The organism is Vibrio artabrorum (assembly GCF_024347295.1).
Classification (GTDB): domain Bacteria; phylum Pseudomonadota; class Gammaproteobacteria; order Enterobacterales; family Vibrionaceae; genus Vibrio; species Vibrio artabrorum.
The window spans coordinates 1,095,758-1,153,428 of sequence record NZ_AP025459.1; the positions used below are offsets into that span (position 1 = coordinate 1,095,758).

48 protein-coding genes, 5 tRNA genes and 2 pseudogenes (1 of these 55 cut by a window edge) are annotated in these 57,671 nt (G+C 42.7%); 9 read left to right on the forward strand and 46 right to left on the reverse strand.

What is annotated here, in order from left to right; genetic code table 11:
* Positions 1 to 56: 56 nt before the first annotated feature.
* The 9 genes from OCU36_RS18875 to OCU36_RS18915 all read right to left on the reverse strand — a co-directional run bounded on the left by OCU36_RS18875 (position 57) and on the right by OCU36_RS18915 (position 14,807).
* A complete protein-coding gene (locus OCU36_RS18875; RefSeq protein WP_261840037.1) occupies positions 57 to 785 on the reverse strand; it encodes a M48 family metallopeptidase in 729 nt (242 codons plus the stop codon).
* The gene (locus OCU36_RS18880) at positions 785 to 3,949 is read right to left on the reverse strand and encodes a type I restriction endonuclease subunit R (RefSeq protein WP_261840038.1); all 3,165 of its coding nucleotides are present in this window, start codon (positions 3,947 to 3,949) and stop codon (positions 785 to 787) included. The genes OCU36_RS18875 and OCU36_RS18880 overlap by 1 nt, the downstream gene beginning before the upstream one ends.
* The gene (locus tag OCU36_RS18885) at positions 3,946 to 6,180 is read right to left on the reverse strand and encodes a DUF262 domain-containing protein (RefSeq protein WP_261840039.1); all 2,235 of its coding nucleotides are present in this window, start codon (positions 6,178 to 6,180) and stop codon (positions 3,946 to 3,948) included. The genes OCU36_RS18880 and OCU36_RS18885 overlap by 4 nt, the downstream gene beginning before the upstream one ends.
* Entirely contained in the window at positions 6,177 to 7,985 is a 1,809-nt protein-coding gene (locus OCU36_RS18890; protein ID WP_261840040.1) for a DUF262 domain-containing protein, read from the reverse strand. Before OCU36_RS18890 ends, OCU36_RS18885 begins: the two co-directional genes overlap by 4 nt.
* Positions 7,986 to 7,994: 9 nt before the next feature.
* Positions 7,995 to 9,134 carry a restriction endonuclease subunit S gene (locus OCU36_RS18895; RefSeq protein WP_261840041.1) on the reverse strand — a complete coding sequence of 380 codons (1,140 nt, stop codon included), beginning with the start codon at positions 9,132 to 9,134 and terminating at the stop codon, positions 7,995 to 7,997.
* Positions 9,131 to 11,902: a type I restriction-modification system subunit M gene (locus tag OCU36_RS18900; RefSeq protein WP_261840042.1), complete on the reverse strand. Its 2,772-nt coding sequence runs from the start codon at positions 11,900 to 11,902 to the stop codon at positions 9,131 to 9,133. The genes OCU36_RS18895 and OCU36_RS18900 overlap by 4 nt, the downstream gene beginning before the upstream one ends.
* A 29-nt stretch (positions 11,903 to 11,931) precedes the next feature.
* On the reverse strand, positions 11,932 to 12,168 hold the full coding sequence (locus OCU36_RS18905; protein WP_261840043.1) for an HTH-like domain-containing protein: 237 nt from the start codon (positions 12,166 to 12,168) through the stop codon (positions 11,932 to 11,934).
* 735 nt (positions 12,169 to 12,903) lie between these two features.
* The gene (locus OCU36_RS18910) at positions 12,904 to 14,283 is read right to left on the reverse strand and encodes a DEAD/DEAH box helicase (RefSeq protein ID WP_261840044.1); all 1,380 of its coding nucleotides are present in this window, start codon (positions 14,281 to 14,283) and stop codon (positions 12,904 to 12,906) included.
* Entirely contained in the window at positions 14,277 to 14,807 is a 531-nt protein-coding gene (locus OCU36_RS18915; RefSeq protein WP_261840045.1) for a hypothetical protein, read from the reverse strand. The genes OCU36_RS18910 and OCU36_RS18915 overlap by 7 nt, the downstream gene beginning before the upstream one ends.
* A gap of 103 nt (positions 14,808 to 14,910) precedes the next feature.
* Between OCU36_RS18915 and OCU36_RS18920 the strand changes: the two genes are divergently transcribed.
* Positions 14,911 to 15,225 (forward strand): helix-turn-helix domain-containing protein, encoded by a 315-nt coding sequence (locus tag OCU36_RS18920; protein WP_261840046.1) that lies wholly within the window; start codon positions 14,911 to 14,913, stop codon positions 15,223 to 15,225.
* A 181-nt stretch (positions 15,226 to 15,406) separates the two neighbouring features.
* On the opposite strand, the gene OCU36_RS18925 is transcribed toward OCU36_RS18920, so the two are convergent.
* From OCU36_RS18925 to OCU36_RS18940, 4 genes are read right to left on the reverse strand one after another with little or no spacing between them, the layout of a single operon-like run.
* Positions 15,407 to 16,840 (reverse strand): tyrosine-type recombinase/integrase, encoded by a 1,434-nt coding sequence (locus OCU36_RS18925; RefSeq protein WP_261840047.1) that lies wholly within the window; start codon positions 16,838 to 16,840, stop codon positions 15,407 to 15,409.
* Positions 16,837 to 17,367 (reverse strand): hypothetical protein, encoded by a 531-nt coding sequence (locus tag OCU36_RS18930; protein ID WP_261840048.1) that lies wholly within the window; start codon positions 17,365 to 17,367, stop codon positions 16,837 to 16,839. The genes OCU36_RS18925 and OCU36_RS18930 overlap by 4 nt, the downstream gene beginning before the upstream one ends.
* On the reverse strand, positions 17,364 to 19,832 hold the full coding sequence (locus OCU36_RS18935; protein ID WP_261840049.1) for an integrase: 2,469 nt from the start codon (positions 19,830 to 19,832) through the stop codon (positions 17,364 to 17,366). Before OCU36_RS18935 ends, OCU36_RS18930 begins: the two co-directional genes overlap by 4 nt.
* On the reverse strand, positions 19,826 to 22,171 hold the full coding sequence (locus OCU36_RS18940; protein WP_261840050.1) for a hypothetical protein: 2,346 nt from the start codon (positions 22,169 to 22,171) through the stop codon (positions 19,826 to 19,828). The genes OCU36_RS18935 and OCU36_RS18940 overlap by 7 nt, the downstream gene beginning before the upstream one ends.
* A gap of 155 nt (positions 22,172 to 22,326) precedes the next feature.
* On the opposite strand from OCU36_RS18940, the pseudogene OCU36_RS18945 reads away from it, so the two are divergent.
* From OCU36_RS18945 to OCU36_RS18950, 3 genes and pseudogenes are all read left to right on the forward strand, one after another.
* Positions 22,327 to 22,551: pseudogene (locus OCU36_RS18945) on the forward strand (thioredoxin domain-containing protein); the annotation flags it as partial.
* A 76-nt stretch (positions 22,552 to 22,627) separates the two neighbouring features.
* A pseudogene (locus OCU36_RS20130) lies at positions 22,628 to 22,875 on the forward strand (AraC family transcriptional regulator); the annotation flags it as partial.
* Between the two features lie 310 nt (positions 22,876 to 23,185).
* The gene (locus OCU36_RS18950) at positions 23,186 to 24,337 is read left to right on the forward strand and encodes an MFS transporter (protein WP_261840051.1); all 1,152 of its coding nucleotides are present in this window, start codon (positions 23,186 to 23,188) and stop codon (positions 24,335 to 24,337) included.
* Between the two features lie 141 nt (positions 24,338 to 24,478).
* On the opposite strand, the gene OCU36_RS18955 is transcribed toward OCU36_RS18950, so the two are convergent.
* Complete coding sequence (locus tag OCU36_RS18955) at positions 24,479 to 25,378, reverse strand: helix-turn-helix domain-containing protein (protein WP_261840052.1); 900 nt, start codon at positions 25,376 to 25,378, stop codon at positions 24,479 to 24,481.
* 50 nt (positions 25,379 to 25,428) lie between these two features.
* On the opposite strand from OCU36_RS18955, the gene OCU36_RS18960 reads away from it, so the two are divergent.
* Entirely contained in the window at positions 25,429 to 26,826 is a 1,398-nt protein-coding gene (locus OCU36_RS18960; protein ID WP_261840053.1) for an MATE family efflux transporter, read from the forward strand.
* 65 nt (positions 26,827 to 26,891) lie between these two features.
* On the opposite strand, the gene OCU36_RS18965 is transcribed toward OCU36_RS18960, so the two are convergent.
* Both OCU36_RS18965 and OCU36_RS18970 read right to left on the reverse strand, forming a co-directional pair.
* Entirely contained in the window at positions 26,892 to 27,323 is a 432-nt protein-coding gene (locus tag OCU36_RS18965) for a nitrous oxide-stimulated promoter family protein (RefSeq protein WP_261840054.1), read from the reverse strand.
* Positions 27,324 to 27,325: 2 nt separating this feature from the next.
* Positions 27,326 to 27,841, reverse strand: a complete 516-nt coding sequence (locus OCU36_RS18970) for a GNAT family N-acetyltransferase (RefSeq protein ID WP_261840055.1) — start codon at positions 27,839 to 27,841, stop codon at positions 27,326 to 27,328.
* A gap of 97 nt (positions 27,842 to 27,938) precedes the next feature.
* On the opposite strand from OCU36_RS18970, the gene OCU36_RS18975 reads away from it, so the two are divergent.
* Complete coding sequence (locus OCU36_RS18975; protein WP_261840056.1) at positions 27,939 to 28,148, forward strand: DUF2986 domain-containing protein; 210 nt, start codon at positions 27,939 to 27,941, stop codon at positions 28,146 to 28,148.
* 114 nt (positions 28,149 to 28,262) lie between these two features.
* On the opposite strand, the gene OCU36_RS18980 is transcribed toward OCU36_RS18975, so the two are convergent.
* The 9 genes from OCU36_RS18980 to OCU36_RS19020 all read right to left on the reverse strand — a co-directional run bounded on the left by OCU36_RS18980 (position 28,263) and on the right by OCU36_RS19020 (position 35,013).
* Positions 28,263 to 29,186, reverse strand: a complete 924-nt coding sequence (locus tag OCU36_RS18980; RefSeq protein ID WP_261840057.1) for a metal ABC transporter substrate-binding protein — start codon at positions 29,184 to 29,186, stop codon at positions 28,263 to 28,265.
* Positions 29,187 to 29,188: 2 nt separating this feature from the next.
* Entirely contained in the window at positions 29,189 to 30,064 is an 876-nt protein-coding gene (locus tag OCU36_RS18985; RefSeq protein WP_261840058.1) for a metal ABC transporter permease, read from the reverse strand.
* A complete protein-coding gene (locus OCU36_RS18990; protein WP_261840059.1) occupies positions 30,064 to 30,798 on the reverse strand; it encodes a metal ABC transporter ATP-binding protein in 735 nt (244 codons plus the stop codon). The genes OCU36_RS18985 and OCU36_RS18990 overlap by 1 nt, the downstream gene beginning before the upstream one ends.
* On the reverse strand, positions 30,798 to 31,733 hold the full coding sequence (locus tag OCU36_RS18995; protein ID WP_261840060.1) for a metal ABC transporter solute-binding protein, Zn/Mn family: 936 nt from the start codon (positions 31,731 to 31,733) through the stop codon (positions 30,798 to 30,800). The genes OCU36_RS18990 and OCU36_RS18995 overlap by 1 nt, the downstream gene beginning before the upstream one ends.
* Before the next feature lie 45 nt (positions 31,734 to 31,778).
* Positions 31,779 to 32,372 (reverse strand): DUF6162 family protein, encoded by a 594-nt coding sequence (locus OCU36_RS19000; protein WP_261840061.1) that lies wholly within the window; start codon positions 32,370 to 32,372, stop codon positions 31,779 to 31,781.
* The gene (locus OCU36_RS19005; RefSeq protein WP_261840062.1) at positions 32,369 to 32,704 is read right to left on the reverse strand and encodes a hypothetical protein; all 336 of its coding nucleotides are present in this window, start codon (positions 32,702 to 32,704) and stop codon (positions 32,369 to 32,371) included. The genes OCU36_RS19000 and OCU36_RS19005 overlap by 4 nt, the downstream gene beginning before the upstream one ends.
* 140 nt (positions 32,705 to 32,844) lie before the next feature.
* Positions 32,845 to 33,681: a DUF4198 domain-containing protein gene (locus OCU36_RS19010; protein ID WP_261840750.1), complete on the reverse strand. Its 837-nt coding sequence runs from the start codon at positions 33,679 to 33,681 to the stop codon at positions 32,845 to 32,847.
* Positions 33,682 to 33,795: 114 nt separating this feature from the next.
* The gene (locus OCU36_RS19015; RefSeq protein WP_261840063.1) at positions 33,796 to 34,314 is read right to left on the reverse strand and encodes a DUF2271 domain-containing protein; all 519 of its coding nucleotides are present in this window, start codon (positions 34,312 to 34,314) and stop codon (positions 33,796 to 33,798) included.
* 69 nt (positions 34,315 to 34,383) lie between these two features.
* Complete coding sequence (locus OCU36_RS19020; RefSeq protein WP_261840064.1) at positions 34,384 to 35,013, reverse strand: PepSY-associated TM helix domain-containing protein; 630 nt, start codon at positions 35,011 to 35,013, stop codon at positions 34,384 to 34,386.
* A 434-nt stretch (positions 35,014 to 35,447) separates the two neighbouring features.
* On the opposite strand from OCU36_RS19020, the gene OCU36_RS19025 reads away from it, so the two are divergent.
* Positions 35,448 to 35,768 (forward strand): hypothetical protein, encoded by a 321-nt coding sequence (locus tag OCU36_RS19025; RefSeq protein ID WP_261840065.1) that lies wholly within the window; start codon positions 35,448 to 35,450, stop codon positions 35,766 to 35,768.
* A gap of 130 nt (positions 35,769 to 35,898) precedes the next feature.
* On the opposite strand, the gene OCU36_RS19030 is transcribed toward OCU36_RS19025, so the two are convergent.
* From OCU36_RS19030 to OCU36_RS19060, 7 genes are all read right to left on the reverse strand, one after another.
* Positions 35,899 to 37,077 (reverse strand): tetratricopeptide repeat protein, encoded by a 1,179-nt coding sequence (locus OCU36_RS19030; protein ID WP_261840066.1) that lies wholly within the window; start codon positions 37,075 to 37,077, stop codon positions 35,899 to 35,901.
* Positions 37,074 to 37,694 (reverse strand): energy transducer TonB, encoded by a 621-nt coding sequence (locus tag OCU36_RS19035; protein WP_261840067.1) that lies wholly within the window; start codon positions 37,692 to 37,694, stop codon positions 37,074 to 37,076. The genes OCU36_RS19030 and OCU36_RS19035 overlap by 4 nt, the downstream gene beginning before the upstream one ends.
* A 19-nt stretch (positions 37,695 to 37,713) precedes the next feature.
* Entirely contained in the window at positions 37,714 to 38,118 is a 405-nt protein-coding gene (locus OCU36_RS19040; RefSeq protein ID WP_261840068.1) for an ExbD/TolR family protein, read from the reverse strand.
* Positions 38,115 to 38,675: a MotA/TolQ/ExbB proton channel family protein gene (locus tag OCU36_RS19045; protein WP_261840069.1), complete on the reverse strand. Its 561-nt coding sequence runs from the start codon at positions 38,673 to 38,675 to the stop codon at positions 38,115 to 38,117. Before OCU36_RS19045 ends, OCU36_RS19040 begins: the two co-directional genes overlap by 4 nt.
* Positions 38,675 to 40,051 (reverse strand): MotA/TolQ/ExbB proton channel family protein, encoded by a 1,377-nt coding sequence (locus OCU36_RS19050; protein WP_261840070.1) that lies wholly within the window; start codon positions 40,049 to 40,051, stop codon positions 38,675 to 38,677. Before OCU36_RS19050 ends, OCU36_RS19045 begins: the two co-directional genes overlap by 1 nt.
* Positions 40,051 to 40,818: a DUF3450 domain-containing protein gene (locus tag OCU36_RS19055; RefSeq protein WP_261840071.1), complete on the reverse strand. Its 768-nt coding sequence runs from the start codon at positions 40,816 to 40,818 to the stop codon at positions 40,051 to 40,053. The genes OCU36_RS19050 and OCU36_RS19055 overlap by 1 nt, the downstream gene beginning before the upstream one ends.
* A 177-nt stretch (positions 40,819 to 40,995) precedes the next feature.
* The gene (locus OCU36_RS19060) at positions 40,996 to 43,113 is read right to left on the reverse strand and encodes a TonB-dependent siderophore receptor (RefSeq protein ID WP_261840072.1); all 2,118 of its coding nucleotides are present in this window, start codon (positions 43,111 to 43,113) and stop codon (positions 40,996 to 40,998) included.
* Between the two features lie 524 nt (positions 43,114 to 43,637).
* Here OCU36_RS19060 and OCU36_RS19065 point away from each other — a divergent pair.
* Positions 43,638 to 44,942: a dicarboxylate/amino acid:cation symporter gene (locus OCU36_RS19065; protein WP_261840073.1), complete on the forward strand. Its 1,305-nt coding sequence runs from the start codon at positions 43,638 to 43,640 to the stop codon at positions 44,940 to 44,942.
* A 129-nt stretch (positions 44,943 to 45,071) separates the two neighbouring features.
* Here the strand turns inward: OCU36_RS19065 and OCU36_RS19070 are convergent, their stop codons facing one another.
* The 3 genes from OCU36_RS19070 to OCU36_RS19080 all read right to left on the reverse strand — a co-directional run bounded on the left by OCU36_RS19070 (position 45,072) and on the right by OCU36_RS19080 (position 47,673).
* Entirely contained in the window at positions 45,072 to 46,457 is a 1,386-nt protein-coding gene (locus OCU36_RS19070) for a sensor histidine kinase (RefSeq protein WP_261840074.1), read from the reverse strand.
* A complete protein-coding gene (locus OCU36_RS19075; protein ID WP_261840075.1) occupies positions 46,454 to 47,119 on the reverse strand; it encodes a response regulator transcription factor in 666 nt (221 codons plus the stop codon). The genes OCU36_RS19070 and OCU36_RS19075 overlap by 4 nt, the downstream gene beginning before the upstream one ends.
* Positions 47,120 to 47,199: 80 nt before the next feature.
* Positions 47,200 to 47,673: a LabA-like NYN domain-containing protein gene (locus OCU36_RS19080; RefSeq protein ID WP_261840076.1), complete on the reverse strand. Its 474-nt coding sequence runs from the start codon at positions 47,671 to 47,673 to the stop codon at positions 47,200 to 47,202.
* A gap of 249 nt (positions 47,674 to 47,922) precedes the next feature.
* On the opposite strand from OCU36_RS19080, the gene OCU36_RS19085 reads away from it, so the two are divergent.
* On the forward strand, positions 47,923 to 48,474 hold the full coding sequence (locus OCU36_RS19085) for a DUF4174 domain-containing protein (RefSeq protein ID WP_390206897.1): 552 nt from the start codon (positions 47,923 to 47,925) through the stop codon (positions 48,472 to 48,474).
* A gap of 23 nt (positions 48,475 to 48,497) precedes the next feature.
* On the opposite strand, the gene cobA is transcribed toward OCU36_RS19085, so the two are convergent.
* The 11 genes from cobA to OCU36_RS19140 all read right to left on the reverse strand — a co-directional run.
* Positions 48,498 to 49,277 (reverse strand): uroporphyrinogen-III C-methyltransferase, encoded by a 780-nt coding sequence (gene cobA, locus OCU36_RS19090; protein WP_261840077.1) that lies wholly within the window; start codon positions 49,275 to 49,277, stop codon positions 48,498 to 48,500.
* Between the two features lie 322 nt (positions 49,278 to 49,599).
* Positions 49,600 to 50,412: a formate/nitrite transporter family protein gene (locus tag OCU36_RS19095; RefSeq protein WP_261840078.1), complete on the reverse strand. Its 813-nt coding sequence runs from the start codon at positions 50,410 to 50,412 to the stop codon at positions 49,600 to 49,602.
* Positions 50,413 to 50,531: 119 nt separating this feature from the next.
* Positions 50,532 to 50,855: a nitrite reductase small subunit NirD gene (gene nirD, locus OCU36_RS19100; protein WP_261840079.1), complete on the reverse strand. Its 324-nt coding sequence runs from the start codon at positions 50,853 to 50,855 to the stop codon at positions 50,532 to 50,534.
* A gap of 15 nt (positions 50,856 to 50,870) precedes the next feature.
* Positions 50,871 to 53,444, reverse strand: coding sequence for a nitrite reductase large subunit NirB (gene nirB / locus OCU36_RS19105; RefSeq protein ID WP_261840080.1), 2,574 nt, complete (start codon positions 53,442 to 53,444; stop codon positions 50,871 to 50,873).
* Positions 53,445 to 54,019: 575 nt separating this feature from the next.
* Positions 54,020 to 54,093 (reverse strand) — tRNA-Cys (locus OCU36_RS19110).
* Between the two features lie 64 nt (positions 54,094 to 54,157).
* Positions 54,158 to 54,244, reverse strand: a tRNA-Leu gene (locus tag OCU36_RS19115).
* A gap of 80 nt (positions 54,245 to 54,324) precedes the next feature.
* Positions 54,325 to 54,400: transfer RNA gene (locus OCU36_RS19120), tRNA-Gly, on the reverse strand.
* Positions 54,401 to 54,446: 46 nt separating this feature from the next.
* A tRNA-Cys gene (locus OCU36_RS19125) sits at positions 54,447 to 54,520 on the reverse strand.
* A gap of 66 nt (positions 54,521 to 54,586) precedes the next feature.
* Positions 54,587 to 54,673: transfer RNA gene (locus tag OCU36_RS19130), tRNA-Leu, on the reverse strand.
* Positions 54,674 to 54,980: 307 nt separating this feature from the next.
* The gene (viaA, locus tag OCU36_RS19135) at positions 54,981 to 56,426 is read right to left on the reverse strand and encodes an ATPase RavA stimulator ViaA (RefSeq protein WP_261840081.1); all 1,446 of its coding nucleotides are present in this window, start codon (positions 56,424 to 56,426) and stop codon (positions 54,981 to 54,983) included.
* A 14-nt stretch (positions 56,427 to 56,440) separates the two neighbouring features.
* A protein-coding gene (locus tag OCU36_RS19140) for an ATPase RavA domain-containing protein (RefSeq protein ID WP_261840082.1) crosses the window boundary here: on the reverse strand, positions 56,441 to 57,671 show its 3' portion. 425 nt of this gene lie beyond the right edge of the window; 1,231 of the gene's 1,656 nt are visible here — the last part of the coding sequence; its start codon lies beyond the right edge, outside the window — the gene reads right to left on this strand; it ends in the stop codon at positions 56,441 to 56,443.

Here is a 57,671-nt window from a genome sequence, read left to right on the forward strand (position 1 = left end):
CAATTCCATTCACGCAGACCCAAAACCATCCGTCGAAGTAAGATGAAGGTAAGAAACTAATAACTCCAATCCTCATACGCCAGAGGCAAGCTATTGAGTAAGCGTCTACGTTCGCGCCAATCCTGCAAGTGCTCATCCATCAAGGCTCTGAAACGGTCGTTGTGGTGACGTTCTAATAGATGGGTAAGCTCATGAACTAGAATGAACTCCAAGCACTCTGGCGGCTTTTTAGCGAGCTCAAGGTTCAGCCAGATACGTTTGTTAGTGCTATTACAGCTACCCCACTTAGTTTTCATTTTCTTGATGCCAACGGCATTCGCTTCAACCCCCAGTTTTTCTTGCCACAAGGGTAAAAGCGTAGACAATGAGGCTTTAATTTCGGATCGATAAAATTCATTAAGCAGCTTCAAACGATTGTCTGTAGTGGTTTTGCTCCCGATACCAAGCTCAATACGATTACCTTTTACCTTGACGAAGTGTTTACATGGTGTTTCTACAATTCTGAGCAAATAACGTTGTCCCCAAAGATAGTGGCTCTCACCACTAACCATTTCTCTAACAGATTGACGGCGCTGGCTAGCAAAATCAGCTTGCTGCTGTTTTATCCATGAAAGCTTATTGATTACCGCTAGGCGGATTGCTTGTTCACTCGTTGCCACAGGCACAGACAAACGCACTGCGCCATTAGGCGGCAATACACTTAAGTGAATATTGTTTATCGCTTTACGATTAACGGTGAGCTCAATACCAGCAATGGTTACTTCATAACTATCGGTCGTCGCCATTAATGGTATTCTCTTTGCGCTTTGATGATATCCATCATACGGTCCAACTGTTCATCAATAGCATTGTCATCGTCCATCTCAAAATCATTAGTCGCTTCAAGGATCGCGTTTTCGATTTTGCGCTCTTTGAACGTATCGCCAAGCCAATCAGCTTCTTTATTCAACCGAACAGCTGTATCGACTTGTGTAGTGAGCACCTCATCATTACCAAAGTTGTCATATAGCGCTTGCTTTGCAAGAGTATCAACGGACTCTGGATAATTATGAGCAGCGTTACTTGTCGGGTTGACAACTTTCTTGGCTAATGCTCGTATTTGCTCTAAATACTCTTGGTAGCTGATGACTTGCTCTCGCCTCTGCTTAATTAACTCATCAAGCAGTGTCGCCATACTTTCAAAGTATTTGGGGTTTACTGGATTTTCATCGACAATTGTTTTACGAACGTTATTCTCAATTGCTTCAGCCATGGCTTCTTCGTTTTTACGAATGTCTTCAGGCAATGATTGCAACCCTTTGCTATCGTTGTTTACCACCAAATCGATTAAGCCAAACTCTTCAAAGTCCATCAGGGTTTCACTGTCATCAGCACGAATATACATGTCGAGTAATTGACGCATCGCTGGCTCAAAACGCTTCATTTCAAGTAAGTCACCGCTACTCAGCTTCACTTCATCTCTTACTTTTTCAAAATAGGCGACTTCTTGCTTGATACTCTGCGCTTCCTCTGCGGTATAGCCCGCTTGCTCCATTTCGTTGGCTAAATTGGTATAGGAACGGATAAGCTTAGCGACCGCTTGATAAAGGGTGAGTCGCAGCGCTTCTTTTTCACTTCGCTCATCTTCATTGGTTGATTCCGCGCCCGATTCACCAACAAAATAGTGCATAAAAGCTTGAGTGCCCCTAGGGGCTTTTACTGGCTCACAGAGAGCTCTCGCCACTTCTAGTGCATTGTCTAAGTCAGTTCTCGCCTCTTTCAATCTATCTTTTAGAAGTCCCGCTACATCTTCATCATCGTAGCCGTCAAAAGCCTCGGCAGTATAGTCTTTAATTGCTTTATCTAGAGAACGGAAGAGATCCTTATAATCAACAATATAGCCATACTCTTTATCGTCCCCATCTAACCTGTTTACACGACAGATTGCCTGAAATAAGTTGTGGTCGGCCATTTTTTTATCGATGTAAAGATAGGTAGCCGAAGGTGCGTCAAATCCTGTTAATAGTTTATCAACGACGATCAACAAACGCATTTGACCAGGCTCTTTGATAAAACGCTCTTTCACTTTCAGCTCAAACTCTTCGACACGCTTAGCTGCTTCTTCTTCACTTTGCTCAAAGTAATCTGCAAGCATTTTGCGGTAGGTTTCATATTTAAACAGCTTTTCTGTTTGGCCAGCACCAGACTCTTCGCCTTTAATCGAACTTGCAGCTGGTTGGTAACTGGTGACAATCGCGCATTTACCCGCAAGGTCAGTCTTGCTAAATAAATCGTACACCACACAGGCTTGGTGAACACTGGCACACACCAACATAGCATTGCCTCGCCCAGAGACCAGTGCAGGCTTTCGCTTCATATCAAGCCAAATATCCATCACGATACGCTCAAGCCTCGACTTACTCGAAAGAACCTTTTGCATCGTGCCCCATTTTTCTTTGAGTTGTATTTTAGCTAGGTTCGAGAGTCCCTGAGTATTAGCATCAAACCAAGTATCCACCCCTTTACTGGATGTTAAATGCTGATCGATACCCCGGGCTTCATAGCGCAAGTCAAGCACCACGCCGTCACTCACCGCCTCATCGAATTTATAGGTATGAATATAAGGTCCAAATATCTCTAGAGACTTTTTCTTGTCCTTTTTCATGAGTGGCGTACCTGTAAAACCAATAAACATGGCCTCAGGTAATATTGCTTTCATCGCCTCGTGCAGTTTTCCAGACTGGGTTCTATGACACTCATCAACCAGTACAAACAAGCTCCCCTTCGCACTAAAATCGTCTGGCAGAGCCCCTTTCAAGTCCTTAATAAATTCATCGGTTGTCTCATTTTTTTCACTTTCAGTTGGGTCTTCACCATTTCGGCCAAACTTGTGTACGAGTGAACACATCAACCAAGGGTTTGGCTCATTAAGCGTAGCTACAAGGTCGCTTCCGCTTTTTGTGCGATAGATATCCTCATCCACACCGGTATATACTTTTTCAATCTGTTCATCGAGCTCTTTTCTGTCGGTGATGACGAGTACCCTAGAATCCGTGACATTCTCTCGAATCCACTTGGCTAACCAAACCATCGTCAAGCTCTTACCCGAGCCTTGAGTGTGCCAAATAATGCCGCCCTGTCTTGAGGTGATGTGCTTCTTAGCCGCTTGGATGCCAAAGAACTGATTATGACGACAGGTTTTCTTAATGCCTGCATCGAACACGATAAAGTCATGCAGTAGTTGTAAGAAGCGTTTTTTCTCACATAGCTGCGCGGTATGTTCATCAAGTAATGTTTCAGTCTTAACCGTTTCATTAGGGAGTTGATGAGCGCTTGGCTGCTCTTTCCACTCTAGGTAGTATTTTTCAGATGTTTCAATGGTGCCGTAGCGCAGTCCTTGGGTGTCATTCCCCGCCATCACTAGCTGCATGGTGGTAAAGAAATTACGAATAAAGTCTTTTTTCTGGTTATCGAGATTCTGGCGAATACCTTCACTTACAGACACCGATGAGCGCTTTAGCTCAATGACACCTAGCGCAATACCATTCACATAGATAACGATATCAGGGCGCTTTTTCTTCTCCCCCTGGATAGTCACTTCTTCTGCGATAGCAAAGTCGTTCGCTTCTGGATTTTCCCAATCAATCAGCCACACGGTTTGGTTTTGCTGGCCTGTGCCTTCTTTCTCTTTTACGCCATAACGAAGTAAGCGGTAGACCTCTTTATTGGCATCATAGAGCTTTTTGCCTTCACCCAATGCTGCGGCAGCATCGAGTTTTCTCAGTGTTCGTTTAATAAGCGCTTCGGATACACCACGCTCTGCAAGCCAATCGGTTAGCAGAGCGGTTTCGATATTTCGATTACCCTCTCGGTATTCCCAATCGCCTAAATAGTCATACCCTAATTGCTGCTTAAAGAACTGAACTAAGCGCTCTTGTGTTTTTCGCTCCTTTTGGCCAACTGTACTCATGAAATAGATTCCTTTTCAATTCCTAGAGAAAGCAGAACATTCACTATTCTATCTGGAGTCTCTATTTCTGAATCGACAAGATAACTAGGGTAGAGAGAGTGAGGAACCTTGTTTTTTACAACATATTTATTAGATTTAAAGCAAATACCTAGCACTTCACCATCAACTTTAACCCTAGCTTTTGGGGTCTCATCACCATAAACATATTCATAAGATAAAGCTGCGACACCATCAGGTAATCTGCCTTCACTTTCTAAAGCATGAAGCCTTAAATTCAGAACATAGCTATAAAGCTCAGCGTGATAGCCTCTTCGGTTGGTTTTGGAGAGTAGGTACACCAACTCTCCCTGTTTATGGATCAGCTTTTTAGAGCAATAGCGTATAGTATCGGGATTCTTAACTATTAACCCTCTCCAACCGGTCACGTCACTCGATTCGACAATACTCCTCAAGTCTGCACTTACCAGGTCATAAACATCACTACTGATTTTTTTGACCAGCTCAGTGAATGCAGGTTGAGCTGCAACACTTAACCAGTTTTCAGATCTTTCACGGTAACTACCACTATTTGGAACTCCAAATGAAAGGCGACAATAGCCATCTTCGATTAAGTAATTATCTATAGAGAGGAGGGCTCTTTGAAGAAGATATTCAGAAGACCCCAAAATTTCAGGGCTCAGCAAGGTACTTACTTTACTGGCATAATGCTGGAAAGCATTAAGCTGATAATGTTCATCTATGTACGCCATTTTTAATATGAAACCCACTTTCCCCTTTAGATAGGTATGAGACTCATACTGCTTTAAAGCTGCCTCCCAATTCCTATCGTTCAAAATCAGATAGGCTTTTACTACTTCCTCCTTCCATTGCTCGCTCGTAAAACCGACTGTTTCAAAAGATTCACTGGTCATGTTTTCATAGATAGACAAACTATACTTTGACATCTGATGAAGTGCTTTTATAGCAGCTATAAATGATGACATATCATCAATACGGTGATTATTGATTAGGTTATTGGTAACCCTTAGCCATCGATACAATTGAACTCTAGTATTGTCATCCCAAGCATCAATATCAGGAGCATTTTCTATAAATAGCATTAATGCATAGAATTTCATTTGAGGGAGATTACTAGAGTTTGTAACGACCGAACGAAATAGATTCGAAATGCTGCTATTACTGTTAGCAACCATAAAATCTAAAACCTTGGATATACGATTAAGATCTTTTCTTTCGAATGCTTGTATCTTTTCAAGTTTAGAGTGTGGAATGTAACCGCGAGATTCACGTATATCCCGAAGCCAGCCTTTATCCTCAATAGGGAGCAGTGTGTAACTACCTTTGGTCATTTCACAGCTATGATAAAAAGCTAATAAGTTGAAGAAACGCAAATAAAGTGAATCAAAGCTTACTTTATCTTCGACACTTTTCCTCCAAAATAAATCAGTCCACTCCCGGTCAACTTTATGCTCAAAGTTGTCATACTGCGAAGTCATATCAGCCTTGCCGAATAACCAAGCTTTAAAGTTCTCAAATGCAGTTAAAGGCTTTCCTCTTGCATTCATTTTAATATAAAGCTCATCAGATAAGCCAAACGAATGCAGATTTAAAAATTGAAATGTAATGTAAGGATTAGCGGTATTGGTAATTCGCTCATAAAGGTTAATATCATCCTTGCCGAACTTTATTGCGATGTCATCTAACATCGACAAGCAAGACTGAACCGTAGGGTCTTGTTTCCACGATGAATAGAACCATTGGCTATCTAGTATCAATTCGCTAACAGGACCTTGTGTATAGTCAAATTCTGTTGAAGTAAGCGCATCAAAAAACTCAGTTGTACTATGCCTTGTTTTATATGTAAAACGTGAGCTGCATGAGTCACCGTCGTTGATAACAAACCTATCTCTAAACGCATCTAATTGATCATGTTTTAACGCCAGAAACCAGTGCAATAGGAATAAGGTGGTTAAACGCTGCTGGCCATCAAGCACCGAAAAAGTCTTACTATTTTCCCCTTCAAAGTTTCCATACACAAAGTCTAAGTCAAGTGGTTGAGTCTCGCGAACATTAGTAACCAGCAGAGCATCATATAGAGAATTTAGAAATAATGTTCTTACATCAATAGCCTCTTTTCTACCCTGAGCATAATCACGCTGAAGTATAGGAATTTCAATAATATCAACGACATTAAATAGGCCATAAAACGTTAAACTTTGTCCCTTGTTCATCGATACACTCCTTTACCACCTAAAAAACCATATACCATTTCAGCGATTGCCTGCTGATGGTCTTGGCTATCTTTTGACTCCCAAAAAAGCATCTTATCGACTTGCTTACTGTAATATTTTAAAAATACATTTTTGGTGCACAAAGGAACAAATGTCGCTTGCTTGTCGAGAGCGATGATACGAAACCTTTTTATAGGAAAAACAGCATTTTGATAGCTACGATTGGTATAACTGTCTAACAATGTCAGGTTCCCAATTGAATTATCAACCTCTTCATGGCTATGCGGATCATATAACTCTATGACTTTTTGGAAGATGTTCTCAAATAGTACAGAGTCAAACAGTCTACTTTCTAACAACGCAGATGCCGACTCTTTGATTTTTTGAGCGTCTTCGATATAACTGTCTGGCCGCTCATCCGGTTCAAAAGCATGTTCATCAGAAATGTATTCAACAATATTTCTCAACCATACTTTTTGCTTATCCTTACTGTTTGGCATCTCTGAAGCCACCGAGCGTATATGTTCTATGTCCCAGTCTTCAGCCTTAAATCTCTCAAATTGAAAACGAGTGTTTGTTTTAGGGTTAGCGAGCAAGCTAGCAACATTAAACAATATCAATAACTTCTTTATTTTTTGATTATCACGACCATAATTCAGCTGCATCAATGCCTCAGCTATAGATTCTAGCGATAAATTATCTAAAGAAAGGGGAGAAAACAAAGGAGTGAAGATCTTATGTATCAGTGCCTTTTTGAAGGCCAACTTACTACTAGATTGCTTATGCAGTAAAAACAACGCATCGATTGAGATATCTTGTGTTACCAAGTAACCAATAAGGTGGAATAGCGCCCTATCGTTATACCATTCCTCTAGCGTCATAAAGCATTGTTTGATTTTTAGCCATTCCGTAACAACACTCTTTGAACTGTCCATAAGCAGTTGATTAAATTGAAGGAACGTTTTTAATGGGTCACCGCGCTGAATACCTTCAGAACAAAGATCTTTAGATGCAAGGTTTAGCACAAGCTCTATTCGATTGGTTTTATTTGGCTTGTTGCTAATAAAATACCAAAAGGCATCATCTTGAAGACATTTTTCAATCGCATCCCATTCTTTAGCAATGCTTAACTGATGTAGGTGCTTTGCATCATGACTTTTACTAAAGTTACTCGACTTTAAGAACAGAGCTTTAACTAGCTCTGCATTGACTAGTGGGATTTTACCAACATTGAGCCGCGTAAATACTGCTGTCGCATTTTCTGATTGACCAATTTCATACCAAATTATCTTTACATTTTTACCCATCTCATCACTATTGAGTAATGTTTGTAAAAATTTGACCTTGTATGTGGGCTCTTGCTTTGCGAACCACTTTACTATTGCTTCCTTAGCTTGGCTAATATGGAAAAAATCTATATTTTCATTACTACGTTCCGTATTAATATTTTCCAAGAAAGCAGCGCTGTTTTCCCTCGTTTCGTAACTCAATTTGTAACTACCAAGCCCCAAAAGAGTCGCAACTTCTTTGAGACAGGTAAGTATGATAAAAATAGTCGTTAATCGTTGCTGCCCATCAACAAGCTCCCAAGAATCGTTGTGCTTTTTTACTACAATAGGCTGTAAGCAGTAAAAGGCCTCTCTTGGGCCTTCCTCTGCTTGTTGCTGAAACTCTTTAATATCATTAAGAAGCTCGGTAACTTGTCGCTCAGTCCAACGATAGCCCCTCTGATATGCAGGGATGTAAAATGACTTATCTAAAAGTTCACTAATTGGCTTTAATACTAATTCATTATTGTCAGACATCCTTGATCCTTATTCCTTTTCAAACGGCAAACGAGTTCTACCTGTCAGCAGCTCTTGCATCATGCCTTGTTTAATTTGGCGGGTTTTCGTTAAGCGCTGTTCTAGGGTTTGAATCTCGCTATCCATATCCGAGAGGATGATGGCGATGGCGGTTTGTTCTTGTTTACTAGGAAAAGAAGCTGTAACGCTTTCAATAGTTGAAGCGTTTAGGCTAGGAACACCAGAAGCTTCATTGTATTGCATCCAATCAATCATACTGAACTTGTAAAATATGAATTTAGGATCAGCTTTAGACGAGATTTCCGAATAAAATAAGGTATCTACGGTCCAGAAAGGATTATCAGCATATCTTGGCTTGTTTATTGTACCTTTTCGTCCAATCAGTACCGAAGGCTTATCATAAAGAGGGATATTGGTAGTGCCCATTTTTCCGCCAGTACCAAAGATCGGATAAAGTCCGTCAACTACTTGGACTGCTTTTTGATCTTTCCCATGTCTAATAGACATCACCTCACCAAATGTTTTTCCATCCCAATCCTCCGGAATCTCCACTAGCTCACACATTTTAGTGCCTTTCAGCTGTCCTTGTTTCTCCCCCTCAGTGTAAGTAGCAAACTGAGGCAAACGGGTTTTACCTGTAAGCAATTGCTGCATGGTGGCGGTTTTAATCGCTTGTTTTTTCGCGATCAGCTTTTCCAATTCCGTTAACAGCGCATCTACATCGGATAAGGCATTGGCAATGGAGGTTTGTTCTTCTTTTTTCTGAGGCACATTAATAACAAAACCATGTGCATCATTCCTATTTAAAGTAGGCACGCCTGAACCACTGCTAAAGCGTTCAAAGCCTATGTAGCTGTATAGGTAATATACAAACTTAGGAACTGCATTATTGAACTCTTTAACCCACAACGCTGTGTTATGAGGCCAATAATCATTTTCGACATAATGAACTTTACCAATTGTCCCAGATCTTCCTGTAACAACCCCCGGACCTTTAACTTGGTATTTATGATGAAAGTTCATCACACCATTAGAATATACAACAGGATAATCTCCATTGACTCGCTCACGATTTGGTAAATCAAATCCACGTTGTAATGGTGCAAAACTACCGATATCTGTAGTTAGCCAATCAGTAGTTTGTGTCATTCGTTCAACTCCAAACCCATTAATTTTAGGTGCTCTGCCACTCTTTCACTAAGGTCATCGACGGAATTAGTGAGTGTTGGCAATGGTGTGCTGTAACGTTCTTCCAGTTGCTTAACACGGTTTGCCATTTGTTGAGTAACACGTTCAATTTCAACAACAATGTTGGCTTGTAAAGTGGCAAGCCATTTGTCGTCCACTATCAGCGCTTTTACTTCATCAATAGTCAATTCAGGGTATTTATTAAATACTGCTAGATCCAAAGCCTCTTGTGCTTCTTTCAATTCAGTCTTAGCTACGGCTACTTTATCTAACAAAGCAAGATACGATTGAACAACCTTAACCTCTGCTAGGAAAACAGAATCAGACCCTATCTCAAGTGCTTCATAAACTTGCTCGAGCCCTTTTGCGAAAGCGGGTTTAATGATCTTGTTCTGTTCTTTGATTTTTCTGTCTAGTTCAATATAGGTATCTAATTGAGATTCTTGATTAGGTTCGACCGTTCCCAACAGAGCTTTAATCCCTTTGAGGGTAAGTTTTCCTTTTGCATTTTTGGCTAAATCAAAAACTGGAAACTCAGAAGCAGCTATTAGTTGCTGTTGAAGTATTTCCACTTTAGCTTTTGATTCTTGGTACGCATCAAAAGATTGCCTATCCAAGCCTTTCCAGGCCAACTCGACAAAATCATTAAGCGCAGCATTAGCCTCGGTCTTATTACTGATCGATGAAAGCACCCCGTCATCCCCAGAATGTTCTTCAACTAAGCTATCTAGAACTTGATTAGCTTCATCTAGCTTCACCTGTAAAGCATCTACGTGTGCCTGTTCATCTACAAAGTAGCGAGCAACAATTAAGCTTGGTGGGATAAGTTCGGCTTTGTATTTTTTCTTAGCAATCACTAAGTCTGGTGTTTCTTTGAGCTTTTCACCTTTTTTAGCAACAAGCTCACGTATCGTATTGCCGGCTTGCCAATCATCTTGCATCAACACATACACGTCGTCTTGCATGGTATCTGCCCAGTAATCCATCAAGATTTGGTAGATGTCGTATTTGCTCAACAGGTCGCTATTGGCATATCCGCTTAATAGTTGCTCTGAAATATCGAAGATTAGATCTTTAGGGCTATCACCTTGCTTGATTTCCTTAAGCTGAGTCTGTTTAACCCAAGCATCAAATGGTTTTAAGCTTCGCTGAGCAAAGTCTTTAAACTCTTGGTGCGCCAGAATACGACTTTTCACTTCGCTTGCTTCAACTAACGCATTGCTATACCTCTTACGAGCGGGCTCAAACAGTGTCGCGCGAATATTAGGGAATACTTTCCAGTAACGCTCAAGCGCGTCAAGATCGCGATTTGGTATACCTCCTTGCAGGTGCGCACTTAAATCGTGTAGATCTTCTGGCTCTGATGAGTCGATATAACGAGGAATATTTAGGTTGTAATTGTTAGCAGCGATCTCATCAATTGGCACTAAGCGGCTGAAACGCTCAAGCTCTTGACCTTTGGTAAACACATCGACAATTTTATGAATGTCTTGGCTACGCAAGCGGTTTTTATTGCCATCTTTGATAAAGCCTTTGCTCGCATCCACCATAAAAATTGAACGGCCTGTAATAATCGGCAGAGACTCATCGCCTTCTTTAAAGAATGCAACCGCTTTCTGTGCATGCTCTTTATCGATAACGATAATACAAGCAGGAATACCTGTGCCGTAGAACAAGTTAGCCGGTAAGCCAATGATACCTTTAATGTAACCTTGCTTGATGAGGTTCTCACGGATTGTAGCTTCTGCATTACCACGGAATAACACACCGTGAGGCAAGATAACCGCACCTTTACCAGTACTCTTTAAGCTTTTAAGGATATGCAATAAGAAAGTGTAATCACCATTTTTTTCAGGTGGAATGCCCCAAGTAAAACGATCATATAAATCATTTTCCGGGTTTAAGCCACTGGTCCAGTTCTTGTTAGAGAATGGTGGGTTAGCAACACAGAAATCGAAGGTTTTAAGCTGATTGGGGCCGTCTTTCCACTCTGGTTCAGACAGGGTGTTACCTTTAAATACCTTTGCTGTAGCATTATCATGCAAAATCATGTTCATACGTGCCAATGCACTAGTAGCGTTATCCATCTCTTGACCATAGATAGATAAACCACGTGGGGCTTCATCGCTGGCTTTTAATAATAAAGAACCAGAGCCACACGTTGGGTCATAAACCGATGCCTCTAGTGGTGTGTCTTTGGTAATGCCCACAACTTTGGCAAGAATACTAGACACTTCTGATGGTGTATAAAACTGACCTTTAGACTTACCAGATTCGGTAGCAAAATGGCGCATAAGGTACTCATAGGCGTCACCCAGTAAGTCATCGCCATCGGCACGGTTGGCAGAAAGATCTAACCCTTGGAAGATACCGACTAGCTTAGTTAGGCGATCGATCATGTCTTTGCCTTTGCCTAACTTGTCCTCGTCGTTAAAGTCGGCAACATCAATCACACCTTTAAGATCGTTGGCTTCCGCAAGCGCTGCGATGATTTTATTTATTTTATCGCCAATCTCTTTGTCGCCTTTGGCCTCAACCATATCGTCGTAGCTCGCCCCCTCTGGCACTTTGATCATGCCACGACGCACGCCTTTGTATTTGTCAGAGACGTATTTCATGAACAGCATGGTTAGTACGTAGTCTTTGTATTGGCTGGCATCCATACCGCCACGCAGTTCGTCACAGCTAGCCCAAAGAGATGAATAGAGTTCTGTTTTTTTTATGGCCATGTTGGTAAACCTTTATAAGAATTGGGCGGTTATAATTTGTTGGTATCTAAGCCTGCGGCTTTTAGGCGTGTGGTGAGGTTTCTCATCTTACTGAACTCTGTGCCATAGCTAGGTTTTAACCCCAACTCTTCACAAAACTCCCTCGCTGTAATGTTAACCAACTCATCAGCGTACTTAATCGACTGCAAGTGAAGTTCAGCCATAAATCCGTTTCGTGGAGCGGAGGCAAGTGCTTGTTTGATATTTTCTTTAATCACTTTGTTCACAATACCCTCAATACGTTCTGTAACTTCGAACTCAGAATTTTAGCAAAATTAGCTAAAATAGCTAATCCATCATTTCAGAAGTAAGGCTTTTTAATCATTATTTTGAATCACAGCGGGGTAATAAGTGCGGGTGAACTAATACGGAGGCAAAAATACGTTAGCTGAGCTCAAGTTATCATGGTGATCACCGAGCGACTCTGTTGGTATCGCAACTACCAAGCGACTTTTTTGGGCTCAACTATCGAGGGGAAATGACCGTAGTCTATCACTAAGAGCTTTCTTTACTTTCCTGTACTCCATCATCGTCATTGGATAATGTTAAACATATTTCCTCAAACTGGCTTAACGTTATGTGATCAACAGCACCACATTCATACAAATCATTTATTGTCTCATGCATCACATTCAAGATATCACTCATTCAATACTCACTTTAGGGCAAAAAACTTTGTCATAACAGTTTATTATCAACAAAACTAACAAGAATCGAATACTTATCACCACGTTTAAAATAACAGGTTTCCTAGGCAAAGTTATTAAATTGAAGAATCACTTCACCAAGTAGTTTCATTATTTCTGAAGATAAACCAAGCTTTGTAGCGTAATTCAGTTTAGAAACAGAGCCGTCCCGTTTCGTGTACTACTTCAGTAAGTTTCCCCTACTTGTACGTTTAGTTTCTTAAGCTAAATCATTTTCCTAGCAACTGTTTAACTCGATATATTAAGTTATTTCAACTACATGGAAGAGAAAGCCGAGATCACTCTCTGCTTAAATGCCCCAAGTCGAAGCTCATCAAATGTCCCTAGTGTTCCATTGAGACTATTTGAACTGTCTGTACCGCTTTCCCAAGATACTGTTGTTCTCCCACTATTTTGGGACTCAAGCGGAAGCGCGACACTTAAGCTATTTCCTCGATCAGAGAACTCTGTTTCGATAGGTTTCCCCATACTTACATAGAGACAAGACTCAGGAATATCCTGTTCAATCCTTTCAGAAAACTCAATCAGACTTTGTTCAGCAAAAGTGAATAACCACGCTTGTTGGTTTATTGTATTGTTCACACGAAGTATTCGTCCGAGCACCTGCCTGAAATACAATTCCGTTTTGACCGAACTCATATGGCAACATACTTGAAGGCGCGGAATATCAGTACCCTCACTGATCATACCTACACTAACAATCCATTGTGCGTCACTTTGTCGATAACGCTCTATTTCTGCCAGCGGCTCTTCATGTCGATAAGTGACGATAGAAACGGTTTGCCCAAACTTTTGAGATAGTATCTCTTTGATTGTTTGCGCATGTTGAACCGACGCTGCAACAATCAGCCCACCGGCATTGGGGGAGCTGATACGTACTTTTTCTAACCGCTCACATCCTAAACCGAGTAGATATTCCATCGCGTCTTGGTTGTGAATAACACTCTGGTAGGATGCTTTTGTCTGTTTAAGCATCTCTAATATTGATGAAAAGGATTCTACTTTTTCGCTACTACTCACAGACAAGTGTTCATTATCAACCAAGACGATTTTAGGCGTTCTACAAACACCATCAGCTATAGCTTGTTTAAGAGTGTATTGGTAATCCACAAGAAGCTGTCCGTCTGGGTTGCTGTACTCACCCATGGCAATGGGTAAAGAGTCTGAACGCCACGGTGTACCTGAAAGTGCGAGGGTAAAAGTAGCAAGCCCTTGAATCTTTGTGAGAACTTGCTGCCCCCAAATGTTCGCATTTTCAACCTCAGAGCCAGAGCAGTGGTGTATTTCATCAAAGACAACAAAGACCCTGTGATTCCGCAATGTTTGCCAAAACTCATCATTGAGGAACTGGATAGATTGGTATGTTAAAGATTGCCCTATAGCTCCCATACCACCATTAAATGTGCAATTAAGTATCGATGAGAAGGTTCTTTTTATACCATCAGAAACCGTCAATGATGGCGAGAAACACAATACAAGATCTACCATGTCACTTTGTAGCAGTCTTGAAGCAATATTAGCGGCAAGTATTGTCTTACCTGCTCCAGGTGTAGCTTGGCAAAAGAAATAGGAGCCGTTAGATTGATATTTTTCCAACGCTCTGTCAGAGCATTCACTTTGCCATCCCCTTAACACGGTTCATTTCCTTCATAGAGAGTATTAAGAACCTTTGTTAAAACGTTCACTTTACCGAGCAATAAAGCGGCGCGTTCTTTAGCCTCTTGATGCAAAAGGGCCAGTTTATCCTCTAGTTCAGGAAATCGAGATACGATCGACTGATACTCGTCAATCTCCCCAAGTATTATTTCCAATTCACCTTTATATTCGTTACGTTCATTGCTTAAAATGGAATAGTTTTGAATGGGTATTTTGGGTTTTCTATCCGCTTGGTTATTCGTGGTGACAGTGTTATGTAACTCTTTAAATTGTTCCGCTTGAAAGTAACGTTTTTTCCGACCAGAGCCCTCACTCCGCAACCAACTTTTCTTTTCAAAGTGAAAAATTGCTCGGTACACCTTTTTGCGAGCTTCGGTAGAATTGGTGCCTACATTCTCAAGGGATAGCCAGAAATCTCTCGCTTCTAGCACGGTGAATCCATCTAACCCATTTTCTATCAACAACTTGTGCATGACCGCACTAATTCTTCGAGCCCGTTTCATTCCCAAAATCACACCAACTAAAAACTAAGTATTGCTTAGTATACAGAAATCCATAAAACTAAGAAAATCTTAGTTAAATTGAGACCTGAGAAATGAAATCTAAGTGTCATTTAAAAACCCAATCCCCGAGCGACTCAAACAAGCTCGAAAAAAAGCAAAACTCTCTCAAAAAGCCTTGGGAGAAAGCATAGGTATGGATGCTAGTTCAGCAAGCCCTCGAATGAATCAATACGAGAAAGGCAAGCACGCCCCAGATGTTCAAACCTTAAAGCTAATCGCTGATGAACTAGGTGTCCCACTCAATTATTTTTTCTGTGAAGATGAAAGCTCAGCTGAACTAGCATGCATTATTTCTCAAATGACTGAGAGTGAAAGAAAGAAACTCATCTTGGCACTGAGTCAAAGTAGAAATTTATAATAAAAGAATTTATTATCAATAATACTCGTGTTATTCATAGTGGAACGGTGTAGTGGTCGGAAATTCAATAGCTCTGAGCCTAGGTATACTTATTAAAGCCTTAGCGGTCGGTTATGTGAGATAAGTGTATTTACAGCCAAGAAAGGACCATACTGTAATCCATATTGATGGGATTAAGAGGCTAGTCCTCTTTACTTCCATTGGCTATGGCGTTTTCAACATCTTTCTTAAATGCCGAAAGTAGATATTTAACGCTCTGCATCGCTTGTTCGACTGTGAGTTCATTCCTTTCCATCTGAGACTCTATATCTTCGATTCTACGCTCTACACTCTCTACAGTTGTTTTTAGAGAAGCAGCACTATAAACCTTCGCATAACCATGAAGTTGCTCCCAAGCTAGATCCAGATAAATGTCTAGAGAGCTAATAAGGGTGTGGCCTGAGAACTGCTGTAACTCCTTCTTGAACTGCATGGTATGGAGAACATTTTTCCTAAAATCGTCTTTACTGTTGATTTCTTTTGACACCAAAATTCGATCTATCATCCAATTTGTAAATCGAGCATGTCGCCACAGGTGGGGGGACACTCGTCCTGTAATTGCTAACTCGTCAGCCCATTGTTTGATGTATTTAGTCCAAGATTTAGCACTAAATGGTTGACCATTATTTAAACTAATAAATAGATAATCATGCTTAACCATAAACTTCTTCATAACGCGGTTTCTAACGTCTATATAACTGATTATTTGCTCTAAAAATGTATGATCGACAGGTAGATAACGAACATTATCTTCTTCATTTCGTTTTTTACTAGTTTTGACTCTAAGTGTTCCTGTTCGTCGCGCATCAATATAATCACTATATCTAAGAGTATGAAGCTCTTCGACACGTGCACCAAGCATTTCCATTGATACATAGATCGCTTTATCACGTTTTCGTTTATCGTACTTCTCCCTTTTCGCCAGCCTTTTCAATTTGGTATCTTTGATATAAGAAACATCTTTCTTTTGGCTATTGATGTATTTCCATATTTTGAGAGCATCCTCCTGACTGACAGGGTGGCGACTCTTTATCGCTCCCTTTCTGGGGAATGATGGATGCGTGAAAGTTGTAACTTCTTTTTTATCTTTCCTGCCCTCGATAAAGATAGATCGCCTCTTCTCAATGACAAATATAGCGCTAGTTTCATCATGACCAATAAAGTGAGTTAAGTCTTGAAATGTCTGGACAAAATGAAGGAATTTGACGCAAATTTCACCGATCTTCGCAACCTCCGTCGATGACCGTTTAGGTTCGCCATTAGGTTTTACTTCTAATGTAAGATTCTGTATGAAAAGAGTAAACGAACTATCTGTAAGTTGGCTAAAGCGACTCAACATAGGTTGACTATCTATAAAGCGAATTAAGTGCACAAGCTTATCCGCATACGTCCTAATCGTTGTTGCTTTAAGGTTTTTTTGCACTGCTAAGTGGTGCATAAAGGCATTAGCTTCCATACAAGGTTTGTAGTTGGAATAACTAAGAAAAGGGACATCAATTGGTTTTCGCTTCTTTGCAATACTTGGAACACCCAAATGCGTCCAAAATTCAACACCCCTTAATGTATTGGTAATCATATATTACCTTCAAAATACAGATCGCAAACATTCTGAATCTGATGGTTAGCAGTAAGATAAACCTCCCAACGCTGTTCTTCTGTCCCTTTGTATATTGCGAGCGTCTTCATTTTTGATCGAGATTCACGCAGTAACGCAGTGAGTAACATGTTCTCTCTTTGTAGTGCTTCAATCTCTTTCTTTTGATCCAAGATACGTTTTTTTTGACCAGCATGGGTGTTCAAACTACCCTTGCGTGACTTATTTTCCTTAATCTCGAACTCAAGAGCATTCACTGCATTTTTTCGTAGCTGATCAATTGCATCAAAGCCTCCACCGAAAACCTCGTCCGCGTTAGATTTAAAGGTGTTTAAAGCGCATGGCTCAATATTGCGATCCAGAGATTCAAGCTTAGCGAGTCCTCCTTGAGATTTTAATTGTTTTAGTAGCTCCTTATCTTCTTTGAATAATTTAGGTGAGCCAATAATTTCATTTAGGTAATCTCTTGTTTTCCATATTTTATTCTGATTTATTTCCTTATTCATCATTCATTCTCCAACTCATTAACTTTCAAAATAAGGTTGAAGCTTTTGACTTCCTCTCCATTCTCATTCTCAACTGTAAAAAACTCTGGATACAACGCTATGGAGCCATCTTCTAATAACGTTAACACTTCATTTTCTAAATCTTGTTCCGCTTGAAGCTTTTTTATATGCGGAACAGTCTGATATTCATTTCCATCTTCAAAATCCCAAACTGCTTCATCCAACGCCTTAACGTACAGCATTCTAGAGGCATCGTTTGTCAATCTCTTAGCAATGGTTTTTCGAAGTTTCTCAACTTCATTAAGGTCATCGATCATTGATTTTCTACCGATTACACTCTGAACAATGGTGCTTGCTTTTGCACTATTAAGCACTGCGCCTGATTCAGACTCAGTAATATAATTATGTAAGTGTTCTAGATCTGAGTGAGCAAGCATCCAGCGAAGCGCTTCCATATTTTCATAACCTTTTGACCAGAAAAATACTAAAGCAAAGAAGCGTCTTAATTGGTGCTGCCTCACATAATGACGACGGTATTTACCATTACCTATCTCAACGGTTGCTGTCTCAAAATAATCGCATAGCGCATCAAACGCTGCATTGAATCCATCAGAATTACGCTTGCCCATTTTAAATGTTTGCGTATCAATATAATTAAACAGACATAGTTCGCCTTTTTTATCCAAACTTGATTCAATAGCTTGTTGATTAAACTGCTCCAACTGCCAAACAAAGCGAGCAATAGATAACGGGATTGGCCTGACTTCCGTTAAGTTCTTACCTTTAATCCCTGTCTTTTTGACGCTAAACCGCAAAGACCAGCCCTCATTATCGTCAATGTAAGGGTTACTATCGGTTAAGCTCTTACCGTGATCGTCAATATAAACAAGGTTTCCATACGGTTTCATACTTACAAGTTCATCAACTCGCCTTGCCATAATAGCACCAACAAGTAGCTGAACTGCACCTTGTAAAATATTGAAAAGTTCAAGCATCGATTCGTTGTTTCGGATTCGTGTATGACGACTCTTATCACTCGAAGATATAGCTTCGAACTGCTTGACACCTAGTTTCTTAAAACATGAGTGAACTAAATCAATGGCTTCAAATTTAAGCCAATGGCCAAGCTCACTAGTTGGCATATTCCAATGGAGTGATTCGTCAAATGCCATTGACCGAGAATTAGGTCGCTGAGGATTGGTGTCTTGTCCTGATAATTTTGAATTCGCTTCTACCAATAAATCCAACATGTTAGCCCAAAAGTTAATTCCTTTTTCTTTTGGCGGTGGGCAAAATTGTTTTAGAAGCTCATAGCTATCCCTAAATAAGTCGAAAACAAATTCAGGGGGTAATGTTTTAGTACGCCCTTGCTTACGAAGTGTGGCAAGTTTTTGAATTGTAGCAACAGATATATCGCTTGTTACAGGTCTAAAATCACAAACACCGATTTTGTCAACATTAGTATTAATCATTTTAATAACATTTAGCCAGTAGCCGAGACTATCTGGCGAGCTTCCATTGCCCCTTTCTTTATTTGCTATTGCTTTGTATTCCGTACTAATAGGTATTGGCTTTAATTCTAATTCTGGAATAGTGGGAATGGTAATATCATCGGTAAAAATTATTCCCTCGAACAGCAACTTTTTGAGGACGACGTTATTGCCTTGAGGCTTGCGATGACCATATTTATCCCTTGTTTTATTTGCATAATAACGCTGCTTATGAAGCCAACAACAAGCTTTCACCCTGTCTTTAAGATTTAGAGTCATGTCATCACTAGCTAGTTCACGAGTAGTGTGAGGGTATTTAACCTTGAATGCCTCAACTTCCTCTGTTGGGACAACAACGTTATCTAAAAGGTCCTTTATTCGAGAGTTTGTTTCATAAAGTTCATTTATGACTGAGCCAGAGTGTTTCGCAATCGTTAAGAGCAATTTTAACCAAAACTCATCTGTTACCTTTTGCAAATGGAATTCCGGCAGTTTTAACGAATCACCGTTCAATAAAATAGTATTTATGAGTACGAGGATCTGGTTGTACTTTTTGACGGCTGTTTTTGAACTAACTAACTTACCGCCATTCTCGTGAGGGTTATCATAGGCGATTAGCCAAAACTTAAAAGCATTTAGCAATGGCTTATGTTTGTCGCTTGTTAGAAGTTTTCCGTCACCCAACGTAATGTCACACCAACGGATTTCTTTTGTTTTTTTTTGGTGATCAAATTTCACTGTTGTAATGTCATCATGAAAATCCGATAACCACCATTCTGGCAGGTAGTCCTCTTGCATTGGGATACCAGTGTGAATCTGACTTAATAAAGCAAGAACCCGAAAGTCATCCTTCTCAACGGCATAAGCTGTTAATCGAGACAGCGTATTTATGTGCATTCCATTAAGGATCTCGGGGTTATCTACAATATCACCAGTAAGCTCCTCAAAATAAATATGATTAGATACGGCTGTTAACATGAAATCGCCTCTTTAATGATATCGTGGTTTAGCGGAAGGCCTTTGGCTTTATTGTACATATCTTGAATTTCATCACTGTCCGAAAAATCCCCTATTTCAAACCGTTTTAATATATAGGATGCAGATTGATACCAGTGCTCAACGAGATCATGAAAATTGGATTCATCGCCATCAGTTTCAATGATGGCTCTAATGCTGATAAGCAATTGAATTAATGGTACTGTGACAGTAAATACGATGTTGTCAAAGATGCTTTTTTCAGCTGTTGAAACCACCTTGTCAAACGAATCCGCATTTAAATCAGGAATCTCACTTAAACCATGATTCTCCATAAACTCTTCAATTTGCTCATAGGACATGTTCACTGCATCTAACAAGTAAGGAGATTTTTCCATCGCTTTAAGAGTAATAGCTTTTTGAAACTGACGAACAACTCGTTCGGTAAAGAAATCCATTAGTGGCTTGGGTAGGTAGGACTCCAGCAATTGACGTTGTGCTTCTTTATGTCCTAAAGCATCAGCAACAGCGCTTAGTGATCGCGTCTCTAAATAAATCTGAAGCCCTCGGTGACGACGAATTGCCCTATGGGTAATAACACTGGCGATACTATCAACATCCTGATCAGACAAGCCATACTCATAAGCGATATTGGCTTTTTCTTTAAGTAAACGAATAAAAAAAGGCTTTTTCTGGTATAAAGCGGCCGATGTTTGTGGGCGAAAAACTTGGTTGTGTGAGCAAGTCAGCAGCAGGTACATCCAGTTGGGGTTGCCGATGGATTTCAAATGCTCTCTGGCAAGCTCGGTGTGCTCCACAATAAAATCCACAATTAATTTGGAAAAGTCATTTAAAACTACATCTTGTTGCGCCAAATTACGCCCTCTACGCTCCTTTTCACTCGACAATATGAACTTCTTCCCAACCTGAAAGTAGCCTTGTCTTTTACCGTATTCATTAAACAATTGGAGTTTTTGAAGCCATGCAGGGGTGATCTTAGGGTGTTCAATAACAAGTAATGCGGTCAAGGTAAACAGTGTCGAATTTGTAGGAAGATTAAGCTCCTTAATTAGCTCGTATGTCTTAGATCTAAATCCAAGAAAAACATCATAATCGGTACCTTTATAGCCTCCAATGCCATAATGATAAAAAGTAGCTACGGTGTTTTCTAAATGCACACTACCAATAGGGTGAGCTATAGCACCACGACCACCTACGTTTCCTGTTATGGGTTTAACTCTACCATTCTCAATAAATGCTTTATTTCTTTCTTGTCTCCTTTTAATATCGTGAAAATGACTTACTAAAACCGTTTTTAAATATCCCATATCTCGATTATTACGCGCCTCTATAATCTCGATTGCCTCCTCATCTTTAATCTGTAAAGGGATATCAGCAAACCAACGCACCTTTTCCAATTCACTTGTTTTACCGCCACTAGAGAAACTGGGTGGGTTTTGAACTTGTAAAACTTTAGGTCTAATAAAAGGCTTCAAAGGAGAAGGGTAAACCCTTCTATTAATAAACGCAGATTCATACGCCTCAATTGATGTTATAAGCGCCCTATTAAAGGCAACTAAATTGTTATTTTTGAAGATGCATTCTGATAATTTAATTTGAAATACTTTATAAAAAGTCACTTGTACATTATTTTCATCAAGTAATAACTCGAAAGATTCAATCGTGCCTTTTTTATCTAATATCGATACAACCTCAAGTAAATTTATCAGCTCAAAGATTCTCGATTGGAGCGTGTTTGTTTTCTGCCCTAATCCATAAATCCTTAAGGCATCATGTATTTTATCAGTAAAATAACGACCATATTTCACGTAGAGAAAGTCCAGCTGAACCACAACATTTCTACGCTCCTGTGATGTAATCAACCAACCATTTAGATAGGCCAGTTTATCATCATTGACTGGCAGTGATTGATATTTACTAATGCAGTCCTGGATATAATGACTAATCTTTGTAATGCCAAATGTTCTTGTAGGAATATCAATGTTATTGACTTTGGCAAGTGTGCACATCACATTATGAATAGGCTTGGAGAAGGTTGTTATTGTTTTAAATTTCAAACCTTCTTGCTCTGCATAAATAAAACCAATGAGCATGTCTAGATGGGATTGAAACTTATCTTTATTACTAAAGATCTCGATACCGTTAAATTTCGTCAAATCCTGAGAATACAAGAAAGCTGCATAAATATTAAATATCTGTATCTTTTTTGTTTCATATCCTTCTGGGTAAACTGAGTCAATTACAGCGCTCACCTGTAAGCTTAATGGCTTTGATATAGCACCAGATAGAAGAGATAATTTGCTCAAAATACTAGTATTCATACGCAAGATACCTTCAATTATTGAATTAATAATAAAGCTAGTACTGGGTTGATAAGTTGTCAATAACATCGATTAATTGAAAAAACATTTATTTTCAACAAAATCAACTAATTAAAGTTTTCTTGATAATAAAAACAAATCCACAGAAGCTTGCTGTCGGTTTTGCGCCTGTGTTCAGCGACGTTGCAAAAGAACGCTCTGGAGATGTTCGATTCGTTAAGATTGATACTGAAGCACAGCAGCAGCTCGCGGCAATGTATCAAATCAGAAGCATTCCGACCGTGATGGTGTTTAAAGACGGTAAACGTGTCGATACGATAAACGGTGCGCTACCAAAAGGTCAATTTGATCAATGGCTGAATCAAGCTCTAACCAAATAACATGGGGGTGAGCTATTGAATTTCATTTTTGCTTTATTCTAAGTAAGCACAAAAAAATAGGTTAGAGAGCCTTGTCATCACTTTATGGGTATGTCTCAAATCGTGTGGTGACGGGCTAAGATCAACGCCCCATCAGCATCAAAGAGAAAATCTCACAGATGCTGATTGAAATGCCGAGATATTATCCATAAATAAAATCCATTGAGTCAAACTGGGAACCTTTCTAATCACCAGTTTTCTTCAACAAAAAAGAGTATTGAAGAGATACCTGAGCGCGTCGCTCTTTATGATAGTGCTAACGTTCGACATGCCTTTCGCAAGTAGAGTGGTAACTCGTCATGCCAATACCGTAAAGGGACGATTTAACAGATAAGCGTCAATGCGAACCCAATCAGAACAAGCCAACCACTTTACCGTCTCTCTATAAATTAAACCACTATAGAACAACAGCTTAACGGCTTTTCGACCGTATAAAATCTGGCTGAATTGTGAAATGTCGCAATGGTATTTTAGTTTAGAGTGGTGATAAATTTATTTTATCTTGACGACTATTTTTATTCGTTTTACCCAATCCAATTTCTCCTCCATAGTCGCGGAAAATTCATCGTTCCTTCGACTATCAGAGGCTCCTGCATTGGACAATATCCAACCAACAACTCGCATAACGGTCCCTGTTATTGCATTGTCTTTTTACGCGATCGCTTCAGGCTACTTAATGAGTTCATTACCATTAATGCTGTCTGAGTATGGCTTAGACAAAAATTTATCGAGTTGGTTGGCGAGTGCATTCTATGCAGGTCTACTGGCTGGTACATTATTGATTGAACGTGCCATTGCGCGTGTTGGTCACAAAGACGCGTTCGTCATCGCATTGAGTGTGTTCATCGCCACGATCCTTGTATTGCCATTGATCCCACATCAAGCAGTATGGCTATTCGCTCGCTTTGTGGCAGGTGTGGCGGTTGCAGGTATCTTCGTGATTGTAGAGTCTTGGCTAATGAGCGGTGACGAATCACAACGAGCAAAACGCCTCGCTATCTACATGTGCTCACTGTACGGCGGTTCTGCCGTTGGTCAGCTTGGTATCGGTTACCTAGGTATTACTGGTGGGGTACCTTTCATCGCAATGTTCACCCTTCTGTTTGGTGCGATCATTGTGCTGATGTACGGACAAGCAACGCCACCACAGATCCACGATGCGCAATCTTTGTCTTTAAAGCAGATCAGCAAATTAAGCCACAGCGCGCTCATTGGCTGCATTGTATCTGGATTAACACTCGGGGCGATTTATGGTTTGATGCCAGTTGAACTTGCTCAACGTAACATTGCTCACGAAGACATAGGCGGTTTGATGGCTTTAGTGATCATCGGTGGCATGGCTGTACAACCAATGGTGACTTGGTTATCTCACCACGTAGGACAAGTGTTATTAATGGCTCTGTTCTGCCTACTAGGGGTTGCAAGCATTGGCGTGTTGACTATCAATCACGATTTCTACGTATTAGGCATGAGCCTGTTCGTTTTGGGCATGGCAACATTTGCGCTGTACCCAATCGCGATTAACTTGGGGTGCCGCAACCTTGACCCAAACTACTTGGTGTCAGTGACTCAAATTATGCTGCTTTGCTACAGCATCGGTTCTGTTGTTGGCCCCATCGTTGCAGACAGCTTTATGAATTCACAAGCAGGGCTGTTCACGTACCTGTTCGCGTCTCTGCTTGCGACAACGATATACATGCTGGTCGCGAGCCTAAAGCGCTCTCCTTTGCAGATTGCAGGCGAGTAACTTCAGGACAATAAATATTTGCCACTAAGGCTCTGAGTGAGGACTTTACGTTTAAACTCCGGGCCTTTTTGTTTTGCATCAATTGAAAATCGGTGAATGCGCTAAATATTGATGAACTCGCTAAATGATGCGCTTTATTACTTAATCTCTGTCTAATATCTGATAACTCTTTCGATATTGGCTGGGTGATAAACCGAAATGCTTTTTAAATCGATGCGAGAAGTTATAAGGATCTTTGTAGCCTAAACGATTGGCAATCATCGACACCGACCAATCTTGCTGCTTCAATAAACTGGTCGATTTATCCATTCTGAGCTGAATCAATTTGCGGCGAGGCGAGACATTAAACAATGACTTGGTGACCCGGTTTAACTGCTCTTCACTGATAAAGACACGCTCAGCCATCCCTGCAACTGTCCACGCCAAATGGAGACTGCTCTCGATTTCATTGTAGAGTGCCTGAACTCGCGCAGTGGTACTTGTCGACTTAGGTTCAAAGCCGGTCAAACTCCGAATGATCTCACTCATAAGCAACTTTCTATAACTCGCTCTGCCACCAATTTCAAAGTAAACCAAGTTCATTAACGACCAGATTTGTTCACATTCTCCGAACGGCACAATACGCTGACCTAAACTTGCAATGTGTTGCCACTGAGGAGTCGACGGTGTCAACATCCACGCCATCTTCCAATAATTGTATTGCGGGTCAAGCTCAAAACGGAAAGAGGTTTCAGCCGGAAGAACAACTAACGTATACGGCGTAATGGCTTGCACCGAGGTAGACGTCGTCAGTATACCGCCCCCTTCTTGTGTGAAAATGAGCGTATGCACGTCCACTGATTCGCGTTCCACCCAATAAGCATCGTACAGCTTAGCCATACCGGCCATGTAAACCCCACTACTCTTCATTTCTGGGATATCTTCAACGGTCAAAAAACGTTCTTTGCACGCTTCAGCTAAAAAGACGTCATCTTGCCATCTCGATTTAGGTCGCATTTGTTCAATGACGGATTCGCACAGGTTTTGTTGTTTTTTGAACATGTTTTTATCCGCCTCAACTCACTATAGTTCTGCCATAAATTGGAGAACCTATGACTACTAACACCAACCCTGAATTATACAACAAAAACACGGCTGAGAGCATATTACCGCGCATTCTCAAGCTCGGTTTACCTGTTGCATTACAAAGTGCGCTTGTCGCAATTCTAGCCCTTGCTGACGTACTGATGGTTAGTGACTACGGTATGGAAGCGACAGCAGCAGTGGGAATTGCATCAAAGTGGCACTTCGTAGCAATTATGATTATGGCTGGCTTAGCCTCAGCAAACGGCACACTGGTTGCGCAATATTGGGGAAAAAACGACCGTAAAAGCGCACGCACCGTATCATCCATTGCAATGGTGTTTGGTCTAAAAGTTCTGCTGCCTGTTACTGCTATCATCACTCTTGGCTCCCACTTTTTAATGATGTTGCAAACCAGCGATCAAACTGTGATAGCACTCGGCGCGACTTATCTTTGGTACGGCTTCCCTGTCCTACTTCTGACTCATATTGTTGTCGTGGTAGAAGCCAGCCTACGCTCATCGGGTGACACTGTAACACCTCTATTATTAGGGGCGGTGACCATTGCACTCAACATTGCACTTAACTTCATTCTGATTAAAGGTGCCTTTGGTATTCCTGCGATGGGTGTTGCGGGTGCAGCGCTTGCAACGACACTAGCTCGCGCAATTCAAGTTGGCTTGATGTATGGCTATATGCGTATGCGTAAACACTGGCTATTAACGACACCAAGTTCACCACATCGTCCGTCATTGTGGTTGTCTTACCGTCGTATTGCACTGCCATTAACAATGAATGCCGTATTGTGGGCAATGGGCACCATGGCGTACCAAATGATCTTCGGTCATATGGGGACAACAGAGTTGGCTGTATTCTCTATGCTCGCGCCCTTTGAATCGCTGTGTTATTCGGTATTTTTCGGTATTTCAGTGGCGTGTTCAGTACTGCTAGGTCATTCATTGGGTCGTGATGAGTTTGATGAAGCGATGAGTATGGGACTGACCTTCATTAAAGCCGTCGTTGGCTTTGGCGCGGTTGTCGGTCTTCTTCTCTTCGTCGGCAAGGAGCACGTATTGAGTTGGCTGAATTTAACAGACGAGAAGTTATACCCACTCGCAGCACCAGCAATCATGATCATGTGTTTTGCTGTGGTGATTCGCATGCTAAACATGGTGATCATTAACGGTATTATTCGTGCTGGTGGTGACAACGCGTTTTGTCTACGCATGGATTTTATTGCGATGTGGATGGTTGGCATTCCAGTATGTGTGTACGGTGCCTTTGTCGCGGGATGGGATTTCAAATACATCTATGGCCTGATGTTGGTAGAAGAAGTGGTCAAACTGGCCATATGTTCACACCGCTACCTAAGCCGACGCTGGATCAACAACCTAACAGTGACCCACGAAGAGCCGCAAACTGCATAACCCTCTAAATTGACCAATCTAGGTTTACAGTTAAGTATTAAATAGAAACAAAAAGGTTTGGTAAATCAAACCTTTTTGTTGCCTCGTTCTCTAGAGATATCACTATTTTTATCCATTCGGATATGGCGATTCGACACATTCGGCAATGGCTTATCGGGCACTTTTCGTTGCTCATGAAACAAATGCCTGAACGCTAAAATCGGATGCTTAAGTAACATTCTAGGCCCAGCATAACGCATCACTAACCGCATCTGCTGTTTCGGTTCGGGCTTATAGCAATGTATTGGACACTTGTTACAAGTCGGTTTGGTTTCACCATAAGGGCAGCGATCAAGTCGCGTTTCGGCATAGCGTAACAGTTGCTCACACTCTTCACATAACGCGCCATTCTGACGCACTGCACCGTGGTGATCTTTACAGTAGATGTGCACCATCGCAATCACGGTTTTGTACTCCGTTGCGAGTTCGCCTTGTAGAATGTTGTTATGTTGAAACATGATTAATTGCCCAGAGATAAACCGTACAGGTTGAGATTAACACTTTCACTTAATACGTCTTCGACTCGCTCAAAGACAAAACCTAATTTTGTCAGCAATGCGATACTTCGAATGTTATCTGAGGTCGTGATGGCAACTAAATGATCGATATCAGCGTGATGTTTCGCTTGTTCAATTATCGCTTGTGCCGCTTCTCGTGCAAAACCTTGACCGTACGCTTCAGGGACAAAACCATAACCAATATCATGTGACGCTAAAGTCTCTCGTTTAATTAATCCACAGATACCAATTGGGATGGAACAATCTTTGATTTCGACCATTAGTAAGCACACTCCCTTCTCTCTGTGCATCGTGAGAATGTTATTTTCGATGTATTCAACAGCCTTGTCAGTATCAGTAATGCCCTTGTCTCCAATATAACGTAGGAAATCTTGTGAGCTGTATAATCGTTGAATAAACACCGCATCTTGAGGTGTGATCATTCTTAATCGTAAACGTTCGGTCTCGACTGCCTGCATAGTGATATTTTCCTTGCTGAATACCATGTAAATATTGAGTTCTAGATCTAAAATGATTATCCTCCACCGCCTAAACTAAATACAAGGCTATGCAGCAATGAACCGTAAGAAAAAAATCAACCAAATTCTAAAGAAGAAGCAGAAACAAGCGAATTCGAAACTGCATGGTAGCAACAAGCCTCGCTACATTTCTAAAGCTGACCGTGCAAAAATGGAAGCTGAAGAACAGGCTAAAGCCGCTCAAGAGCAAGCTGAAGGCACAGTTGAAGCGACTGTTGAAGTCGAAGAGACAAAAGCTGCAGAGTAAGTTATAAACTCGCAGCTCTCTTGTCTGATACTCTCCAAGAGCCAACAGACAAGAACAAAAAAGCAGCCTCTAATTGGGCTGCTTTTTTGATCCTACCATTTTTAATCGCGCTGATTAGCCTTTAAAAGGCCGAACTTCCCAGCGTGTAAATGGCGCTTTTGCATGAATCCCCGCGCTTCCCCAACGATCTACCGGATCAACAACAAGCATTCGTTCAATCGGTACCAGTGACTGAAGCAAAGTCGTGGGCTTTTTCGTGGTCACTAACCACAGTGCATCATCTTCTGAAAACATCGCTTTGAGTTTGGCTTTGTCTTGCTCTGTCCATTCAAGTTCAGCTTTGAACATACGCTCTACAACGAACAGTTGGCTACCTGAAGCAAAATCTTCCAAGCTTTCTGAAAGCAACAATACTGAATCAACGTCATTATCCAGCAATACCGCTTGTTGCTTGTTTATCAGTTCACGCACATCAAGCATGACACGTTGTAGGTTGCCATCAATGGCATCAGCCTGCGCCGGCCACAATAACTTAAAGTCGTCAGCTACGATCGCCGCCATGCGCGTTAAGTTGGTTGGGTTTAACCACGCATACTTAGACACATCACCACTCGATAACGTCAGTGCTGCGACACCTTGAGCACGCGGTGTGATCGCTTGAGCGGCATCCACTTCCACTAAACGGATGTTACCCTGCCTTGCGTATATGAAAGTAGGGTCCGCCGGCCAGATGGACGACAGCGTTAATACAACCGTTGCCCTTTTACCGGATTGTAAGACTTTGCTTGCGCCCTTACTACCAAACCAGTTTGGCAGACGATCAATACCATAGCGCTTTGGCGGTAGATATTCGGTGGTAATGTCAGTGCCTTTGGTTAGCTCTGTCGCCAAAGCATAAGTCACCGGTGTACTGGTGAGGATATCCTCAGCATTAGCATTGATAGACACCATTGAGCCAGCCCAAAATAGGCAGCTTAGTGCGCCCGCTTGAGTCGTTGCCTTCACTGAGCTTGAGATACGATTCATTAAAGGGGTCATGATTATGCCTTTCTCATAATTCGATAGAGTGTTGCTGCTAAGAAAAATGTCGCAGAAACGATGATGATTGAAGCGCCTGATGGTACGGGCAGTTTTAGCTCCATAGGTAAAACCGTTCCGACTACACACGCGATAGTTGCCAACAAGGCAGACAGCAGCACAAAACTACCCATACGTTTAGTCAGCAAGCGAGCGGTAGCACCTGGAATCAGCAATAACGCGCCAACCAGAACGGCACCGACAATCTTCACCGCGGCAATCGTCACTAAGGTGATCATCATGACAAACAAGTAGTCGTAAAAACTGGTGTTATAACCACGAACCTTGGCAATATCTGGGCTGATACAAGTCAAAAGAATACGATTGAACGTCGGAATTAAGAGCAAAATGATGATCGCGCAACTGCCTGCAAGAATCGCTAAGTCTTGGTCTGTTACCGTCAAAATAGAGCCAAACAATACGTTCTCAAGCATGTGAATATTGATTTTGCGTGCAACGTACATCAGTAACGCCGCGCCCACCGCTAACGCTAGTGCAAGGAAAACGCCGACTAAGGTATCGTATGGCACATTGGTTCTGTTTCTTACAAAATGAAGAAGCAGCGCGAAGATCATACAGAAACTAAACAGTCCAATAATTGGGTTTTCCGGTGGCTCGCCAAGCAACACTCCAATAGCGATACCGGTTAATGCCGCGTGACCGACCGCTTCCGAGAAGAAAGCCAGACGTTTTGCTATCACTAAAGTGCCAAGACCACCTAATAACGGGCCAAGTAATAGTGCCGCCACCAAGGCATTGACCATGAACGCATACATGAAGCTGTCTGATAACCAACCCGCTTCAACACCACTTATGGCAAGGTGTCGTAACCAATCCATTACGCAACCTCCTTTGGTTTGTTCATCGCAGCGCCACTGCTGTAATGCTGGAATAAGCTTTCAATTTTACTTGGGTGCAGTACTTGTTCATGTGGACCACTATCCACCAAGAATCGATTCACAACATGTACATTGGCTTCAAGGCGACGTACTGCGGTGACATCGTGGTGAACCGCAAGGATCGTGCGACCCTCGTCAACACATTCACGAATCAGCGATTCAAGGTAACGAACGCCCTGCTCATCCATGCCGGTCGTTGGTTCGTCCAACACTAATAAGCTTGGGTTATCCAACAACGCTTGAGCAAACAACACGCGTTGCTGCTCACCGCCCGACAACTGTCCCATGCGGCGATCGCTACGTGTCGCCATACCCACTCGATCCAACTGCGCTAATGCCAGATCCAACTGCTTGGACTTACCACGCCAAAATAGAGGAATTCGAGTTTGGTTAAGCAACACGAAATCCATGACTGTAAGAGGTAAGCTCGATTCAAAGGTCGCTTTTTGAGGAACGTAACCAATACTTGGCTTTTCTGGCCAATGAATATTGATTTGCCCAGAGAAAGGCGTCAAACCAAGAACCGAGCGCAGCAAAGAGGTTTTACCACCGCCGTTTGGTCCCATGATCACATGGCACTCACCCGCTTTAAGTTCAAGTGAAATATCGTCAAGAATGACGTTGTTGTCGTACTGCAGACCAAGTTGATTGATTGAAATCGATGGACCTAACATTATGCGTTCCCGCTTTTAGCTTGGTTCGCAGCCGCAAATTTCATGGCTTCGATCAGCGTTTCTAGGTTCTTCTTCATCTCAACTTCAACTTTATCGTCTTGATATTCGCCGTGCGTCATGTGAGAAAAACGGTAAAGCTGCACGCCCGTTTCCGCTTCAATGGTGTCAACAAAACGGTTTGGCATGTTTAACTCATAGAACAACACATCAATGCCCGATGCGCGGATCTTTTCGATCGTCTCTTGCAGCTGGCTCGCACTTGGTTCAACACCGTGTGCAGGCTCAATCACCGCTGCCACATCCACACCAAACTCTTGCAAGATATAGCCATAAGCATTATGCGTGGTCGCCACCTTCATACCTGAAGTATCGAGTTCACCTAGTGACAACATCGCATCGCGCTTCATAAAGCGAAATTGCTTAGCGTATTGACGCGCATTGTTACGATAAAAAACCGCGTTGTCTGGGTCGAGCTTAGAGACTTCACTCGCGATGGTGTAAACCTTTTGGATGGTTGTCGAAAGTCCAACAAACGTGTGCGGATTCACCGCGCCTTGACCCACTGACTGGCCTAATGCCGGCAGTAAAGGCACTTCTTTGTTCGCTTCGATCACCACTAAGTCATCACGTTGCGCGGCTAAGATTACTTTTAGTGCGAAGTCGTCATGACCAATACCGTTTACCACGATGGCGTCCATCTGGCTCAATCGCTTTAAGTCGTTCGGTTGTGGCAAGTAATTATGCGGATTAAAGCCAGCATCAACCAAAGGAAGGATGTTCACTTTGTCACCCACGACGGCTTTTACGTAGCTGTAGTAAGGCTGAAGGGTTATGCCAATCGTCAGCTTATCGCTGTCGACCTTGTATTCTTTTGCCAATGCATTGGGTGTCATTAACACCGCTAATAACGACATCAATAGAGTCATAATTCGCATAGTAAATCTCTTATAATTTGTGAGCATTTTTGTAAGCCGGAGTACTTAATGAGAAGCAGCATCATGCTGTTCAACTTGTGATTCATTGACGACCATTTTCCAACCTGCTGACTCCAGTGTGTTCTCATCAAAATGAGTCGGTTGACTTGCTACGCCTCCTAGGTAAATCCAGATTTCAGGAGAAACACTGTTGGCGTTCAAAATAAAGGAATCCGCGAAGCCATGATCGGTTGGCGTAGCTTGTTCACTTAGTGCCGCATGTTCACTTGCTAACGCGACGTAGTAACCACGCTCGTCCAATAACCAAGTATGAGAACCTTTGCGCTTCCAACTCTGGTCTTCAACAAATGGCGCGACCCATTCATCTTTAAGTGACGCAACACTTGGCCATTCGCCGTCAGAGTCCATGCGCTGGTCACGAATCTCTTCATGAGCCAAACGCAGCTCGGATAACATCGCCAAGTTTTTCTGCTCAACATCGGTCACTAAGATTTGATGATCGAGTACCGCTTCGATATGCGATTCTGCTTGGTGAAATGGGATAGCAACCACAGCAAAGCTCAGAATGAACACCATGATCAGCCCTACCCATTTGCCTTCTCTGCCGCCCGTATCAGCACGCACACCTTGAATCATCATTTCTCACTGATCTCGATAACGTCGACTTCAACAGGAAACTCATGGCCAGAATCAAACACAAGGTAGAACTCAGTATCAGGGTTGGAAAATTCAACAATAGAGCGCTTGTCCGTCAACTCTTTTGCAATTAAGTTGTCTTCGTAGTCGTACATCTCGACTGTATAATCAATCGCTTTACTGCCGTCTGAGTAGCCCGCTTCACAGGCCACCATTTGGCCTTCAAACCAACAACTCATAAGGGGAAAGTGTGCTTGCGCAGGTAATGCAGCGAAACCAAGTCCCAGAGCCATGCATGGGGCGACTACCGCGTTTAGTTTTGTTTTTATTGTCATGATTTGTACCCTAGACACAATGCAATTTCTCAGTACGAGACTGAGTGATACAGGGCTCAAATGAGCCCCTGTTTTTGAACTCATAATGGTGATAAACCGTTGTTGGTCTCAACATCGAGGAACCTCCTCGATAAAGCCAATTATTGAAGCAGTGCTTCGAAGGTTAAGTGGACGTTGGCACTGGCTTTGTCTGCCAGTGGGTTATTGATCAACTCACCTTTGTAGTTTGCTTTCATGACATAACGACCCGCCACATCCGGTGTGAACGTGATTTCGCCATTCTCATCACTCACAACATCAATCTGCTCTTGGTGGTTGCGGTAAAGCGTGCCTTCACGGGTGATCTCCGCGGTCACGTCTTTCTGAACTTCACCGTTATAGAAGAATTGGAATGTTACAGGTTCGCCTTCAATGATGTCTGAAGGGTGTGTTACTGGTTTCATTTCAAGAAGCTTACCCTCAATCTTAAAGACTGAATCTGATGGCTTACCGACTGTGATGTAACTTTCAGCGCGTGTGAAACTGAGCTGCGTTACCATGTCACGTGATTCTTTAGGAAGGACGGAATCGCGGTCTGCCTTGTTCGCTTTGATCCTTTTCACGGTATCACGACGGCCCGCTTTGTAATGCGTATAGTAAGAAGGTTCATTATTAATCGCGACTTTATGCGTACCTTCTTCTTCAAAGTAGAAATCGAAAATTGAACGACGTTTACCGCGAACGACAAAGTTTGGACGCTCGCTTCGGCCATCGGGCATGATGACCTGCGTATTTTCACTGCCTGCGGGCTTATCGAAAACGAATGTGCCGTGAGACGCAGTCACGTCAAACGTCAGCCAATCCCCCCCCTCTTTCGATACCGTGAAGTGAGACGGTAATACCCAACGGGGGTGTGCTTGGGCTGTAGTCGTTGCCGCTAAACCGAACGCCACAACACCCGCTAAAGCCAGTACTTTCATTTTTGTCTGTTTCATTATGTTCAATTCCGTTATTGATATTTTTTAACCATGTCACCCAATGAGGTCTAACGATGACAAACGCCGATCCTTTTCTCACTGGTGAGTCATCGCAGGTATTAACCGGCGCATCGGCTATTTAACGAGGTAATTCAAGGTGATTTCACCCGTCTCTTTGGTTGCCTTTAACTGATAAAACGCATTTGCATCCGTAAGTGATACTTTTTGACGCAAGTAGTTACGGCCACCGTGTTCACGAACCACTTCGATGTGAACGGTATATTCACCTTGGTCTAGGGGCTGGCCGTCATCGCTCTTACCATCCCAAACGAAACGGTACTTGCCAGCTGGGCGCGTTGCCGATGTCACAGCATCAACGAGTTCACGATCGTAGCGTCCAACTTTTCTCCACCAGCTACGTAAATCTTTAAGCCATTCGTCTTTACCAACCCAAAGCTCAATGGTTTTTACTGACTTTCGCTCACTGTTTTCTACCCACACCGCCACATAAGGGCGTGCATACATTGAGGTATCTATCTTTGGCAGCTCAAAACTGACATCCATTTTTGCCGAATCAGGAATCGCTTGTGCCATACCTAGGCTTGGTAAAAGAGACAACGCAAGAAGTGCCTTGCTCCAGTTGATTTTTTTCATGTTTAACAACCTTTTAATCCGTTTAACCTTTGACTTTTCTTGATACTGATTGATCAAGCGAGTGAAGAGTTAAGGCACAGCAACAAAATAAACAGCAAGTGAGATTACAGAGCCAACGACCGTCCATTTAATGGAGGTATTGAGCGTTTTTTTCTTAGGGAGTAGCAAGCACACACCGGTGAGAACAAAAAAGATCATCAGCAGCGCAGTGATATCGATGAACCACTTCCAAACTTCGCCGCTGTTACGCCCTTTATGTAGGTCGTTCAACAGAGCAATCACGCCGTAATTCGTGGTTTCGACTTCCACCGTTTCAGACGTCAGATCAACAAACACCGAACCGTTGTAGCCTGGCCCTTTGAAGTCCATTGACACTTCACCGACAAGCAATGCTCCATCTTCAATTTCGGTGTAGATGTCTAAACCAGAAGCAACACCAGATAAATCAGCCTCTTCAAAAAGAAATGCTTCAAAGGCGTTATCATCGACTTTTAATCGTCCGTCTTCGATCGTGAACAAACTGGCGGGGAGTGTTAGCGTAGAGCGTTGTATATTGGGTTGGCTTGACTCAAATAACTCAGGTCGATTTAGGGTGATACCCGTTACCGAGAAGAAAAGAACAACAAACAGAAGCGCCATTGAAATATAAACATGAAGTCGACGAGCCCAAGATTGGATCGCCCTACTTTTTAACGACATACAAACTAATACCTATAAATTTCATGGCGACAATCTAGTTGATAATCATTCGTATTGACATTTAATTTACATTGTTTACGTTCGCAGATTGTTTACATTTGCAAATGACGTAAGGAAATTTACGCAACATTACATGGGAAGTCATCGAACTGTTTGCCTATTCTTGCTAACTTGTACTAGAGAGAATGGTTCACTCGTCATCATTCTCATTAATAACAGGGGGCAAACCTTAAAAATCTCAGTATCAACATACTTGATTGAGGTTGGTGTAAGGTAGCAACTGTGACTTTAAGGTGTGAAAGTTGAGACTATTTGAGCTTTCCAACACTTTGACAACCATGTAAACGCGGTGGACTCTTTGGTTGATGTAGTTTGTTAAAAACTGAGCGAATAACCGATTTATGAGCGCTAATTTAGCCTAAAGGGATTTTGAAATGCGTATTATTGTTTTGGCTTTTATGACGCTTATAACAGCGTGCAGTAGCCTAATACCCGGCACAGAAGAGCGTCTCCAACAATACATAGGGGCAAACATCAGCGATGTACAGGCGTTGTATCTCAGTGAACGCTCGCGCCCCATCAGTTTTTGGGCGTCTCGACACTATGCTTGGGTTGAAATGAAGACGTTATGGGAGGATGGCAACACTTTACACACCTTTAAAAATCCTTATCGCGACTGCTCCATTAACTGGATAACGGACAACAGTGGTGTTATTCAAAGTGCTACGTCTAGTGGCACGATGTGTGAGCCTTAAATCCATAAATCCATACAATATAGCGAGATGAGCTTAAGTCACCAACATTAACGATGGGTGTCATTGGAGCGAGCAAATGGCACCCATCGTTAATGTTATGCTTGTTGTGTTCGGTTTTCACTATCAGGAATTAGACATTTCCTTTATCACTGACTTTTCTAAGCTGAGTCAGGTATTTAATCCAACCTTGTGCTTCAGATGACGGTTCAATGTTATTTGCACGCTTGGCTTGCGCGAGCGCGTTATCAAGCTTCTTAAGCTTGTACCATGAACGTACTTTCGCTAATGCCACGTCAGCTTGTTTGTTTTTGTCTTTCACTTTGTCTAACACAACCAATGCTCGATCGTAGTAACCTTGCTGAACCAGTAGTTGAGCTACATTCCAATGATACTGAGCATCTTTTTGAGACGCCAACGTCCACACTTTAATGGCATTGTCCCACTCTTTCGCTAATTGCCAATACGTGGCTTGCTCTGCGAGAAGTTGAACGTCGCTGTTCTCATCATCTAACTTAGCTATTTCTTGTGCGGCTCGCTCTGGAATACCACGTTTGGCATACAATTGAGCCAGTAGCCGTCGATCTGATTTTTTAAGCTCAACGCCTTGGAGATCAGCCAGTGCTAAGGTATTCAATGCATCTCGGTAACGATCCAGTCTTAACTGAATACCGACCAGTTGACGCCACCAATTATCTTTCTCTGGTTGAAGTTCAATGAGGCTTTCCAATGTAGGAATCGACGGTTTCCACTGCTTTAACTGAAGCTGTGCACCGAGTTTTAACGATAGAGGTGATAACTCAGGTTTTGAATTGAACTTATCATGATTACCGATGGCCACGAGTACTTTCGACCAGTTCTTCATTTGGTATTCAGCTTGTGCAATTCGCATCCAAAGCGTGTCTTTCTTTTCCTTTTCTGGTGCTGTTTTCACTAACTCGTAATAGTACCGAAGCGCCTTTTTGCACTGCTGATCGTTCAACAACAAATCAGCCAGCATGCGCTTCGTGACCCAAGCTTGCTCATCAACGAGCAAATGCGTATCGACGGCATAAGTGAGCTGCTTAATCGCCGCATCAGTTTTACCATCTTGCCAATAAAATACACCAAGCATACGTGCTACATAGGCTTTATCGTAACCTTTAGAGAGATCTAAATCCGCCAGTACATCAATGGCCTGCTTAACCTGTTCATCTTGAGCCAGTTGATAGGCCTTTTGAACACGAATAGCCGTATATTGAGATAACGCTTGGGCTTGTGTTGTTAGAGGCATTAATAACACGCCCACTAATATCCATATCTGTTTCATCATTTTGCCAACTTAAACTCGAGTTTCACGGTTTGACCAACTTGAGCTATCGCTTTTCCATCAACAACTTTCGGTTGATATTTCCATTTTTTAAGTGCTCTCACGGCTTCACGTTCAAACATTCGACGTGGATTTGCATCCGTGACTTGAATGTTGACAGGTCGTCCCGTTTCATCGATGGTAAAAGACATCATGACATAGCCTTCAGCACCACGTTTTAACGCTTTTGCTGGATAACGCGGTTCGACTCGATACAAAGGCATTGCCTGTTGGTTTGACCCAAAATCAGAAAAGGTTGGCGCGTTAATCGCTAAACCATCAATTGATGTATCCAAATTCAATGAAGGCAGTGACGACATTGAGTTGAGTGGCGTCACTTCCGCTTGTGATTGAGACGCTTGTGCTTTCGGTGGCGGCTCTGGCATTTCTGGTTTTTCAGGAACGACACGTTGTCTTCTTTGAACTTGTTGTTCTTGTTCCACCATCACCATATTGAAACTTAACGTCTCACGGTTGTCTGCTGAACGTTGATGACCATTATCGACCATCCAAGCCATAAAAGAAAAAAGAGCTAGACCCAATGCGCCCGCCAGAGGTAGAGCAAGAAATAGGCGAATCATTGTTCAAGATCCTCCCAGATCATCGCTTATCAGCCGCAAGCGCAATATTTTTAACACCCGCACTTTTGGCGGCGTCCATCACTTTAACAACCGTACCGTTATATGCGTGTTCGTCCGCCTGAATAACCAAAGAAGCATCGGGTTGTTCTAATAACAAATGTTCTAATGTCGCTTGAACACGTTCAACATCAACAACACGTTTATCTATATAAATGTCGTTTGCAGAAGTAATCGCAACAAAGATGCCCGCATCCTTTTGGCTGACGACGTTAGACGCTTGTGGGCGATTGACTTCAACCCCTGATTCACGAACAAATGAACTGGTCACGATAAAGAAGATAAGCATGATAAATACAATATCAAGCATCGAAGTAAGGTCTATTTGAGCCTCTTCGTTTTTAGAATGACGTCGACCGAGTCTCATCGTTGACTCCTTAAAGATTTTTCTAATTTCAATTCTAAGTGGTGACACACTTTTGCTAAACGCGCGTGAACAAACATGCCTGCCAAAGCAGCAACCATACCCGCCATGGTTGGTAGCGTTGCCAACGAGATACCTGAAGCCATCAATTTAGGGTCACTGCTTCCTTGAGTCGCCATCACATCAAAAACAGAGATCATACCGGTGACGGTACCTAACAACCCCAACATCGGGCAAATAGAGACTAATAGCTTAATAAAATTCAAGTTCTGGTTAAGTAAGATACTCGCTTGCCCCAACCAACCTTCACGAATGGCTTTAGCATACCAAGAAGAGTGCTCTTCTCGTTCATGCCACTGAGTAATCCAAACCTGACGTTGCTTTGGAAAGTAGAACGCAAGATAAAGTATACGTTCTACCACAAGCACCCAAAATACTAGGACAACTGCGGCTAACCACCACAGGACGAAACCGCCCTGCTCCATAAAGCTTGACAAAGACAGCAGCCAGTCACTCGTTAACCAACTTGCTGGTAATAGAGAAGCCGACAAAATATCCATTACGCCACAGTCCCAACAGGTGAGCCAACAGGGTTCGATTCAGCTCTCTTTTCTGCCTGATCAGCAACAAGACCGATACCTTGTTTCTCAAGAATATTACGAATGTTCTCAGCCTGAGTGCTAAGAATGTTGTGGGCGAATAGAAGAGGCATTGCTGCAACAAGACCAAGTACGGTGGTTACCAGCGCCATCGAAATACCTCCCGCCATCACTTTAGGGTCGCCATTGCCAAACTGGGTGATCACTTGGAATGTTTCGATCATGCCGGTTACTGTACCTAACAAACCAAGCATTGGTGCTAGTGCTGCCAATAGCTTAAGCATCGATAAACCTTTCTCTAAGTGAGTCTGCTCATCGACTACCGCTTCTAAAAGACGCAGCTCTAGCGCTTCAACCGTTCGGTTTTGCTCTTTGTTGTAAACCGCAAGAACCCGACCTAGAGGGTTGTCACCCGCTTGATCTGGAGCCTTGAGTTGTGCGCGAATTTTCTGGCGAGCGATAGCCAAAGAAATACCGCGAACCAATGCGATGATTAAGCCAATAACCAAGAATCCGATGATCACTTTACCAACCACGCCACCCGCTTGAAGGCGATCGGTTAGGCTAGGTTCCAAAGCCAATTGTTCTAGCATGCGCCCACGAGAAGGATCGACAACCACATTCGATACTTCGCCATTTGCTAATGCAGAAAGCGACGCCAATGTTGGGCCATTCGACGGCTGTTTTAAATACGCTATCGCATCTTGACGCTGAGTGTTCCAGTTTACGTAGCCTTGATCGGTCACTAGGCCAATGGAGCCTAGACGGTAAGCGTCGACAGTTTGTGTGTTGCCTTCACCGTTGATGAACGCTATTTGGGTTTTACTCAGCTCTGTGCTCGCTTTAATCTGCTCAACCATGCTCATCCACAAACCTGTCAGCTGTGGCATTGAAGGCAGTGATTTAGCATCCATGATTTGGGTAACGGTTGCCGTGTGTTCAGCACGATCCACACTGTTTACTGTTGTACTCAGCTCGGCACCGAGTTCTTTGGCATTTTGACGCACGACACCGAACAACTCGCCTAAGCTACCGGTCTCTAAACGCAACTTCTCTTCCAAGCGAGCGAGCTTGTTTTCGTTGTCACTGAATGTCTGAGTCAGCACATCGGTCGCATTTTGAATAGAAGTGCGCTTCGCTTCAAGTTGAGCTTTAAGCGCTTTGAGTTCTTGTTCTCTCTTTTTGAAATCAGCTTCACGTACTAAATTGTGAGAAGCTTGAGCACGGCTCTCCATTTTTGCTTTATTCACTAGTTGAGCCGTCGTGTCTGATGCAGAAAAAGCAGAAAATGAAATAGAGGCCATACAAATCAGCGCGGCGAATGGTTTTAAGTTCATTACTTAACCTCCGCAACGGTTAAAGAAACAGGTAACGTTATCAAGCTTGGTGCCGCTTGTTGGTTCGCAATATCGTAAGCTTTATCTAATTCAGATTTTATGGATGAATCGAGCGCTTGCCACTGATTTTGTGTTTGATTCCAAGCCCAATATTGACTGCCCTTTAGGTTGCGAGCCACTAAAGAGATACGACCTAAGTGGAGTACATCAGCTTCAATCGTTCTGTCGCTGCTCAGTGCTACACGACCTTGATACGCACCCAGCTTGATTCCGTAATCCATCTCTATTTGGTAAGCTTCTAGAATACGACGGTATTTTTCTGCATCACTCACATCAGCGCGAGTCATCATTGCTTGCAGCTTTTCAACTCTTTCTAAACGCTGTTGTTTCTTGATTGGCACATCTTGTTCAACCAACTGTTGCAGACCATCAATCATTTTATACATCAAAGGCACAATACCTTGACGTGTGTACTTAATTTCAGCGATCTGATCTTCAATGCTCTTCGCTTCTTGATTCTGGCTCCCAACCAAGGCAACCAAGTGGTCGTGATAGATATCTAGGTTTTTTACTTCTTCTTGCAGACGCTCAATCTCAGCTTGTAGCATTAACGTTGCTTGTGAGCTTTGATCAATAACTTTTTGGCTCGACGCCGATGTGTTATTGGTCTTGTTTTGAATGGATTGAGCTTGATCTAAGCTGTTTGCCATCAAAGGCGTTGCAACCAAGGTAATCGCGAGCGCTAAGCTAGTTTTAAAAAGAGTCATAATTATCGTTATTTACTATAGAAGAAGGTCAAATGAATTTTATTGATAAACAGTCTCATCATCATTAAAAGTCACTCACATTACTAGAGATATTTTGCGAAATAGCAGAATCACGAAAGGGGAAATCCGCTGTTTTCCCCTGCGTATTTATGCTAGCAATAATACTCGATTATCAAATTAGTATTTTACTTGTAAAGTCGCCATGTAGTTGCGACCCTCGCCAACCACGACACCGCTTGTGCTGCCCCCTTCAAGATAATCAGTATCAAACAGGTTTTCTACATTGAAACGAGCAACAAAAGCGAGGTTTTCGTCGTACTTCATTGTATGTGCGATCCCCATATCGACACGCGTGTAGGCGTCCTTTTTGAAGGTGTTTGCATCTTCAGTGTAACGCTCACCAACATGATAAACACCTAAGTTGACATCAGTACCGTTATTAAACGAATAAGTAGACCAAATACTGGCGGTAAACTCTGGGACATCTGCTGGCGTTTTGCCTGCCAGTGCTGGGTCATTCTGGTATTCCGCCTCCAAAAGCATGGTTGATGCACTCAGAGAAAAGGCATCGGTCATGTAGCCAGTAGCCGACAACTCGACACCAGTATGAACTTGCTCGCCCACTTGGGTTGTGCGTGTCTCTTTACCGTTATTGCTTGCGGGGTCAAGGTCTTCAGTCACTTGCATGTTCGACTGAGTGATCTGGAACAATGCGCCCGATACCAACAGGCGCTCATCAAACAGTTCCCACTTAGAGCCTAGCTCGTAAAGTGTACCTTTTTTTGCCTCTTGAGATTGTCCAAAATTCACATCATCTTGATCTGTAATTTCACCAACAGGCTCGAAACTTTCAGAGTAAACCGCGTAAATAGAACCGTTTGGAGCTGGTGAATAGATTAGGCCGGCTTTGGGAAGGATGTTGTTGTAACTCTCCTCTACACCTTTACTGCTCTTCGTTTTATCGTGAGCAAAACGCACGCCCGCGAGCACTTGCCATTGGTCATTCAATGTCACTAAATCTTGAACGTAAAGACCGTAGTGCTGGCTTTCTGAGTGATCAACTTTGCTATCATTCTTGTAGCTAACGTTAGAAGGCATATCAAAACCGTTACCACATGCTGCGACGGCTTCTGCTTCTGTTGCGTTAACACAGGTGTAGCCAGAGTCATATAAACGTGCATAGTCGTAATGTAAGCCATTCACACCAACAAGCAGACGATGGTTAACACCTAGCGCATCAAAGTCACCCGTAAAGTCTACGTAAGCGGTATCAAACGTCCATTCATCATGACGGTCTGACACCTTGTAGCCGTAGCCACCGTTCTTATCGTCATATACCGTGTTGTTCGATTCTGTACGTTGACGTTCATAGAACTGGCGGTTCATGCCTGTTTTCATAGACCAAGCTTCGCTTAGATGGGCCGTTACCGATACTCCGTAATTGGCAACGTCATTGTCTGTTTGAGCAAAACACTGATCGTTCACAGTGTTAGGCTCAATCACTTTACCCGTCGATGTGTCGATTTTAGAACCATTGTCTAAATCGCCCTCTTCTATCGTACGATCATAATGAACCGACAACATGATATCTTCGTTGATATCGTAATCAACAAACAAACCACCCACAAAACGATCGGTTTCGACATCCGTACCATCAAAACGTGTACGGTAAGAATCTTGGTTTTCTTGTGAAACAATAAGACGAGCACGTAAAGTTTGCTCATCATTCAATGAGCCACTAACATCCGTTGTCGTGCGAGTGTAGTGATCAGAACCCATATCCTGACTAACATTAATTTGTGTTTCATACGTAGGCTTCTTAGACACCATGTTGACAAGGCCACCCGGCGCTGACTTACCGTAAAGGAGACCCGCAGGGCCTTTTAATACTTCTACGCGCTCTAAAAGTTCGACAGGCTGGCGATAGTGAGACCAGTGTTGAACACCATCACGCAAATAACCAGAGCTACTGTCGAGATCAAAACCACGAAGTGTAAAGCGTTCACGGTTTGTTGACTTAGAGCCCGCACCAACAGAAGCGTCATTTTTAAGAACTTTCCCTAATGTGCTAGCACGCTGCTCATCAATAATTTGTTCATCAATGACTGAGATTTGTCCCGGAGTCTCTAATTGAGTTGCCTCCATGCGCATGGCTGTTGTGTTCGTGTCAGCTTTGTAACCGTAGTCACGACCTTCAACGACCATATGCTCGTCTGTTTTTACTGTTTCTGCCAATACCGCTGGTGACGCTAATACTGCACCAATCACTAAAGCTAATGGGCTCTTTGAAAACATGTCCTTTTCTCCGCTTTTATTCTTTTAGACGAACACTTTCTATTTAGTCGATGTGCTCGTTAAACCGTTTCCGGTACCACTGAATCATTCTCGAGAGGGAATATAAGTGATAACCATTACCATTTGCATTGAATTTACATTCTTTGCATTCAGAGGAGAGATGCCCCCTGAACTTTAGAAAAGAATTCAAGGCTCTGGCGGAATGAAAAATCCATCGTTTGCTTTACCTACTGGGCTACAACCTTGTTTTTACTCCCGATTCGATAAATGAGTGGGACGCAGTAAAAAGCTTCGTCTTATTTATTACCTGTGAAATGGCCTATTTATGTATAGAGGTATCGAGTTTTGTAAGTTTATTGTGAATATTCATGGTTTTATTTGTTTATTTCACAAAAATATCAGTGAGCCAGATCACATCTGCAATCCCGGAGTGATTTTTTGTTTTTCGATTTAATACACCGACTGCTAATCTCCTGCTCACTTTGAAAAGGTGTCAAAGTTATAAATAATAAGGAGTGTTCTAAATGAATACCAAGAAACCTATGTCTCTGACTGGACGAGTTATCCTCGGTATGGTCGTGGGTGTACTTACGGGATTTGCCATTCAATCCTTTTTTGCAGAAAGCGGGTTTGTTAACAACTATATCGTTCATGGGCTCTTTGAAGTCGGAGGACAAATATTTGTTGCGAGTTTAAAAATGCTTGTTGTTCCACTGGTGTTCGTTTCACTAGTATGTGGAACGAGTTCGCTTAAAGACATATCAACTTTAGGCCGTATGGGTGGCAAAACACTGGCGCTCTATATTGGTACAACTGCCGTTGCTATCACACTCGCTCTAACCATTGGTAACTTATTCCAACCGGGGGCAGGTGCCGACTTAACAGCGGCAAGCTCATTCAAATCAGCGGACGCACCATCTTTGGGTCAAGTCATCATTGACATGTTCCCAACCAACCCTATACAGGCGATGGCTGAAGGTAAAACACTGCAAGTCATCGTGTTTGCCGTATTGTTTGGTATTGCTATTAGTGCTGCAGGTAAACCGGGCGAACGTATCGCTGCTGTTTTCGCAGACTTAAATGAAGTTATCATGAAGTTGGTCGCGCTCCTGATGAACCTTGCCCCTTATGGCGTGTTCTTCTTGATGGCAAAAATGTTCTCAGGACTTGCTTTAAGCGCAATTTGGAGCCTAGCAGAGTACTTCTTAGTGCTTGCGGGAACCCTACTACTGCACGGCCTAGTGACTTACAGCCTGATGTTAAAAGGGTTCACTGGTTTAAGCCCGATGATGTTCTTACGTAAGATGGAAGATGCGATTATGTTTGCATTTTCAACAGCGTCTTCAAACGCAACGATTCCTGTCACAATGGAAACGGCGAAAAACCGTATGGGTGTTGATAACAAAGTAGCCTCATTCACCATTCCGCTAGGTGCAACAGTGAACATGGATGGTACGGCTATCATGCAAGGTGTTGCGACGGCGTTTATTGCACAGGCATACAACATTGACCTCACGATGGGTGACTACTTAATGGTTATCCTAACCGCTACGTTAGCGTCTGTTGGTACAGCAGGTGTTCCAGGCGTGGGTCTCGTTATGCTAGCAATGGTATTGAACCAAGTCGGTCTGCCGCTTGAAGGTATTGCTCTTATCATGGGTGTTGACCGACTTCTTGATATGATTCGCACAGCTGTCAACATCACAGGCGATAGCGCAGTAACCATCATTGTGGCTAAGTCTGAAGGTTCTCTCGATGAGTCTCGCTTCAACGACCCTTCCGCAGGCGAGAAAGAAGAAGAAGTCAAACTATCGCACCAACAAGCATAGTCTCACTATTATCTCCTAGCTTAAGGGATCATTAATGGCGATGCCTTAGCGTATAGATAAAAATAAAAACGCCGCTGCGATTGCAGTGGCGTTTTTTTATGTCTCTCAAAGACCAAAATAATCCGCTGTCTAATCACTTATCGGGAACATCAAATTGACTCTCAAGCCTCCGCCCTCTCGATTCTCAGCGGTAACATGACCATTCATCACACCCATTGCTTCCTTCACGATAGCAAGGCCTAGGCCATAACCACCCGATTGTTTGTCTCTAGCTGATTGTAGACGTGTAAACGGGTCGAAAATTGTGGCCATTTTATTATCTGGGATACCGTGGCCGTTGTCTTCCACAGCTATGACACTGTAACTTTTATCAAGGACGAGTTCATGCGTGGTCACCAAAATATGAGCATTATCACCGGCATACTTAATCGCATTCCCCACCAAATTACCGATAACCCTTAAAAGTAACCTTTCATCAATATTAACCATTTTCGTCGGCGTTCTTAACTCGCCAACCAAAGTTTGGTTTGGCTTTAGATCGTTCTGCATTTGCGCAATAAGTAACGAACAGTATTGTTCCAAGCTCATCAAAGACAGCTTAGATTCGTAACGAGACGTCTCTAGTCGGCTAAATTCGAGAATTTCGCCGACCAGCTTATTCATCTCTTCCGTTTCATTTTCAAGCCTGTCGAGTAGACCGACGTTACTCTCATCGACTTTACCTCGCAACAAATGTAATGCGAGGTTTTGTCTTGCTAACGGCGTTCTGAGTTCATGGGACACATCTCGAAGCAATCGACGTTGCTTTTCAGCCAGAGACTGTATTTCAAATGTCATATGATCAAAATCATGGGCAAGTTCGTTAAACTCACGCGTACTTGAACCTAACTCCGACACAACACTGACGGAAAAATCTCCCTGTGCGAGCCTTCGGCTTGCTTCTCTTAAACGATCCAGCGGCTGTTGTAAGCTTTTCGCCATACCCATAGAGAACAGTGACAACACGAAAAAAGCGATTAAGGCTTTTAACAGATATGAGTATGGCGCGAAGGATTTGGCTGGGTGAACCTGATCAGGCAATTGAATGACCAACGTCTTACCATTGTTAAGGGGCAGACCAAAAATAGGCTTACTCACACGGTCACTCAGTTGGTGATCTAACTTGCGCAAATAATTCAACTTGAATTCAAAATGCGGATGCATGTCTCGATGAGTGATGGGTTGATGATCTTGGTCGATAACGAAGAGAGAATAAGCTTGCGCATTTCCCCAATCCGCCAGCTCGTCCATGTCCCCTTCTTCGAGCAACACATTCGCTTGGTAAGCAAGGTCAAGCATTTCAGCTTTAACGGATTCAGGCACCTTTAACAAGGCTTTCATCAACGCTCGCTCTGCCACTCCTTGAAGAAGCAAGATACTGACCAGAATCACCGTTAAATAGCTGAATAACTGAAACGTCAAGCCATCCTTACGCTTGGCGATAAAGTCGGGGTAACGCAGTAATTTTTTACTCATGCCCCGACCGACTCTAAATAGCTATAGCCTTTACCACGAACCGTTTTTATGTGTTGCTTAGACAAGCCCGCCTGAACAAGCTTTCGACGTATATTGCTGATATGCATATCTAAGTTACGATCGAAAGGACAGAGTTCTTTCTTAAGCACATCGATTTGCAGATTGGATTTAGAGACAACAATCCCTTGGTTTTTAACAAGGTAATCCAACAAATCTTTTTCTGTACCAGTTAGCGGTAAACGAGAGAGTTGTTCGCACAAGCCATGATTAGATGACGCAAGAGATTGCCTTTGACGCTCAAAACCTACCCGACGTAAGATAACTTTAATGCGGGTCAATAACTCTGGAACATTGAAAGGTTTCGCGATGTATTGATCTGCGCCAGCTTGATACCCCTCTAACATAGAAGCGTCGTCATTAAGTGCTGTCAACATAAGAATTGGCGTAGCAAATCGCTGACAGATTCGCCTAGCCACTTGGATACCACTTAAATTAGGGAGCATTACATCCAGTAGAACCAAATCGATAGGGTTTGACTGGATAAACTCTAGCGCAGATTCACCGCAATGAGCGGTATCGACGTGATACCCCTCATTTTCCAATACTTCACCCAGTAACTCACACAACTGGATATCATCATCAACAACTAAAATGCGAGACATTGCACACACCAATAAATAAGAATAGTTTGCATTCTAATTATCAGTATTATTGATTTCAATGATAAAGTGAGAGATTTCCTCTAAAGCAGAAGATCTTTTTCAATCGCTACAAATTTCGAGGCTGAATCGATTAAGTGTTGGGCAGTTAATCCAGGAACACCATATACCTCGACCGGTTTACCGAAGCGTTGTTTGATTCGCTCAACAAGGATTTCAAAGTCCCCATCCCCAGAAACTAAAACAATCGTATCCACTGTCTCAGCCAGTTCTATCGCATCAAGGGCAATTCCCACATCCCAATCGCCTTTTGCACTACCATCTCTGCGCTGAATAAATGGTTTTAACTTCACATTAAAGCCAACACCGCGAAGGATATGGTGGAACTGACGCTGTTTAGGGTCTTGGCTAGAGATTGCGTAGGCATTGGCGGCAACAACATGACGCCCTTCAGTAGCAACATACCAAAACTGGTTATAATCGAAATTAGAACGGTATTTGTCGCGTGTCGTGTAGTAAACGTTCTGAACGTCGACCAAGATTGCTATATTTTCCATAAATTCATACCTTGAGATTTTCCGTATACCCTATTCTATCCAATTGAAAAATGCGAGTCGCTTTACTCAATAAAAATGAACCTGTCAGCTATCGTTAACGTAAATCTAATATCTTTAGCGCAATCCTAACTATGCTTAATGTAAGTAGATTCGTTTTGAACGTTTCTTAGATGGTTTTGAACTTCACCTTCTGCTTTACGTAACATTCAAATCATACTCAGGCTTAGCGCTTATGAAGGGAGGTTGGCAATGCTGCACCGACAAACACACAAATCGAACGTAAGCATCGACACAACCAAACTGATGCAAACGTTGAATCAACCATCAAACTCAGGTCTCTGGTTTAGTTTGCTGAAACTACTGACCATCAGCACGGTGTTAATCATGAGCTTAACCATCAACTCAGTACTCGCCTACCCCGTCCATTCTCACTCAAAACCTTTGCCGCACCGCAGTCTGATTTATTTCGCTCCTAAGGAAGATTCCGTCGTTAAAGCGTTTCTGAATGAAGTATTGATCAATAACTGTCAATTGGACGAACGAGATGTCGTTGTGATGGTTATTGCTGAGAGTGGTTATACCGTCCCTACTTGGCTAGAAGAAGAGTTTAACTTAGAGGCAGTCACCAGCATTTATGAGATCCCGAAAGGATCACACACCGCGGTTTTGATTGGAAAAGATGGGAAAGAAAAGCACCGATGGAGTGGCAAAACAGATTGGAATCAGATCACTAATATCATTGATGAGATGCCAATGCGCCAACAAGAAATGCAGCGACAAAACAGTCGCTGCAGTATTTAATGACTCACTGAGTGTTATCTAGGTTACTCAACTTGTTCTTGAAACCAAGCCAGTTTGTCATGCAGTTGAGCGACACTACCTACAATGATCAAGGCTGGGCTGATTGCGTCTTTAGCCAGATTAGCTAAATCTTTTAGATCACCACGAAACACTTTCTGCTCTCGACGAGTACCATTTTCAATAATAGCGACAGGCATATCCGCCCTCATACCATGATATAAAAGATTTTTTTGTATATTGGGACTCTCTTTTAAACCCATGTAGAAGACAATGGTATGGTTGTGCTGAGCAAGAGATTGCCAGTCAATATTTTCACCATCTTTCTTAAGGTGACCAGTAATAAACTGGACACTCTGCGCGTGATCACGATGAGTCAACGGAATGCCCGCATACGCGGTTGCACCAGCCGCCGCCGTGATGCCCGGAATGACTTCAAATCTCACACCATTCTCAGCTAACGTTTCACACTCTTCGCCACCACGGCCAAAGATAAATGAGTCTCCCCCTTTCAGGCGTACCACATGCTTACACTCTTGTGCTTTGGCGACTAATAGTTGGTTGATCTGATCTTGCGGCACACAGTGATGATCGAGCTTTTTGCCCACATACAGCATTTCAGCATCGGAATTAGCCATTGCCAAGATATCTTTTGATACCAAGCGGTCATAAACGACCACATCGGCCTGTTGAATAACTCGTGCCGCTTTTAGCGTAAGTAAGTCAGGATCACCCGGACCTGCCCCTACTAATGAAACCAATCCTTTGGTGACTTGTTTAACTATCGATGACGATACTTCTGACATTCTGCGCTCCGAAAGCTTACTTGTTTTATCTCAAGCGTAAACCTACACGATAAGTCACTGTATTCACGATGACTTATCCAAATCCCTATGCCTTAGACTATCAGGTGTTGACATAAATATTCAGGCTAAATACCAACGAAGATAGAAGTAATTATAACAAAACAATCTATATCGGGTATTTTGCTCAACCAAATTCAACGCGTTGATGATCTTTTGGGATATTCAAACTAAAAAGCCCCAAACACTGTGTTGGAGCTCTTCATCTCACACTCAATGGCGCTTTAAATCACTTGGCTACTTAGCTACTTAGCTACTTAGCTACTTAGCTAGTTAGCGATGGTGCCGTTTTTGCGTGAGTTAGGTATAAAGGAACCGTGGTTAACAGTAAACCACCAACGATATTACCCAAGATTGTTGGGATAAGGTTGAAGTTCAACCATGTCGCGATACCAAAATCAGCGCCGAGCATCATACCCAGTGGGAATAGGAACATGTTGACTACGGTATGCTCAAAGACCAATGCGAAGAAGATAAAGATTGGGAACCACATCATTGCTACGCGGCCAGACACAGTGCGAGCGGTCATGTTACCAATCACGCCTAGACATACCATCAGGTTACAGAAAATGGCACGTACGAAACAGGTGATCCATCCATCCATCCCCATATTTTCAAAACCTAAGCTACGACCAGTAGAAACAGCGATGAACTTTTGCGCAACGGCGTTGGGTTCTAAAGAGAAGTTGCCCGTTAGAGATAAAGCCACAAGGAAAGCAACAATCAGAGAACCGATCAGATTACCAAGACCCACAAGCCCCCAACAACGCAAAACTCGCCCCCAAGTCACACCAGGACGGTTATCAAATTTCGCTAAAGGTGCTAAGCCAAATACACCCGTGACCAAATCGTAACCCATTACACTTAAAATCACGAAACCCACAGGGAACACAAGTGCGCCCACGATGCCAATCCCGGTTTGCACGATAGTTGTGATAGCGACAACCACCGCCAGAGATAAAATGATACCCGCCATCGTGCTTCGAATCAGAAGATCACGAGCACTTGTTTTTATTTTTGCTTCACCCACATCGATCATCGTTTGAACGAATTCAGCGGGTTTGAAATCAGGAGACATAAGGTTGTCCTTAAAAAGTTTAAATTAAAAGTGAAAATTGGATAGGAAAAGGCTCTAACTGCCGAGTTAAGGCAATATCGACAGCTAGAACCCTTGAACTATCAAATCTTGCTGACGAATTATGCTGAGATTTCAACCGCGCCTTTGGTCACACGAGCTTTATACGCTTTCACGTTGAAGTTCTCGTCTTCCATACAGACACCCGTTGCTAGGTTAAAGCGTTGCTTTTTAAGTGGGCTTGCCACCCAAAGCGCTTCTTTGTGCTCAACAATCAAACCGCGCGATAACACGTTAGATTGGAAGTATGGGTCTGTGTTGCTAATCGCGAATACTTCTTCAGCCTTAGTTGGGCGGAAGATAGCCACTTGCTCACCAGCAACCAATGCACAAACACCTGTACCAGGGATAATGTCGTCGATCTTACAAACTTTGATAAATGCCATGATGTCGTCTCCCAATTAAACCAGTTCAACGTGAATGATGTCGCCCTGATGCTTTGAAGTAATGGCTTCAGGGTGTTTCTCGGTGAATGTCGCTGGACGGTGTTGTTCACGACCATCTTCAACAAACACAACGTTATCATCACGGTCATCAGCATTGATGAAGTGTGCAAAGCGCTTAAGTTGAGCTTCATCGTTGATGGTTTCTGTCCATTCACAAGCGAAGTTATCAACTAGGCCAGCAATGTCAGTTTCAAGTTGGTCATTGATACCAAGCTTGTTGTCAACAATCACTTCACGTAGGTAATCAACCCCACCTTCTAGGTTGTCCATCCATACCGAAGTGCGTTGGAGTGGCGCAGCCGTGCGGATGTAGAACATCATGAAACGGTCGATGTACTTGATCAGCGTTTCTTGGTCGAGGTCGCTTGCCAGTAAGTCTGCATGACGAGGCTTCATACCACCGTTACCACACACATACATGTTCCAACCTGCGTCAGTCGCGATGAGACCTAAATCTTTACCTTGCGCTTCCGCACACTCACGAGTACAGCCAGACACACCAAACTTCATCTTATGAGGAGTACGGATGCCTTTGTAACGGTTCTCGATCATCACGCCTAGGCCAACTGAATCTTGAACGCCGTAACGACACCAAGTTGAACCTACACATGTCTTCGCCATACGAAGTGCTTTTGCGTAAGCTTGACCCGTTTCGTAGCCTGCAGCGATTAACTTCTTCCAGATAGCGGGTAAGTCATCTTTTTGAGCACCGAATAGACCGATACGTTGTGCGCCAGTGATCTTGGTGTACAAGTTGTATTCAGCTGCAACATCCGCAAGAACGCTTAGCGCTTGAGGTGTGACTTCACCACCCGCCATACGAGGGATAACAGAGTAAGTACCGTCTTTTTGCATGTTACCGAGGAAGTTATCGTTGGTATCGTGCAGCTTCACTAGCTCAGGCTTAAGGATGTGCTCGCCCCAGCAAGAAGCAAGGATAGAACCTGCTAGAGGCTTACAGACTTCACAGCCGTAGCCTTTACCGTATTTCTCTAGTAGCTCATCGAATGTTTTGATTTCTTCGATGCGAATTAGGTGGAAAAGCTCTTGGCGAGAGTAAGCAAAGTGCTCACACACATCGTTCTTAACTTCTACGCCTGCTTTAGCCAATTCAGCGTTCAGTACTGAAGTCACTAGTGGAATACAACCACCACAACCTGTACCAGCGCCCGTTACTGCTTTGATATCACCAATGGTGTGGTGACCTTCAGCAACGGCTTGAGCGATCTTGCCTTTCGTTACATCGAAACAAGAACAGATAACAGCAGACTCAGGAAGCGAGTCCGCACCCAGTGTTGGCTTTTCAGCCCCAGCGTGAGCAGGGAGAATCAACGCATCTGGGTGTTCTGGAAGGTCGATTTCATTCAGCATAAGCTGTAGAAGATCGCCGTAGTCAGACGTGTCACCAACCATTACTGCACCAAGCAGCTTCTTGTTGTCTTCAGAAACGATGATACGCTTGTAAACTTCTTGCTCTTCGTTTTGGTAAACGTAGCTCTTACAACCAGGAGTACGACCGTTTGCATCACCGATAGAACCTACTTTCACGCCTAGAAGCTTAAGCTTCGCAGACATGTCAGCCCCTTCAAATGAGCTTTGGTTGCCAACAATGTGGTCAACTGCGACTGTCGCCATTTTGTAACCAGGAGCCACTAGGCCGTAGAACGTTTGGTTCCAAGAGGCACACTCACCGATTGCGTAGATGTCTTCATCAGTGGTTTGACAGTGGTCGTTAATCTCAATACCGCCACGAGGCGCAATACCCAGCCCCATTTGACGAGCAAGTTTGTCTTGAGGGCGTATACCCGCTGAGAATACGATGAAATCAGTTTCTAGCTCAGTGCCGTCTGCAAAGCGCATCACGTTACGAGCTTCAGTGCCTTCAGCGGCAATCTCAAGCGTGTTCTTACTGGTATGTACGTTTACGCCCATACGTTCGATCTTTTGACGAAGCTGATTACCACCAGCAAGATCAAGCTGCTCTGCCATCAACTTTGGAGCAAACTCAACAACATGAGTGGTTACGCCAAGCGCTTTTAGTGCACCTGCAGCTTCAAGGCCAAGCAGCCCCCCACCAACCACCACACCAGACTTTGAATTCTTCGCGGTTGCTTCAATCGCTTTCAGATCTTCGATTGTGCGATAAACGAAACAGTCTTTACCTTCGTTGCCTTTAATTGGCGGTACGAATGGAAAAGAACCAGTAGCAAGGATAAGTTTGTCGTATTGAATTTCACGACCAGTGCTTGAGTAAACGGTTTTCTTTTCACGGTTAACGTTGATAGCACGTTCGCCGATCAGTATGTTGATGCCGTGTTTCTCGTAGAAGCCTTCTTTTACTAAAGAAAGTTCGTCTGCCGTGTGGTGTGAAAAGTAAGAAGAAAGGTGCACACGGTCATACGCTACACGAGGTTCTTCACAGAACACCGTGATGTCCATGTTGGCAACATCTGTTTTCTCAACCAAATCTTCGATATAGCGATGGCCAACCATCCCGTTACCGACTACGACTAGCTTCATCTTGCTCATAAGAATTCCTGAAGGTGATATATTTCTTAACTGAGCGGATAATGAATTATGAAATAAAATGAAAATATGATGTAAATCAATGACGAAATTGAACTACCCTAAAGAGGTAGAAGAAAAGAGGAGGAATTGATTCATTTTAAAGCAAAACAGAAATAAACCTTGCCTTTAGTAGGGTTAAGAAGCGTTGCGCACACACGCCTGTTTAACTATTTACAAGAGATCGATGTTACGCCGATTCAACAAACTTGTGAGAAATGACACTAACTTTCATTTTTACCAGGCTAAATGTAATAACAAATGAAAGTATTACGAAACGATGATGGACTGTGTATAAATATGAAGATATTAGCCATAAGAGATTCAACGTGATAGAGAGCCAAACAGGCCTTTTTACTCGTTTCGATTAAGCCAATCGTATTGAGGCAGAGCAGCAAATAACACATCGAATTGATCAAGTGAGGGTGGCATGGCGAGACGACAATCAAACCGATCGCAAACAGAGTAAGCAACGAGGGAAACGAGAATGATAGATAGCAAAAAGGCCAGCATTTCTGCTGGCCTTTCAACTTAAATAGTGGAGGCGCCTCCCGGAGTCGAACCGAGGTCCACGGATTTGCAATCCGCTGCATAGCCACTCTGCCAAGGCGCCTTCAATAGTGTTTAAAGAGAACAACTCTCTTGATTACGACCAAACAAGGTAACAATCAAATAGATGGTGCCCCGGGCCGGACTTGAACCGGCACAGCGCGAACGCCGAGGGATTTTAAATCCCTTGTGTCTACCAATTCCACCACCAGGGCACGCAATTCTTTATTGCGATGCCGATTACTGAAAAGTAAAACACCATCTTAATGCTGATGGCAATCAACATTACAAAATTTGGAGCGATACATCGGGTTCGAACCGATGACCTCAACCTTGGCAAGGTTGCGCTCTACCAACTGAGCTAGTATCGCATTTTCATTCTTATAACCTCTTAATTTATCAAACTAAGAGAAAGAATGGAGGCGCCTCCCGGAGTCGAACCGAGGTCCACGGATTTGCAATCCGCTGCATAGCCACTCTGCCAAGGCGCCTTTAGTTGTGATTTAAGAGAACAACTCTTTGTTCATCACTCTACTCGAAAGCAGAAGCAAGATAGATGGTGCCCCGGGCCGGACTTGAACCGGCACAGCGCGAACGCCGAGGGATTTTAAATCCCTTGTGTCTACCAATTCCACCACCAGGGCAACGCAATCTTGCGAGGCCGATTACTGAAAAGTAAAAACACCATCTCTCAGCGACCTAAGCCGTGAGAACGAGGTGTACTTTAACGGAAGGAAAAAATTCGTCAACAATAAATTTTATCTTTCAATTCAAGTGATTAATTATCGAACTCAAAAGATTAAATTTAGTGCAGCTTGTACGCTTCTTATACTTATATTTTGAATGTTAAAGGCTGACATTGAGCAAAAATCATTTTTTTATAGTGCGCTCAATGTTTAAACTTCGCGCATACCGCTAATTTCTTTCGCAAATACATAAGATTATTCAACGTTACCACTTCTTCATGAAGCGCCCCACTAAGCTCGGGTGATAGGACCAGCAATGATCGAACATCTTCATCAGTTGAGGGTTGCCATATTTAGACAGACACACCGCATGAAATCGATTCTTGTGTTCTTTTAATTTTTCGACTTGAGCATTCATTTCATCCGACTGCTTTGGTGCAATAAAGTCAGAAAGCACGATCAAGTCTGCATTCTTGTATTTGCCACCGGTCATCAACTCAATCGACTTAATCAGAACAGGCTCTAAATCCGTACCACCGTGAAAGGAATAGCTTAGGAAATCACTCGCTTCGCGTAAGCCATCTTGGCGAGTTAATTCATAAGTAATATGTTCAGATGAGAATAGAATGACGTAACAATCTCTCTCTTCCGCGAGTGCGATCTGCATCAACGCATAAGCCATCGCTTTGGCAGACTGTTCAGGGAAGCCACTCATGGAACCAGAGGCATCGACACAAACGATAAATGGCCCTTTCTCGATATCGACATTTTTACTGTCGGGTTTTTGCGTTTTTACTTTCCGCAATGTGCGAGATTTTCCTTTCGAACGATAGCTTAATAAACGCTTATCGGCTAAATGCTTATAAAAGATAACCTCCAGTTCAGGATAGGCTAAAAACATGGTTTCGTTTGGAAGCATCTTGTTGAGGTCATCACTTTCATGGATCCCTACAATATCATCGACCGCCTCATCGCTTTTCTCTTCAATCATCTGTAATTCTTCTACAGGTGCTTTATGCAACGAAGGATCATCTTCTAGACCCGCCATACGACCCAACTTTTCGGCAATCTCTTGTAGGCCTTTATGTTTATTTAAAAACTCAGCATGACGCTTCATGATGGTGAGATCTGTTTTACTTAATTTGGCCGATGCCATATCCCACAAACGTCCGATACTGCCTTCATCACCCGATTGGGTGACTTTGTCCATGTTTTTCATGGTTTCCATGCGCTGGTATAAGTCGGCCAGTAACTTCTCTTTGCTTGTTTCAAGCTCGGTGACTTGAGCTTGTTTAATCGCTTCAGATATCGATTGATACCATTGATCACAAAAATAATGAGGGAACATAGAATTATAAACTCCCTTATTATGTTCCATCAGACGCTTTGCTTGCATATAGAATGCAGAGTGCCACTCAAGTTTTTCGATAACACCCTCTATCTCTTCAAAGAATTGAGACTCATTCCAATAGATCACTTCCTGATAAAGCGCAATTTCCTCTTGGAACCTGTCAGCCTCACATACTTTAGTTACACGGCTTTTCACTTTCCCACGCCATTTAACTAAGTGATTTTTTACCGACGCTTTCACACCGTTGCTCTCAGTGGCCATCATGACTTGAGAACGTGCAATGAGGTCATTCATCGCCGTTTCAATGATTCCTGATTCAGCGACCATTAGCGCAAGGTTTAAGCCGTCAGCTCCTAACATACTCGTCTCCTACCTTACTCGAAGTACCGGCTCATAAACTTAATACGTTGAGCGATCTTATTGCTCTTCTCTTTTGTCATTTCCAGATCTTGTGTTACCGCTTGCAAGCTGGCTTCCATCGCTTTTGGCAAAGCAGGATCAATATAATGATGAGGCAGTGCATCGTGGAAATCTATGCGTACTCTTTTTAAATTGAATTCGGCTTCCGACAGTTGCTCTAACACCCTTTCTGCCCCACTCAACCAATTATTATACAACTCTTGGTTTAAACCAGCGGTGGTCACTACGCTCACCAATACAGAGCGATTCGCAATATCTTTAATGACTAATTGGTTCGATGCATTCAAGCCGAGTTTTAAGCGACATAGATTTTTATTTTCGTTCACGTAACCATAAATATCGCCATGACCGTCTTTAAGAACTCGGTCAAAATCGTCTTTGGCTACATAAGCCCAACGACTGTCCCCTTTTTCTGATTCAGAAACCGATAAATTACTTTGTAACATGACCAATTTGACCAAATTATACGCATTGCCCACGTTATACATTTTTACGTTCTTGATATCATTTTGATAGATGTCTTTACGTCGAAGACCACTGGTCGACTCCATTGACAGAGACACAGACAGCGTAGATTCAACATCATCTTGGATCTGTTCTAACTCTTCGCGTGACATTTCTATTTGCGCTTTTGATTCTTGTTGATCAAACGCTCGGTTCAATGCAAAGTCTTTTACCACACCATGAACCACATCACGTGATCCAGGGTTATGCCATAAACAGTCCTGAAGCAACAGAATGTCTAATGGGTTTACGCAGTCTCGACCACTAAAAAAAGCACTCGCTTTCAATAACTTAACGGATTTCTTCCAACGTCTATCCGACACGTACAACTCTGATTCTGACGATAAACCTTGCTTCTTAACTGCTTCCTCCAACATGCTTTTTAGTTCGAACAGCTTATCGAATGCGTTGTCGGTAAGCTCTAGCTTATCAAGCGCTTGCTGCCATTGATGGTATTCCATGTCGGTAATCGCTAAACCTTTGGGAATGACCGCTTCTTGAGAAGTTCCGGTGGTCAACATTGACTTAAAGTTCTGCTTATTTTGAATTCGGTTTACAAACACACGAACCAACATTCGATCATATAAAGCTTCTAAACCACTGTCTTCATCCGGCAGTTCATTCGATGCTGTGACCAACAAGCGCATAGGCACACGTTCAATTTCACTGCCATTTTTGAAT

Coding starts and splice junctions, on each gene's coding strand:
- OCU36_RS18875 (WP_261840037.1), bottom strand. CDS start 785: ATGGCGACGACCGATAGTTATGAAGTAACCATTGCTGGTATTGAGCTC.
- OCU36_RS18880 (WP_261840038.1), bottom strand. CDS start 3,949: ATGAGTACAGTTGGCCAAAAGGAGCGAAAAACACAAGAGCGCTTAGTT.
- OCU36_RS18885 (WP_261840039.1), bottom strand. CDS start 6,180: ATGAACAAGGGACAAAGTTTAACGTTTTATGGCCTATTTAATGTCGTT.
- OCU36_RS18890 (WP_261840040.1), bottom strand. CDS start 7,985: ATGTCTGACAATAATGAATTAGTATTAAAGCCAATTAGTGAACTTTTA.
- OCU36_RS18895 (WP_261840041.1), bottom strand. CDS start 9,134: ATGACACAAACTACTGATTGGCTAACTACAGATATCGGTAGTTTTGCA.
- OCU36_RS18900 (WP_261840042.1), bottom strand. CDS start 11,902: ATGGCCATAAAAAAAACAGAACTCTATTCATCTCTTTGGGCTAGCTGT.
- OCU36_RS18915 (WP_261840045.1), bottom strand. CDS start 14,807: ATGAAACGGGCTCGAAGAATTAGTGCGGTCATGCACAAGTTGTTGATA.
- OCU36_RS18925 (WP_261840047.1), bottom strand. CDS start 16,840: ATGATTACCAATACATTAAGGGGTGTTGAATTTTGGACGCATTTGGGT.
- OCU36_RS18930 (WP_261840048.1), bottom strand. CDS start 17,367: ATGATGAATAAGGAAATAAATCAGAATAAAATATGGAAAACAAGAGAT.
- OCU36_RS18935 (WP_261840049.1), bottom strand. CDS start 19,832: ATGTTAACAGCCGTATCTAATCATATTTATTTTGAGGAGCTTACTGGT.
- OCU36_RS18940 (WP_261840050.1), bottom strand. CDS start 22,171: ATGAATACTAGTATTTTGAGCAAATTATCTCTTCTATCTGGTGCTATA.
- OCU36_RS18955 (WP_261840052.1), bottom strand. CDS start 25,378: ATGTTCAAAAAACAACAAAACCTGTGCGAATCCGTCATTGAACAAATG.
- OCU36_RS18960 (WP_261840053.1), top strand. CDS start 25,429: ATGACTACTAACACCAACCCTGAATTATACAACAAAAACACGGCTGAG.
- OCU36_RS18965 (WP_261840054.1), bottom strand. CDS start 27,323: ATGTTTCAACATAACAACATTCTACAAGGCGAACTCGCAACGGAGTAC.
- OCU36_RS18970 (WP_261840055.1), bottom strand. CDS start 27,841: ATGCAGGCAGTCGAGACCGAACGTTTACGATTAAGAATGATCACACCT.
- OCU36_RS18975 (WP_261840056.1), top strand. CDS start 27,939: ATGAACCGTAAGAAAAAAATCAACCAAATTCTAAAGAAGAAGCAGAAA.
- OCU36_RS18980 (WP_261840057.1), bottom strand. CDS start 29,186: ATGACCCCTTTAATGAATCGTATCTCAAGCTCAGTGAAGGCAACGACT.
- OCU36_RS18985 (WP_261840058.1), bottom strand. CDS start 30,064: ATGGATTGGTTACGACACCTTGCCATAAGTGGTGTTGAAGCGGGTTGG.
- OCU36_RS18990 (WP_261840059.1), bottom strand. CDS start 30,798: ATGTTAGGTCCATCGATTTCAATCAATCAACTTGGTCTGCAGTACGAC.
- OCU36_RS18995 (WP_261840060.1), bottom strand. CDS start 31,733: ATGCGAATTATGACTCTATTGATGTCGTTATTAGCGGTGTTAATGACA.
- OCU36_RS19000 (WP_261840061.1), bottom strand. CDS start 32,372: ATGATGATTCAAGGTGTGCGTGCTGATACGGGCGGCAGAGAAGGCAAA.
- OCU36_RS19005 (WP_261840062.1), bottom strand. CDS start 32,704: ATGACAATAAAAACAAAACTAAACGCGGTAGTCGCCCCATGCATGGCT.
- OCU36_RS19015 (WP_261840063.1), bottom strand. CDS start 34,314: ATGAAAAAAATCAACTGGAGCAAGGCACTTCTTGCGTTGTCTCTTTTA.
- OCU36_RS19020 (WP_261840064.1), bottom strand. CDS start 35,013: ATGTCGTTAAAAAGTAGGGCGATCCAATCTTGGGCTCGTCGACTTCAT.
- OCU36_RS19025 (WP_261840065.1), top strand. CDS start 35,448: ATGCGTATTATTGTTTTGGCTTTTATGACGCTTATAACAGCGTGCAGT.
- OCU36_RS19030 (WP_261840066.1), bottom strand. CDS start 37,077: ATGATGAAACAGATATGGATATTAGTGGGCGTGTTATTAATGCCTCTA.
- OCU36_RS19035 (WP_261840067.1), bottom strand. CDS start 37,694: ATGATTCGCCTATTTCTTGCTCTACCTCTGGCGGGCGCATTGGGTCTA.
- OCU36_RS19040 (WP_261840068.1), bottom strand. CDS start 38,118: ATGAGACTCGGTCGACGTCATTCTAAAAACGAAGAGGCTCAAATAGAC.
- OCU36_RS19045 (WP_261840069.1), bottom strand. CDS start 38,675: ATGGATATTTTGTCGGCTTCTCTATTACCAGCAAGTTGGTTAACGAGT.
- OCU36_RS19050 (WP_261840070.1), bottom strand. CDS start 40,051: ATGAACTTAAAACCATTCGCCGCGCTGATTTGTATGGCCTCTATTTCA.
- OCU36_RS19055 (WP_261840071.1), bottom strand. CDS start 40,818: ATGACTCTTTTTAAAACTAGCTTAGCGCTCGCGATTACCTTGGTTGCA.
- OCU36_RS19060 (WP_261840072.1), bottom strand. CDS start 43,113: ATGTTTTCAAAGAGCCCATTAGCTTTAGTGATTGGTGCAGTATTAGCG.
- OCU36_RS19065 (WP_261840073.1), top strand. CDS start 43,638: ATGAATACCAAGAAACCTATGTCTCTGACTGGACGAGTTATCCTCGGT.
- OCU36_RS19070 (WP_261840074.1), bottom strand. CDS start 46,457: ATGAGTAAAAAATTACTGCGTTACCCCGACTTTATCGCCAAGCGTAAG.
- OCU36_RS19075 (WP_261840075.1), bottom strand. CDS start 47,119: ATGTCTCGCATTTTAGTTGTTGATGATGATATCCAGTTGTGTGAGTTA.
- OCU36_RS19080 (WP_261840076.1), bottom strand. CDS start 47,673: ATGGAAAATATAGCAATCTTGGTCGACGTTCAGAACGTTTACTACACG.
- OCU36_RS19085 (WP_390206897.1), top strand. CDS start 47,923: ATGCTGCACCGACAAACACACAAATCGAACGTAAGCATCGACACAACC.
- cobA (WP_261840077.1), bottom strand. CDS start 49,277: ATGTCAGAAGTATCGTCATCGATAGTTAAACAAGTCACCAAAGGATTG.
- OCU36_RS19095 (WP_261840078.1), bottom strand. CDS start 50,412: ATGTCTCCTGATTTCAAACCCGCTGAATTCGTTCAAACGATGATCGAT.
- nirD (WP_261840079.1), bottom strand. CDS start 50,855: ATGGCATTTATCAAAGTTTGTAAGATCGACGACATTATCCCTGGTACA.
- nirB (WP_261840080.1), bottom strand. CDS start 53,444: ATGAGCAAGATGAAGCTAGTCGTAGTCGGTAACGGGATGGTTGGCCAT.
- viaA (WP_261840081.1), bottom strand. CDS start 56,426: ATGTTAGGAGCTGACGGCTTAAACCTTGCGCTAATGGTCGCTGAATCA.